Raw genomic sequence first — 46,283 nt, forward strand, 5'->3', positions numbered from 1 at the left:
TTGCGATCGCCCGCACCAGCCACCGCCTGGCCCGCCCTACGGGCGGACGACGCTACTTTCGAAACACGCCCTAGCGCTGCGCCCCCGGCCACGGCCCCGGCGTGGCCACCTCCGGCTCCAGCTCCACCTTCGTGTCGAAGAGCCGGAACCCGCGCCGCAGGTAGTTGTCCATCGCGTGCGGGCCGTCCTTGGAGCAGGTGTGCAGCCACACCCGCTTCGTCGGCGTCCGCTCCGGCCAGCGCTCCGCCAGGTCCCAGGCGCGCGCTGCCCCGTAGGCGAGCAGATGGCCCCCGATCCGGCGGCCGCGGAACGCCGGGATCAGTCCGAAGTACATGATCTCGACGACGCCCTCGTCCTGCGGGTCCAGTTCGATGTACCCGGCCGGGGTCCCGTTCTCGTACGCCACCCAGGTCTCCGCACCGGGCCGGTCCAGCGCCTCCTGCCACTGCGCGTACGTCATCGAGAGCCGGTCGGTCCACTGGATGTCGCCCCCGACCGCCGTGTACAGGAACCGGCTGAACTCGGGCAGCGGCACCGCCGACCGTACGATCCGGATGTCGCCCTCGGGGGCTGCGGCGGGCCGCAGGTCGTCGGGAGAGGTCTGTTCCAGGGACCAGATGGTCACCTCGGCGGCTGTGCGTTCCGTGTTGCTCATGGCTGTCAGGGAATCATGCCGTGCAGCTCTGGCCAAAGCCTGTCCCGCGGTACGGACTGGAGGACTCCGGTTCTCCGGTCACCCCGTCGTCCGGGCCCTGACCACCATCGGAGCCGTCGAGTGCGGCAGCAGATCGCCCGGATGCTCCGGGTGGATCACCTCGACCTCGACGCCCTCGCCGAAACGGTACGGGCGGTGTGCCAGCACCTCGGCCAGGTGGCGCCGCATCCGCGAGATCTCGGCCCGGACCGTCACGGTCCGGGTCGCGTCGCCGAAGATGTCCTCCGCCAGCTCGGACGCCGTCCGCCCCTCGCGGTGCAGCGCCAGCACGTACAGCAGCTCGGCATGGCGCGGCGAGAGCCGCTGGGTCCAGGTGCCGACCGGGCCCACCACATTGACCACGAGTCCGCGCGGCCGGCTCAGGTCGAGGACCACCCGGCGCGGCGGACCGTCCGACGGGCCGTCCGCCACCTGCACGAGCCAGCCGCCGGGCAGTGGCTCCACCCGGCACATACCGAGCGACGGCAGCCACACCCGGCCCGGCTGCAGCGACTTCGGCAGCGGCAGCCGGGCCACCGGCGGCATCCCGGTGACCGCCGCCAGCCAGCCGTGCGTGTCCACCGCCATCGCCCGGCCGCCCAGCCGGGCGAGCAGCGGCACGGCCACCGACCGCAGCCGGTCGATCGCGATCAGGTGCCGGGTCCGGATCTCGCTCTCGGCGAGCCGGGCCACCGAACGGACCAGGGCGAGCGTCGTCGGATGGAAGGTGGACGTGGACCCGCTGATGTCGACGATGCCCATCATCCGGCCGTCCCGCGGGTCACGGACCGGGGCCGCCGCACACGTCCAGGGGTGCAGGCTGCGGACGAAGTGTTCGGACGAGTGGACCTGCACGGGGGCGCGCTCGGCGAGCGCCGTACCGATCGCGTTCGTGCCCGTGACGGCCTCGGACCAGGCGGCGCCCTCCTTCAGACAGATGCCGTCGGCCCGGCGCAGCACCCCCGGATTGCCCTGCCGCCACAGCACCCGGCCCTCGGCATCGGTGACGACCACGATCTGTTGTGCGGCGTCGGCGATGGAGACCAGCCCTTCGCTGAGCAGCGGCATCACCTCACCCAGCGCCGAACTCCGGCGCCGGTGCTCGATCTCGTCCAGCTCCAGCAGCACGCTCTCCGTGGACTGCTCCGGATCGATGCCACTGCGCAGCACCCGCTCCCACGAGGCACCGATCTCGGCCCGCGGCGCGACCGGCATCCGGTCGCCGGCCTGCTTCGCCTCCCGGGCCTTGTGGAGCAGGCGCGTGGCCCGCTCCGAGTCCATGGCCGCCAGCCGTGTCACCTCGGCAGCATGTGTCTCCACTGTCGAAATCCCCCCAGATTCGAGGGCCGTGTCGGCGGCCCACGGGCCCCATCCTGCCGTTGTGGGGTTCCCGATCGTGGGCACTCCAGGCAATGGTTGCAACCCTTTGCAACTCTGGCGGGGACCCACAGGTGCGTACGAGAGTGGCGTAACACCGCACGGCGGAGCCTGTGCCCTGTTGCTCGGTGTGCACAGCATGGAGGGTGGTGCCGTGTCGGCGCAGCACCACCCTCTGTCGCTTTTCCGGGCGGATCAGTGCGCGACGGGCCGTGCGCGCTCCACGATCGACGCCAGGTCCAGGCTGTGCGGCAGCGTCCCGAACGCCGCGCCCCAGTCCCCGCCCAGCCGCGACGCGCAGAACGCGTCGGCGACCTCCGGCGGCGCCCAGCGGACCAGCAGCGAACCCTGCAGTACCAGCGCCATCCGTTCGACGAGCCGGCGGGCCCGCGCCTCGATCCCGTTCAGATCGGCGAGTTCGGTCAGCATGTCCTTGATCGCCCCGTCCAGCCGGTGATCGGCACCGCGCGCCCTGCCGACCTCCTGGAGGAACGCGTTCAGCGCCTGCGGTTCGCGCTGCAGCGCCCGCAGGACGTCCAGGGCCTGTACGTTCCCGGAGCCCTCCCAGATCGAGTTGAGCGGCGCCTCGCGCAGCAGCCGCGGCATCCCGGACTCCTCGACGTAACCGTTCCCGCCCAGGCACTCCAGCGCCTCGCCCACCATGGGGGTGCACCGCTTCGTCACCCAGTACTTCGCCGTGGGCACCGCGATCCGCAGGAACGCGGCCTCCGCCTCCGAACCGGCGTCGTACGCGGCGGCCAGCCGCAGTGCCAGCACCGTCGCCGCCTCGGACTCCAGCGCCAGATCGGCCAATACGTTCCGCATCAGCGGCTTCTCGATCAGCACCCCGCCGAACGCGCTGCGGTACGTGCAGTGGTGGACCGCCTGGGCGACCGCCTGCCGCATCAGCGCCGCCGAACCGGTCACACAGTCCAGCCGGGTCGCCGCCACCATCTCGATGATGGTGCGGACCCCGCGTCCCTCCTCGCCGACCCGGCGTGCCCACGTCCCGTCGAACTCGACCTCGCCCGACGCGTTGGACCGGTTGCCCAACTTGTCCTTGAGGCGCTGGATCGCGAACACGTTGCGGGTGCCGTCGGGCAGCACCCGGGGCAGCAGGAAGCACGTCAGCCCGCCGGGTGCCTGCGCCAGTACCAGGAAGCCGTCGGACATCGGCGCCGAGCAGAACCACTTGTGCCCGGTGAGCAGATACTCGCCGTCGGCGGACAGCGGCTCGGCCCGTGTCGTGTTGGACCGCACATCGGTGCCGCCCTGCTTCTCCGTCATGCCCATCCCGAAGAGCACACCGGCCTTCTGCGCGGCGGGCCGGAGCCCCCGCTCGTACACCGGCGACGTCAGGCGCGGCTCCCACTCGGCGGCCAGCTCCGGATCGGTCCGCAGCGCGGGCACCGCCGCGTGCGTCATCGACAGCGGGCAGCCGTGCCCGCCCTCGGCCTGTGTCCACACCAGGAACCCGGCCGCACGCCGCACATGCCCGCCGGGCCGCCCCCAGGCATCGGTCAGCCCGGCGCCGACCGCGTGCCCGAGCAGCCGGTGCCAGGACGGATGGAACTCCACTTCGTCGATGCGATGCCCGTACCGGTCATGGGTGCGGAGCTTCGGCGGGTTCTCGTTCGCCTGCGTGCCCCACTCCTGGACCTGCGCGGACCCCGCGGCCCGGCCCAGGTCGTGCAGTTCCTCGCGCACCCCCGCCAGCCGTTCGGGCGCGAGATGCCGCTCCACGGCCTCGGTGAGCGCGCGGTCGGCCGCGAAGACGTCGTAGCCGACCAGCGGCGGGACCTGATTGGACACGGTGTGGGTGGTGGCTGCCATGCGGATACGGTAAGGATGTGCAGGCAGCAAATGAAACACCCGAGCGGCCACCGGGTCGGCTCCACCGGGCCCGAGTCCTCTACCGCAACGTATCCAAGCGGCAGATGGTCTGGCAGTTGCTCAAGGACACCGTCAACTCGTGCATGGAGTACCGCATTCTGGGACTCGCGGCCGAGGCGGCGTTCTTCACCCTGCTGTCCCTGCCGCCCCTGCTGCTCGGCCTGATCGGACTGCTGGGGTACGTCGACGAGTGGACCAGTACCACCACGGTCGCCTCCATCGAGCGCAATATCCTCAGCGCGGCGCAGACGGTGCTGTCCGAGCGGGGTGTCAACGACTTCGCGAAACCGCTCCTGGCGGACGTCACGACCGGTGCCCGGCCCGATGTCATCTCGATCGGATTCGCGATCGCGCTCTGGTCCGGGTCCCGCGCCGTGAACGTCTTCATCGACACGATCACCGTGATGTACGGCCTCGACGGCCAGCGCGGCATCGTCAAGACGCGGCTGCTCTCCTTCCTGCTGTACATCGTCGCGCTGTTGCTCGGCGCTGTCGTACTGCCGCTGCTGGTGGTCGGCCCCGACCGGGTCGTGGAGTTCGTCCCGTGGGGCACTGAGGTCATCAGCGTCCTGTACTGGCCGCTGGTGATCCTGCTGACGATCGCGTTCCTGACGACGCTCTACCACGTGTCCGTGCCGGTCCGGTCGCCGTGGATGGAGGACGTGCCGGGCGCGCTGGTGGCGCTCGCCATGTGGGTGGTCGGCAGCTTCCTGCTGCGGATCTATCTGACCAGTACGGTCGAGGGGCCGACGATCTACGGGTCGCTGGCCGCCCCCATCGCCGTGCTGCTGTGGATCGGCATCTCCGCGTTCGCGGTACTGGTGGGGGCGGCGGTCAACGCCGCCATCGACCGGGTGTGGCCGTCGGTGGCGACGGCCGCGGCACGTGCGGCCAACGACCGGGCGCGGGCTGCCCAGGCCGCGGAGCTGGTGGCGCGGACGAAGGCGGAGTGCGACGAGGACGGTGACGGTCCCTATATGCCGTCCGAGTTCCCGGAGCGGTGGTCGCGGTTCCTGCCGCCGGACGATGTGAAGTCCCGGCTGCTGCAGCCGAGGGGCGAGAAGGACATCGCCAAGGACCCGGCCAAGGATGCGGAGCAGGAGACGAAGAGGTCCCGGGAGTCCCGTTCGTAGCGGGGAGGCCGTAAGGGCGTGTTTCGAGAGTCCCGCCTGTCAGGCGACGCCTGGCACGCCCTAGCGTGGAGCCATGGGCGACACGTACGAGGAACGGCAGTCCCGGTTCGGCGGGGCGGTCGTCTGGACCCGGCAGGTCCCCGAGGGGCCTGTCCGGCCGGTACTGCCCGACGGCTGCATGGACCTGCTCTGGATCGACGGCCGACTGCTCGTCGCCGGGCCCGACACCCATGCGTACGAGCCCGCCGGGGCGACCGGCGGGCGGTTCACCGGCATCCGGTTCGCCCCTGGCACCGCCCCGGCGCTCCTCGGCGTACCGGCGGACGAACTGCGTGACCAGCGGGTCGAGCTCGCCGACCTGTGGCCGGCCGCCCAGGTGCGGGTACTCGCCGAGCGCATCGCCGATGCCGCCGACCCCGCCGCAGCCCTGGAGTCCGTGGCACTGCGGCGGGCGGCCGAGACCGGGCCGGCGGACCCGCTGATGCGGTACGTCGCCGTGCAGCTGGCGCGGGGCCGGTCCGTCGCCGACACCGCGCACGCGGCCGGTCTCGGCGCCCGCCAACTGCACCGCCGTTCCCTGGCGGCCTTCGGCTACGGGCCCAAGACCCTGGCCCGGATCCTGCGACTGCAGCGCGCGCTCGCTCTCGTACGGTCCGGAACGCCGTACGCCGAGGCGGCGCTCGCGGCGGGCTGTACCGACCAGGCGCATCTCGCGCGGGAGATGCGCGAACTGGCAGGTACGACCCTGACCACCTACTGCGAGGCGTTGGCGAACAGCGACACCGCGCAGCCGTCCGGGTCGAGGACCACCGCGTAACGCTGCCCCCACACGGCGTCCCACGGCTTCAGATGGCCCCGGTACCCGGCGCCGGTCAGATCGTCGTACACCGCGTCCACCTCCGCCGGACCGTCGCAGCGGAACGCGAGCCCGACCCGGTCGCCGCCCCGCGTACCGGACCACTCGGGGTCGTAGGAGCGGACGACGTCCTCGGGGTCCCACATGAGGCGCTGCCCGCCCGGCAGGGTCACTTCGACATGGGGTGCGGAATCCGCCCCGGCCGGGATGTCGAGCCCGAGCCGGCGGTAGAAGGCGAGCGATGCGGCCAGATCCGTGGTCGTGATGCCGATCGCGTCGAGTCGTGGAGTCATGGTCCGAACGTAGAACGGACACGCGCCACGGGTCTTGTACGAATCGGTCATCCCCATGCCCGGCCGCGGGGGCGTCGGGGCGGGTGGCCCAGATTTTCGGTGACGACCAGGGGGCTCGACCAGGTCACCGACGCTCCGCGTCGACTCCGTCCTCCGCCTTGCCATCGAAGCCCCACGACGCCGCTCGCTGATCCACTCCCTACCGCGGGGGAGGCCGTTACCGGGCCCCCCGGCCGGCGCCGGAAGACCCGCGGTGAAAGGTTGTCACATGCCCCTGAGAGCGGGTTCGAGGCTGGGCTCGTCCACCGGCGACTGGGGGGCGTCGTGATGCCTGAACAGTTTGCTGGGCCACCACATCCATCGACCCACGTCCAGGGTCAGCGCGGTGACCAGCACCGAGCGGACGATCATGGTGTCCAGCAGCACGCCGAATGCCACCGCGAACCCGAGCTCGGCCGCGAACACCAGCGGCAGCGAGGCCATCGCCGCGAAGGTACCGGCCAGCACCAGACCCGCTGAGGTGATCACACCCCCGGTGGTGGACAGACCCATCAGCGCGCCGCGCCGGGTGCCGTGCAGCAGTGTCACTTCGCGCACCCGGGTGACCAGGAAGATGTTGTAGTCGATGCCCAGGGCGACCAGGAACACGAACGTCAGAAGCGGGAAAGAGGCTTCCGCCCCGGCGAAGTGGAACACGTGGTTGAACATCAGACTGCTCACGCCGAGGGCCGCTCCGAACGACAGCACCACCGTCGCCATGAGGAGCAGCGGGGCGACGATCGCCCGCAGCAGCAGCGTGAGGATCAGGAACACCACGACCAGCACGATGGGGATGATCACCTTGGAGTCACGGGCGGCCGCTTCTTGCGCGTCGAGAGCGATCGCCGTGTTGCCGCCGACTTGAGCATCCGCACCCTCGATCCTGTGGACCGCGGTTCTGACCCGCTCGACGGTGCGCATCGCGGCCGTGCTGCTGGGATCGTCCTTGAGCTCCCCGAGCAGGATGGCCTCACCATCCTTGACCATCGGCGCCGAGACGTCAGCGACTCCTGGAACGCCGGACAGCGCGGTCTTCACCTGCTCCGCCGAGGCGGCCTTGGCCACGACGTAGATGGGGTCGCCCGACCCGGCCGGGAAGTGCCTGGACTGGATCTCCTCGCCGACGGCCATCTGCGGCGTGTTGGTGAACTGGTCCTGGGCGGAGAGCCCGTCGGCCTTGAGCCCGAACACCCCGATCGCCATGACGCCGAGGACGAGCGCGGTGCCGATCCACACGATCCGCGGTCGGCCGGAGACGGCGGTGCCGACCCGGGTCCAGAGGCCCTCGTCGGTCGCCACGACCGATCCGTACGACGGCTTGACCGGCCAGAAGATCCAGCGGCCGCAGATGACCAGCAGGGCCGGCATCAGGGTGACCATGGCGAGCAGCCCGACGAGGATGCCCACGGCACAGGCCGGCCCGAGCCCCTTGGTGGAGTTGAGGGTGGCCAGCATCAGCAGCATCAGGCTGACCGCGACGGTCGCGGCGCTGGCGATGATCGCGGGACTGGAGCGGTGCAGGGCCTCCGCCATCGCCTCGTGCCGGTCCTCGTGCCGCCCCAACTCCTCCCGGTATCGCGAGATGAGCAGGAGTGCGTAGTCGGTGGCGGCGCCGAACACCAGCACGGTCAGGATGAAGCTGGTCTGCTTGTTGACGGTGAGTCCGGCGTTTTTCGCCAGCAGGTAGATCACCGCTTCCGACGTGACCAGGGCGACGCCCACGGTCAGCAGCGGCAGCAATGGCAGCAACGGGCTGCGGTAGGTGAGCAGCAGGATCACGACCACCACCAACGCGGTGATCGTTGTCAGGCCGCCTCCTCCACTGAAGGCCTTGATCGAGTCGGATGCGTAACCGGCCGGTCCGGTGACGTGGAACCCGAGACCGCCCGTGTTCTCTTCGCCGACCTTGGCCATCGCGTCGACGACCTTGCCGATCCCTTCCCAGCCCGACTTGTCCTTGTGAACCTGGACCACGGTCTGGATGGCCTTGCCGTCCTGGGCCTTCACCGGGCCCTGTGGCCGCCCCACGACGTTTTCGATGCTCTTGAAGGCTTCGGCGTCGGCTCGGGCCTTGGCCATGTCGGCATCGGTGATGCCCTCGGGCCGGTCGTAGACCACAATCGCGGGCAGGGTATCGGCAGGCTGGAACTTCTCGGCTCGGTCGACGACCTTGGTCGACTCCGCGTTACTGGGCAGCCAGGCCGAATTGTCGTTCTCCTCGACGTCGCCGAGCTTGCCGGCCAGCATCAGGGCCGGGACCAGCAGGGCCACCCAGAGGGCGAGGATGACCCATTTCGCCACCCTGCCACTGGGCAGGGCCGCCATTTTGCGCATCATGTGGATTCCTCGGTGTTCAGTCGACGTGAGAGAGCTTGTCGGGATTGGCGACGACGTAGATCCCGCACACCTGGTTGCCGTCCGGAGTGAGGTCGAGGACGAGGACGGCGTAGAGGGTGTCGCCGGCGAACAGCAGCGCTGACGGGTCCCCGTTGACGCTGCGGTAGGCGATGTCGAGGCCCTTGCCGGAGCGGGGGGCGGCTGCGGCGAGCAGGTGCGCGACCTTGTCCCGGCCGTGGAGCGGCCGCTGGCCCGCCGGTGCCCTGCCCTTGCCTCCGGCGTCACCCCACAGGGTCACGTCCGGCGCCAGGGTCTGCAGGAGGGCGTCCAGGTCGCCGCCGAGCGCGGCGGCCAGGAACCGTTCGGTCACCTGCTGCCGGACGTGCGGGTCGGGCTCGTAGCGGGGGCGTCGGGCATGGACGTGCTCGCGGGCGCGATGGGCGAGCTGGCGAATCGCCGACGGGCTGCGTCCGAGGATTTCTGCGATCTCGGTGTGGGCGTAGCCGAACACCTCGTGCAGGACGAACACCCCGCGTTCCAGGGGAGTGAGGGTTTCCAGGATCACCAGCAGCGCCATCGACACCGACTCGGCGCGCACCGCCGCGTCAGCGGCATTGTCGGGGACGTACGTGTCGGTGAGGGGGCTGACAAGCGGTTCGGGCAGCCATGGCCCGACGTAGGTTTCACGGCGACGACTGATGGTGGCCTGATGGGCGAGGGCCCGGTTCACCACGATCCGCACCAGGTAGGCGCGCGGGTTGCCGATCGGCTCCGCGCTCGACGCCTGGTTTCTGGCCGTCCACGACAGCCATGTCTCCTGCAACACGTCCTCGGTGTCAGCGACGCTGCCGAGCATGTTGTAGACGATCGAGAACAGCAGTTCACGGTGGTCGTGGAACACCTGTGTCGCGGTGTTCGCTACCGGATCCGACGCCGCCTCCTGCGGGCTGCCTTCGCGCGAGGCGGCCTGGGAGTCCGGCGAGGGGTCGTACATCGTAGGGCCTTCCGTCGCGGGTGCATTCCGAAATGAGAGCGATCACGGCACCCGGAGTGTGACATCCATCCCCGAAATGTGATCTACATCACATCAATTACCTGCGATGTCAACGGTGATGTCGTACCGAGACGTCGTCTCGATCGGTGGCCGGACGTCTGACTTCGGATGGCGAAGAGGAGTCTGGTTGCGATCTTGCAGGGGTGCGGCCCCTGCTCCAGGACTGCACCCCCGGGATCCGCCGGACCCGGCTCGACAAGGCCCTGCACACCTGGTCGCTCGCGTTGCTTCGAGGCGGTACTCAAGCACCCAGGGCGAGGAACTGGCGGGCGCCGCGCAACGTCGTGTGCAGCTTTTGCTGGGTGGCGCGACTGTCGAGGCGGACATCGAGCGCCCCGGGAAGCATCAACCGCCTCAAGAGGCACCGGGCGGTGGGCACCAGGTACGAAGCCCTGCGCTGTCTCAAGCGCTACGTCGCCCGAGAGATCCTTCGACTGCTCACCAGCCCCAGTGCGAGCCCCGCGATGCACTCACTCGCAGCTTGACATCCATAGAGGCATCAAGCTCGCGAGAGGCATCAAGCTCGCGGTGCGTTACGAAGCGACCGTCCTCGGTGCGGCCATCAGCGAACGGCTGTGACCACCTACCGCGGGGCATCCGGCCGTTGCGCGTGTGAGCCTCAAGAAAACATCGCTGCCAGATGGTCCCACTCCGCGTCCGGGTCCGTGAGCCGGTTCAGCCGTGCCGGTACGTCGAACCCGACCAGCAGCACCACGATCACCGTGCCCGCGAACGTCAGCACGGCCAGCGCCCGGCCCAGGTCCATGCCGGAGGCGAGATGCGCCCCGAGCACCGGTGCGACGGCGCCGCCCAGCGCTCCCACGTTGTACGTGAAGCCGAGCGCCGCGCCCCGGCTCCGCGTCGGGAAGTGGCCGCCGATGTAGCGCGGCAGCAGCCCCGAGATGCCGAAACTCGTCGCCTGCAGCAGGAAGAGCAGGACGCCGAGCAGCAGCAGATTGTTGTGCACGGCGAAGACCGGATAGACGAACGCGAGCGATGCCAGCAGCGTCAGGGCGTACGCCTTCTTCGCGCCGATCCGGTCGCCCAGGAAGCCCGCCGTCCAGCAGCCGACCATCGTGCCGAAGCCCGCGAAGTAGAGGACATCGGTGACCTGGTCGGGGGTGTAGCCCAGCTCCGTCTTCAGATACGTGGGCAGCAGTGCCTGGATCGGCCACGTGTACAGGAACGCGAAGAACAGCGTCACGATCATCGACAGGTACAGCAACCAGCTGCGCTTCCCGCCCAACTGCACGGCGAACGCGGCGAGCGTCAGGCCGGCGACCACCGACAGCACCGGCACCATCCCCGTACCGGCCGGGGTGAAGATCATGAAGAGAGAGACGGTGGCGAGGACGACGAGCATCGTGTTGACGGTGGCCTGGGCGCGGGTGACGAACAGCGGCCGGAAAGGATTGGGCTTGGCGCCCTTCTCCGCGACGGACTCCGTCCACTCCTCGGCCTCCGGGAGCGCTCGCCGCATCCACAGGGCGATCGCGATCGGGATCAGGCCCAGGTAGAACATCCAGCGCCAGCCGAGCGACGGCACGACCCAGGTGTAGACCTGTGCGGCGAGCACCGAGCCGACCGAGAAGCCGGAGATCAGGAATCCGCTGGCCCGGCTGCGCAGCTTCGCCGGCCAGCTCTCCATCACGTAGGTGGAACTGGCGCTGTACTCACCGGCCATGCCCATGCCGATGGCGAGCCGGGCGGCGAACAGGCTGTGGTAGTTCCAGGCGAACCCGCAGGCGAAGGTGCCGAGCGAGTACAGCAGGATCGACAGGATCATGGAGAGCTTGCGCCCGAAGCGGTCTCCGACGGCGCCGAGCACCGCACCGCCCAGCCAGCGGGTGATGAACGCACCGGAGATCAGACTGGCCGCCTGCACCGTGCTCAGACCGAAGTCGTCACTGATCTCGGTGAGGACGAGAGTGATCAGCACGAAGTCGAAGCCGTCGAGGACATAACCGATCCAGGCGGCGAAGAACGACTTCCACTGGGCGGGGCTCACCTCGCGGTACCAGGGGAGCGTGGGGGGTGTGGTGGTCTGCACGGTGTCTCCAGGATGCGGCACGGCACTCGCCCTCGAGTGACCGCCCGCGTGGTGGGGGCTGGTTCAGGGACGGGCTATGCCCGCCACGAAGCGCGTGGTCAGGGCGGTGGGAGCGGTGATGGCGGTGCCGACGACGATGCTGTGGGCGCCGCGGTCCAGGGCCTCGGCGGCCTCTTGGGGGGTGTTGATACGGCCTTCGGCGACCACCGGGACGTCGATCGCGGCGGACAGCGCCGCCACCAGGTCGAGATCGGGACCGGTCTGCTTCGGCGTCCCGGGCACATAGCCCGACAACGTCGTCGAGACGAAGTCCGCGCCCTGCGCGGCCGCCGCGACGCCCTCGGCGAGTGTCGACACATCGGCCATGACCAGCGCACCGGCCTCGTGGACCGCGGTGACCAGCTCGGCGAAGGCCGAGCCGTCGGGGCGCGGCCGGTCGGTGGCGTCGGCGGCGACGACGGCGGCGCCCGCCTCGGCGACCGCCAGGGCGTGCCGGACGGTCGGGGTGATGTAGACGCCGATGTCGCCGTCCTTCCAGAGCCCGATGACCGGCAGTTCTACGGCTGTGGCGATCGCGGCGACGACCTCCGGCGCATTGGCCCGGATCGCTGCGGCGCCACCGGCGGCGGCGGACTGCGCGAGCCGGACCAGGGTGCCGGTCTCCCGCATCGGGTCACCGGGAGGCGCTTGACAGGACACGATCAGCTTGCCCTGGAGAGAGGCGGCCAGTTCCTGCGCGGTCATCGGAGAGCTCCTGGCTGGTGGAGAGGGAGAGTGGTGGTCAGGGCTGCGGCGCCGAGCACCGCGGCGTCGTGGCCGAACAGTGGTGCGACGGGTACGAGTCCCCGTAGCGGTGGCATCAGCTCGGCGGCGAACGCCGCGGCGAGCGCATCGCCGTACAGCGAGCCGATCCGGGGGACGCCGCCGCCGATGACGACCCGGTCGGGGTCGAGGGCATTGGCGAGCCCGCCGAGCACCTGGCCGGTGGCGGCCGCTCCGGTGGTGATGGCGTGGACGGCGTCCGCATCGCCCCGCGCGGCCCGCTCGGCCACGGTCTCGAGCCGGTCCACCGGGGTGCCGGTGAGCCGTTCGTAGTGGGCGGCGATGCCGGGGCCGGAGGCGATGACCTCCAGGTGGCCGGTGGCGCCGCAGGTGCAGGGCAGCCCCGCGGCCTCAGGGCTCGGCAGATGGCCGAGATGTCCGGCGATACCGGAGGCGCCGTGCAGCATCCGCCCGTCGACGGCGACCGCGCCGCCCACACCGGTACCGATCGCGGCGAACAGCAGCGACGCATGGGCCGAACCCTCCGCGACCAGCGCGGCGAGCTCCGGCCCAGCGGTGGCGCGTACGTCGTTGTCGCAGGCCACCGGCAGTCCCGTACGGTCCGCGAGCCTGGCACCGAGCGCGGTTCCCGCCCAGCCGCGGAGCGAGTCGGTGGCGCTGGTGACCCTGCCGGTACGGGGATCGACGACTCCGGCGGCGGCGATGCCGAGCGCGGTGGCGAGCCGCGCCGGGTCGACCTCGGCGGCCGCCGCCGCGAGCGCGTCGAGCACGGCCGCGGCGCCGTCCCGGGCCGGGGTGGGCCGGGTGTGCCGCGCCAGGACGGTGCCGTCCGTGCCGAAGAGCGCGGCGGCGATCTTCGTACCTCCGAGATCGAGTCCGATCACCGGGGCGCCGGTGGCCGAGGACGGCGGACTCTGGCTCATCGGACCGTGGGCAGGCCGGCGGCGTGCAGCCGCTGCGCCACCAGGGCGACCGACTCGTCGCTCAGCGGGATCTGCGGGAACGCGGTGTTGCCGCACGCGATGACCCCGAGCAGCTGCAGCGCGGCCTTGAACGCCCCGAGCGCCGACGAGCTGCGGCCCATGTCCGCCTCCGGGCCGGCATCGACCATGGCGAACAGTGCGACGAGCCGCTCCTGCTCCCTCGCGGCGAGCGCCCAGTCTCCGGCCCGCGCGGCGTCGTACAGCCGGACGTACCCGGCCGGGTCGACATTGCCGATGCCCGGCACCACACCGTCGACGCCGGCCAGCAGCGCCGCGTCCACGGTGAGTTCGGAACCGGTGAGGATGCTGAACTCCGGAGCCGGTCCCTCCCTGCGGCCCTCGCGCCCGCCGAGCTCCACGATCAGCCGGCGCAGCCCGCCCTCGTCGCCGCTGCTGTCCTTGAGGCCGGCCAGCGTCCCGTCCTCGGCGAGCTCGCGTACCAGCGCGGAGGAAAGCTTGCTGTGGACGGCGACCGGGATGTCGTAGGCGAACAGCGGCAGATCGACGGCCGTCCGCAGCCGGCGGAAGTGCTGGGCGATCTCCTTGCCGTGGGTGCGGGTGTAGAACGGCGCGGTCGCGACCAGTGCGTCCGCGCCGAGGCCGGCGGCGGTCCTGGCGTGCTCGGCGACGCGCGCGGTGGTGGTGTCGATGACACCCGCCAGTACCGGGACGCGGCCGTCGGTGACACGGACGACGGTCTCCAGCGTCGTGGCGCGCTGCTCGTCGGTGAGGTAGGCGACCTCGCTGGTCGAACCAAGCGCGAAGAGTCCGTGCACGCCCCCGCCGATGAGGTGCTCGACCAGCTCGGCCAGAGAGGCGGTGTCGACCTCCCCATGGGATTCGAGCGGGGTGCAGACGGGCGGGACGACGCCGTGCAGCGGTGCGGTCAGAGACATGGTGAAGGCTCCAGCTTGTCGGTACACCGATCGCGGCCGGTGGCGGCCGCGCAGGTCGAGACATGAGACGTAAGATGTCTTACGTCTGACCTCACCTTAGACGGCTCCTGCGACCGGTCAAGGGGCAACGGCACCTCAGGAGGAGGTTGTGGCGCGGCCCACCCTGGCTCAGGACATGGAACGCCAGGCCAAGGAGCTGACCCTGGAACGCAGGCTCGGCCCCGGCGACGCGCTGCCCACCGAGGCCGAACTGATGGAGATGTTCGGGGTCGGACGTGTCTCCGTGCGCGAGGCCCTGAAGGCGCTCCAGGCCATCGACGTCGTGGAGATCCGCCGCGGCTTCGGCACGTTCGTCGGCTCGCCAGGTGCGGGCGATGCGCACACGCTGCGACGGCATCCGTACGCGCCTCGAACGCTGACCGGAGCCGAGCTCGCCGGGCCCCTCGCGTCCGGCGGGCAGAATCGAGCACTCCGGGCGTATGCACCCGGCGGGCGAAATGAAGCCTGCCAGGCACATCGCGCCCGGCAGGGCGCAGTCGAGCCCGACCGGCGATGGAGGGTGGAGCCGAGCCGAAGGCCGCATGGAAGGCGGACCGAGCCGAAGGCCGCGCATTCCCGTCGCCGGGCACCCCTCACGCCGAGACGGCGCCCCCCATCACGGCGGCAACCGCCATCCGCGCGGCCCGCCCCGTCACCGCCGCCGCGTCGTCCCCCGACTCGATCGCCGTCGTGGCGGCATTGACGATCCCCTGGAGCAGCAACGCCGTACGCCGCGGATCGTCATCCCCCAGCTCCGCCAGCGCACCTGTCAGCGGAGTGAGCAGCTCCCGGTGCGCCTGCGCCGCGCTCTCCCTCACCACGGCCGCGTCCCGGACCCCGGCCAGCGCCTGGGCGATCCGGTGCTCGCCGCTGCGTACCAGCTCCAGTTGCGACGTCACATACGAGGCGATCTTCTGCTCCGGCGTGGCGGCCGCCGACATGCCCGCCCTAATGGCGGACGTCCAGCGCGGCATCGCGTCCTCGACGACCGCGGCGAGCAGCTCGGGGCGGCCGGGGAAGTACTTGTAGACGCTGTTGCGGGCGAGGCCCGTGGCCTTGGCGACCGCCGTGAAGGTCACTGCTTCCGCGTCGCCGCCCTCCAGCAGTGCACGTGCCGCCCGCACCAGGGCCAGCCGCTGCTGGGCGTGGTGCTCGGCGACCGTGGCGGCGCTGATCTTGGGCACCGACCCAGTCTAGAAGGCCGGCCGGTCTTCGCGGGACCCGCTTAGGGACGGTGCGTCGCCATCATCTATCTTGGCGACGCACCGTCCCTAACATCGATCCTCGAAGGGAACCGCTGTGTTCCTCGCACTGCTGGAGCTGCGCGCAGCCCGTGGCCGCTTTCTGCTCATGGGGTCCGTCGTGGTGCTTGTCGCCGCGCTCGTCGGCATCGTCTCCGGCTTCACCACCGGCCTCGGCGACGACACCGTCTCGGCCCTGCGCCGCCTCCCGGCCTCGCACCTGGTGTTCTCCTCCGACGCCCGGTCCGACCAATTCGCCCGTAGCCTCCTCGACGACCGGGCGGCCGCCGCCTGGCACCAAGAGGCCGACGCCGACACGACCCCGCTGGGCGTCTCCATCACCCGCGGTACGACGGACCGCGGCGCCGAGGTCGACCTCGCCGCCTTCGGTGTCGAACCCGGCTCCTTCCTCGCCCCGTCCGTGACCGCGGGCAAGGGCCTCGACCGCACCGCCGCCGACAGCATCGTGATCTCCGCCGAGCTCGCCGACGAGGGGGTACGGGTCGGGGACACCCTCGTCATCGACCGGCTCGGCATCCGGCTGCACGTCACCGGCCTCACCGACCGTTCCAGTTACGGGCATGTTCCCGCCGCCTACGTCCCGTTGGCCACCTGGCAGCGCATCCGCTTCAGCACCCCGGGCGCCCCGGCCTCCGCCACCGCCACGATCCCCGACCAGTTCAGCGCCCTGGCCGTACGTGATGCCGGCGGCGCCTCGTTCGCCGCCCTCGACGAGCGGCTCTCCACCACGACACTCACCAAGGAGAAGGCGTACGAGGCGGCCCCCGGCTACACCGGCGAACGCGTCACGATGAACTCGATCCAGGTCTTCCTCTACCTGATCGCCCCGCTGGTCGTCGGCGCGTTCTTCGCGGTGTGGACCGTGCAGCGCCGGCCCGAACTGGCCCTGCTCCGCGCCCTCGGCGCCTCCCGCAGGCGGCTGCTCGCCCACACCGTGCTCCAGGCCGCGCTGGTCGTCGTCCTCGGCACCGCGGCGGGCGCCGTCCTCGCCGCAGCCGTCGGGCTGCTGGTCGGTGAGCAGGTGCCGTTCAGCCTGCCCGCCACCACGCTCGCCGTCACCATGTGCACCGTCGCCGCCGTCGGCCTCGCGGGCACCGCCCTGACCCTGCGCCGGGTCACCTCCGCCGACCCACTGATCATGCTGGGAGCCAACCGATGAGCCTCGAACTGACCGGTGTCACCGTTGAATTCGGTCGCGCCGACGCCCGTACCTCCGTGCTCGACGGCCTCGACGTCACCTTCGAGCCCGGCCGTACGACCGCGCTCGTCGGCCCGTCCGGATCAGGCAAGTCCACCCTGCTTGCCGTCGCAGGCGCCCTGCTGCGGCCCACCGCCGGCCAAGTCCTGCTGGACGGCGAGGATCTGGCGACCCGTACCGACGCAGAGCGTGCGGCGATCCGCCGCGAACGGATCGGCTACATGTTCCAGAGCGGCAATCTGCTCTCCGGGCTGCCCGCCGTCGAACAGCTCTTGGCCGCCGTGTACATCAGCGGCAGGCGCCCTCGCGCGTACCGTGCCCGCGCCGAGGAAGCGCTGACCGAGGTCGGTCTCGGCCACCGCCTGCGCCACCACCCGGAGGAGCTCTCCGGCGGCGAACGCCAGCGCGTGGCCCTGGCCCGCGCACTGTTCCTCGCGCCGAAGCTGCTGCTGGTCGACGAACCGACCGCGGCCGTCGACCGCTCGCAGGCGGGCGAACTGGCCGCTCTCCTCGTCGACCGCACCCGCCGGGACCGGTGCGTCACCGTCGTCGCGACCCACGATCCGGCAGTGGCGGAGGCAGCGGACCGGATCGTCGACATGGCGGAGCTGACCGGTGCGGCGCGGGCGCCGGTGTCCGGCGGCCGCTGACGGAGCACCCGCGTACGTGCCGCCCGCGGACGGGGCAGTGCGTGCGCGGGCGCCGCCACCTGTCCGACCGGCGTGACCGTCACCGTCCGGCTTCCCGAAGCACGCTTCCCGGCCGTAAGTGGCTGTCAGCGTGGCGCTCCCGGAGGCACCTGCCGCGACCGTGACCCGCACCTTGACGTCGGCTCCCTGGTCCGGCCCGAGGGCGGGCACCGTCACCTGGTGCGTTGTCCAGCCGCCGGGCACGTTCAGGTCGAGCGTGCCCCTGCCTGTCGGCACACGGACGTGGGGCACCACCGCGGCACTCCTCAAGGGCCCGCCGGGCCAGGCCCCGCGAGCGGCAGGGCCTGGCTCCGTTCCCCGGTGGACGTCGGCGCCCGGTCAGTCCACGGCTGCCGCGTCGCGGGCGCGGGCCTCCGAGATCCGCCGCCTGACCGGGGCATAGTGCTCGCCCAGCGCCTTCATGAAGCCGGCGATGTCACCGGCCCGCGCGGCGTCCACGATGTTCTGGTGGGCGGCGATCGTCGTCGTCTCGTCGGCATGCGTGAATCCGTCGAGATGCGGCGCGACGATCGCGTACACGTCCCAGAAGGCCATCGACAGCTGGCCGATCAGCTGGTTGCCGAGCGGTGCCACCAGCAGCGCGTGGAACGCCCGGTCGGCTTCCACGAAGTCGTTCCCCTCCTGTGCCCCGGTCGCGCGCATGGTGGCCACCAGGCCTTCCAGCGAGTCGAGCTGCTCCGGGGTCAGCAGCGAGACGATCCGGTCGGCCATCCCGCGTTCGAAGAGCTCGCGTACGTCGACGAGATCGGCCAACACCTGGAAGTCGTCGTCGGGGGAGAGCAGCCCGCGGAAGGTCAGGCTCTCCACCAGGGCGGACAGGCTCAGCCGGCCGACGTATGTGCCGTGCCCGTGGCGGACCTCGACGATGTCCAGCGCATTGAGGATCTTGACGGCCTCGCGGACGCTGGAACGGCTGGCGCCGAGCGCCTCGCACAGGGCCGGCTCGGTGGGCAGCGGGTCCCCGGGGCGGAGTCGCTCTTCGAGGATGTAGCGCTTGATGCCCTCGACGACTTCCTGCCGGAGCAGTTGCCGGCCGGGCCTCGTACCGGACATATGTGAACTCCCCACCTCTTGACCCCTCTCCATTGTCAAGCTACGTTCCCACGCTATCAAGGCATCAGACATCTGACGTCTGATGCTTCGGGCTTTGCGGTCTTCGTGATCCTGCTTCCGCCCTCGTTCCTTCCCGCCCTTCCGTCCCACCCCCGACGTTCCTGGAGGACCCGTGCCCGAGCTGAGATCAGCCGGTGTCGAGCGCCGCACCTTCCTGCGTTACACCACTGCTGTCGGTGCGGCAGCAGCCATCACGGCGAGCCTTTCCGCATGCGGCGGACCGACCTCGACCGCCGACGGTTCGCCGGGCAAGGGCGGCGGCAGCGGCCTCATCGAGGCCGGTCTCTCGTACCCCCTGTCGACCGGCTTCGACCCGATGATCACCTCGGGCGCGACTCCGTATGCCGCCAACATGCACATCTTCGAAGGCCTTGTGGATCTCGACCCGGCAACGCTCGTGGCCCGCCCCGCGCTCGCCACCGAGATGCCGAAGAAGATCAACGCCACGACCTACCGGGCCACGCTCCGCAAGGGCGCCACCTTCCACGACGGATCACCGGTCACCGCCGACGACGTGGTGTTCAGCTTCGAACGCATCCTGGACCCGAAGAACGCCTCACTGATGGCGCAGTTCGTGCCGTTCATCGACACCGTCGAGGCCATCGACGCGAGCACGGTCGAGTTCAAGCTCAGGTACGCCTTCGCGCTCTTCCCGTCCCGTATCGCCGTGGCCCGGATTGTCCCGAGGAAGATCGTCGAGCCCGACCCCAAGGCGTTCGACGCCAAGCCGGTCGGCTCCGGACCGTACGCGTTCGTCTCGGCCACCCGTGAGGACAAGATCGTCTTCGAGGCCTACGACAAGTACAACGGCCCGCACCCGGCCAAGGCCAAGAAGATGATCTGGCGCCTGATGTCGGACCCGTCGGCCCGCGTCAGCGCCATGGAGTCCGGCCGGATCCAGGCCATCGAGGACGTCCCGTACATCGACGTGAAGCGGCTCTCCGGCGCCACGAAGACCGAGTCGGTGCAGTCCTTCGGCCTCCTCTTCCTGATGTTCAACACCGCCGACAAGCGGTTCGCCGACAAGCGGGTGCGCCAGGCGCTGCATTACGCCCTGGACACCGAGAAGATCATCTCCACCGCGATGGTCGGCAACGCCGCGGCGGCCACGGGCTATGTCCCGGCCACCCACCCCGACTACCACGAGGCCGCCACCGTCTACACGCACGATGTGGCCAGGGCGAAGAAGCTGCTCGCCGACGCAGGTGTCAAGGACCTGTCCTTCACGGTGCTCACCACCGACACCGGCTGGGTCAAGGACATCGCCCCGTTGCTGAAGGAGAGCTGGAAGGCGGCCGGCGTCGAGGTCACGCTCGACATCGCGCAGTCGCCCGCCCAGTACGCCAAGGTCGACAAGGGCGCCTTCGACGTCCTCGTCGCCCCCGGCGACCCGTCCGTCTTCGGCAACGACGCCGACCTGCTGCTGCGCTGGTTCTACTACGGCTTCTGGCCGGAGAGCCGTTACGGCTGGGGCAAGTCCGCCGCGTACAAGCAGGTCAAGCAGCTCCTCGACAAGGCAGCCCAAGCAGCCGACGAGACGAAGCGCAAGGAGCTGTGGGGCCAGGTCACCGACCTCGTCGCCGACGAGGCCGCGCTCTACCCGATCCTGCACCGGAAGCTGCCCACCGCCTGGAACGAGAAGGCGCTGCCCGGCTTCAAGCCGCTGCCCACCACGGGCTTGTCGTTCCTGGACGTCAGCCGCGCCTGACCGCGCACGACTCCCGACCGGGCCGGCGGGGGACACGCCGCGCCCGTCATCCGTCGCCGCGCATCCGTCCGACGGACATCCGGCGACGGAACCCCCACGCCAGATCACCCGGTGCCGAACCACCGCACCTGATCACCCGGTCCGGTCCACCCCAGCCAGGTGGACCGGACCCGGCCGACCAACCGCAAGGAACCCGACGATGGTTGTTTTTCTCCGGCTTGCGCTGCGCCGCGTCGCGATGATGCCGGTGATGATCCTTGGCATCGCGCTGCTCGTCTTCGTGGTGCTGCAGTTCTCGCCGGTCGACCCGGCCTTCAACGCGCTCGGGGAGAGCGCCACCCCCGAGGCCCGTGCGGCCTTCGCCGAGGCCAACGGGTTGGACGACCCGCTGCCCGTGCGGTACTTCCACTTCCTCGGACAGCTGCTCCACTTCGACCTCGGGATGACCGTCCCGCCGAGCCGGCCCGTCGTCGACCGGATCACCGCCGCCTTCCCGCTCACCGTGCAACTGACGTTCCTCGGGCTGATCCTCGCGGTCGTCCTCGCCGTCCTGTTCGGTGTGACCGGCGCGATGTACCGGGACCGCTGGCCCGACCAGCTGTTCCGGGTGCTGTCCATGGCCGGGGTCGCCATCCCGTCGTTCTGGCTCGGGGTGCTGCTCATTCAGCAGTTCGCACTGAACACGCCGGTCTTCCCGACCGGCGGATACACCAATCCCGCCGACTCGGTCAGCGGCTGGCTCACCACCATGGCGCTGCCCGCGATCTCGCTCGCACTCCCGGTGTCCGCCTCGCTCGCCCGTCTCGTACGGACGTCGATGGTCGCTGAACTCGACCGTGACTACGTCCGCACCGCTCGCGGCAACGGACTGCCACCGCTCCTGGTCATCCGCTCGGTGCTGCGCAACGCGCTCGTCACTCCGCTGACCGTGCTCGGCATCAAGGTCGGCTACCTGCTCAGCGGCGCTGTCGTCATCGAAGCGATCTTCGACCTGCCGGGCATGGGCAAGCTCATCCTCGAAGGTGTCACCGGCGGCGATGTCGCCCTGGTCCAGGGCACCGTACTGACCATCGCCATCGCGTTCCTGGTGGTCAACGTCATCGTCGACCTGCTCTATCTGCTGGTCAATCCGCGCATCAGGACGGTATGACATGTTCGCCACGGGCCGACTGGCCAACAGACTCTCCCGACCGGGCCTCGCGTTTCGCGCCCTTCCGGTCACCTCCCGCATCGCGCTCGGCGTGCTGCTCGTCGTCATCCTCGGGGCCGTCCTCGCCCCGCTGATCACCCAGGACCCGCTGACCACCGGCACCCCGGTACAAGCGCCCAGCGGCGCCCACTGGTTCGGCACCGACCGGGCCGGCCGCGACGTCTTCGCCCGAGTCGTGCACGGCTCCCGCTACTCACTGATCATCGGACTCGGTGCGACTGCCGTCGCCCTGGCCGCCGGCGCCGTCCTCGGTTCGCTCGCCGCGACCTCCCGCAGGCTCGGCGACGAGTCCGTCATGCGCACCCTCGACATCGTGATGTCGTTCCCGCCGATCGCACTGGCCGCCGTCCTCGTCGCGGTCTTCGGCACCAGCATCCCGGTGATCATCTTCACCGTCGCGTTCGTCTACACCCCGTCGCTGGCCCGTGTGGTCCGCGCCAATGTGCTGTCCCAGTACGGCGAGGACTACGTCGCCGCCGAGAAGGTCATCGGCGCCCGCCGCGGCTACATCGTGCTCCGTCATGTCGCCGTCAACTGCATGGCTCCCGTCATGGTGTTCGCCACCGTCATGGTCGCCGAGGCGATCATCTTCGAGGCGAGCCTCTCCTTCATCGGCGCCGGAGTGCAGGACCCCGACCCCAGCTGGGGCAGCGTCCTCGCCTACGGCCGGCAGATTCTCCTGGCCGGCGGCTGGTGGGCCACCCTCTTCCCCGGCCTTGCGCTGCTGATCACCGTCCTCGCGCTCAACATCCTCTCCGAGGGGCTCACCGACGCCTCCGCCGCGCCGAAGAGCGCCCGCGCCGCCACCGACCCCACCACGGGCACGGACCCCGACCCCGTCGAGGCCGCGTCCACCGTGGACATCGACGCCGCCCTGACCAAGCTCGCGAACCGCGTCGACGCCACCGAACCGACCATCACCGCGGTACGTGAGGACGCCGCCGAACTGCTCGTCGTACGCGACCTCGCGATCCGCTTCCCCGACCGCTACGGCGCCATCCCCGTCGTCGACCGACTGAACTTCACCGTCCACGAGGGCGAGACCCTCGGCCTGGTCGGCGAGTCCGGCTGCGGCAAGTCCATCACCAGCCTCGCCGTGATGGGTCTCCTCGCCCGCAACGCCGAGGTCAGCGGCGAGATCCTGTACCGCGGCCGGAACCTGCTGAAACTCCCGCCGAAGGAACGCCGCGCCCTGATGGGTCCCGAGATCGCGATGGTCTACCAGGACGCGCTCTCCTCCCTCAACCCGTCCGTACTCGTCGGCACCCAGCTGAAGCAGCTCACCTCGCGCGGCGGCACGAAGACCCCGGCCGAACTCCTCGAACTGGTCGGCCTCGCCCCCGAGCGCACCCTGCGCAGCTATCCGCACGAGCTCTCCGGCGGCCAGCGCCAGCGCGTCCTGGTCGCCATGGCCCTGTCCCGCAGCCCGCGCCTGCTCATAGCGGACGAGCCGACCACCGCCCTCGACGTCACCGTCCAGGCCCAGGTCGTCGAACTCCTCGTCCGGCTCCGCGACGAACTCGGCTTCGCCATGGTCCTCGTCTCGCACGACCTCGCGCTCGTCGGCGACCTCTCGCACCGCGTCGCCGTGATGTACGCGGGCCGCCTCGCCGAGATCGGCGCTACCCGCTCCGTGCTCACCGACCCCACTCACCACTACAGCCGCGGCCTCCTCGGCTCGGTCGTCTCCCTGGAAGCGGGCGCCGGCCGGCTGCATCAGATCCGCGGCATCGTCCCCGCCCCGCAGGGCTTCGGCGACGGCTGCCGCTTCGCCTCGCGCTGCGCCGCGGCCACCGAGCTGTGCCGCACCACCACCCCCGGTCTCACGCGGCGTGGCACCACGAACGACCACGGCTTCGCCTGCCACCACCCGGCGCAGGCCGTACTGCTGGAAAGGAGCGCCCTGTGATCAGACTCGACGGCGTCCACGTACGCCACAAGGCCCGCAGCGGCGGGGTGTTCCGCCGCGACGCGGTGCATGCCCTCACCGACGCCACCCTGGAGGTGGGGCGCGGGGAGATCGTCGGCCTGGTCGGCGAGTCCGGCTGCGGCAAGTCCACCCTCGCCCGGGTGCTGACCGGACTGCAGAAGCCCACCGAGGGCCAGGTCCACTTCCACGGCAGCGACCTGTGGGAGATGCCCGCCGCCCGGCGCCGCGACGAATTCGGCTCCGCCGTCGGCGTCGTCTTCCAGGACCCGTCCACCGCCCTCAACCCGCGGCTCACGGTCCGCCAGATCCTGCGCGACCCCCTCGACGTGCACCGGCGCGGTACGCGCGAGGAGCGCGAGGCACGCGTCGAGCAGCTGCTCGACCTGGTGGGGCTGCCCGGCCACACTCTTGCCGCCCTGCCCGGACAGCTCTCCGGCGGCCAGCGCCAACGCGTCGCCATCGCCCGCGCGCTCGCCCTCGAACCGGAGCTGATCGTCGCCGACGAACCGACCTCCGCCCTCGATGTCTCCGTCCGCGCCCAGGTCCTCAACCTCCTCGTCGACCTGCGTGAACGCCTGGGCCTCGGCATGGTGTTCATCTCGCACGACATCCAGACCGTGCGCTATCTCGCCGATCGCATCGCCGTCCTCTACCTCGGCCGCATCGTCGAGGAGGGGCCCGCGGCGGATGTGGCGGGCGCCCCCGCGCACCCGTACACCGAGGCACTGCTCTCCGCGACCCCCAGTCTGCTGGAGACCACCGAACGGATCGTGCTGACCGGCCCCGTGCCCTCGGCCACCAACCCGCCGTCCGGGTGCCCGTTCCGCACCCGCTGCTGGAAGGCGGACGACGCGTGCGCCACGGTCTTTCCCGCCCTGACCCTCGGCAGCGGCGAGCACCGCTGGCACTGCGTCCATCCTCAGACCTTCGCGTCCCCCACCGGGGCACCGACCCCCGTGCCGTCCGCAAGGAGCACCGCATGACCGCCCGAACCCTCCGCCGCACCGGAGTGATCACGGCCAAGGCCGAACAGGACCGCCTTGTCGACCTGTTCGGCATCATCACCACCCATGTGATGAGCCCGCCGATGCGCAGTCTGGACGCGGCGGAGACTGCGAGGATCGCCGCGTGCCTGGACCAAGCCGGGCTGTCCCACCTCTGACGGGCCCTCCTTACGAAAACAGGTCCGGTAGGACAGCCGAGGCTGTCCTACCGGACCTGTCCGCGATCCAGCGGTTACGTCACTTCTGTCCGGCGCGGGCGCGACGCATCAGCACCGTGCCGCCGAGCAGCAGGGCGGCGCTCGCTCCGGCCGCCAGGCCGAGGTCGGCGGCGCCGGTGTGGGCCAGCTGCGCGCCGGGGACATGCGGGGTCCGCGGCACTGTCGTATCGGTGACGGGCACGGTGGTGGTCGGGGGAACGGTGGTGGTCGGGGGAACGGTGGTGGTCGGCGGGGTGACAGGGGGCACCGTGACGGGGGGCACCGTGATGGGCGGGACGGTGATGGGCGGGACGGTGATGGGCGGCACCGTGACGGGGGGCACGGTGACGGGGGGCACGGTGACGGGGGGCACGGTGACGGGGGGCACGGTCACGGGGGGCACGGTCACGGGGGGCACGGTCACGGGCGGCACGGTGACGGGGGGCACCGTGACGGGGGGCACGGTGGTGGGCGGCACTGACGTTGACGGCCGGTGCGTATTGGCACACCCGTTGCCGGACGCGGGGTTCAGCGCGCCGACGACATTGACGGAGTTGCCGCAGGCATTGACCGGGATATGGACAGGAGCCTGGATCAGGTTCCCTGACAGCACCCCGGGGGAGTCGCTGGTTGAACCCTTGGCGCTCGCGCCCCCGGTCCCGTTGTCGTCCGGACCGCTGTCGGTGTTCTCGCACTCATTACCGAAGGCCGGGTTCAGCAGCCCGACCACATTGACTGTGTTGCCGCAGAGGTTGACGGGAACGTGCACCGGCACCTGCACGGCATTGCCGGAGCCGACGCCCGGCGAATCGGTGGCCGTCCCGTCGGCCGAGGCATCCGCGAACGCGTAGCCGCCGGCCGCGGTCAGGATTCCTGACGCCGCCGCCATGACGATCATGCTTTTACTCAAGGCTTTTCGCATTAGTTGCCCTTTCTTAGGACATCGTGCGCGGGCGGAATGCCCGCATTTCTTTCACTAGGCGGTGGCAGTTACCGCCCGGGGCTGCCGCCCCGACGGTTCTCCATGTCCGTGTTCGGCAAGCGGTGGTCGCGCCGCGGCGGAATCGGAGAATCCCTGCCGGACGCGTTCCGGAGTGCGCTTGTCGACAGTCGTAACGATGGGGAATTGGTGAAGGAAACTCGAAAGTCCACGGGAATTATGTGACCACCCGGACGGGTGACGCACGCATGTTCTCCGGCCGGTTGTTCAGGCGGAACAGCGGGTTTCTGGGCGTACTCTCGTACGGGTGTCCGTGACGTCCTGACATTCGGGTGAATGAAGAGAACCAAATGCCCCGGGCCGAGTTGGGCAGGGCGCGCTCCGGCATGGGGCGTCGAGGGCGAGAGGGGTTCATCGTGATCAAGATGGTTCTGGCTACGGGCGCCGTCGCCGCCTCCACTGTCGGCATCTCGGCCACGCGCGCTCCGCAGGCGATGGCCATCGGCAACGACACCGGCACCACCTCGGTCAACGGCAACGGCGCCTCGCAGTCCTTCGGCAACTCCGAGACCCGTGGTGACTGGAGCCCGCAGTTCGGCCTGGTCCAGGGCTGCCTGAGCGAGCCCTGCGTCGGCCTCCCGGCCAAGGTCAACGCCGGTTCGCTCCGCGGTGTCGCCCCGGTCGCGGTCCGGGACGTCAACGTCCTGTCCTCGCCGCAGAACCAGCAGTGCACCGAGAACTCCACCCAGGCCAAGGGTGACGAGCCCCTGTCGCACATCCTGGACACCATTCCGGTGCTTTCCGGCAACGGCGTTTCCACCAGCTGATCCAGCCGCACCGAACTGGCCCGGGCCGCCGGCGTTCCTCCTCTGTGCGGCCCGGGCCTGCTGCTGCCCGCGGCTCGCTCGGCGCATCGGAGATTCCGGGTGATTCCGGCGGTGACGCCGGGCGATCGGGGGATTACGTCATTCGGGCGGATTTCCGTGAATTCTCTCCTTGAAGAGTTTCGTGCACGGACTTGCATCGTTACGAATTACAGTGGCGGAGTTACGAGCGATCAGGACAGCGCTCGTGCGGCACGAAAGTCGTGACCGCTCCGGACTCCGTCAAAGAAAGGGATGAAAGTGAAGTACACCAAGGCTGCTGCCATCGCCGCCGGAACGCTGATGGCGATCGGTGCCGCTACGCCCGCCTTCGCCGACACCGGTGCCGATGGCTCCGCTCTCAACTCTCCGGGCGTCATTTCCGGCAACGTCATCCAGGTTCCGATTCACATTCCGGTCAACGCCTGCGGCAACACCGTGAGCGTGATCGGTCTGCTCAACCCGGCCTCCGGCAACGCCTGCGCCAACAGCTGACCGCTGTCGGCCGAGCCCCGTGCTCATTTCCGGTTCGCCCCGGATCGCGTCTCCTGCGATCCGGGGCGTTCCTCTTTTTCTGCGTTCTCCGTCCCGGAGGTGCGCGGCACTCCAGGTCGCCGGTCAGGCCGACGGCGTGGCCCAGGGCGCTGCGCCGCTGCTCGGTGGCGTGCCTCTCGGCGGCTGATCCGTCGTAAGGCGGAAGTTTCCCCACCCATGGGCAGCTGCTCGAACCCCTCGTTGGAGGGGAGTACTGGGCCGGTTGCCGCAGTTGCGGCGGCCGTTACCCGTCGAACCGGGTACAGGCGTCCCATGGACCAGTACGACAGCCAACGCTCGTGGGGCCTGCACCGGCACACGGAGGACGACACCCCGATCTACGACCGCCTGCTCGCCGAATGGCAGGCGGCCCGGCGGGATCGGGACCGGGACCGGGCACCGCGTCCCGAGCCGGGTCCGCCCCTCGCGGACGGACTCGTGCCCGCCGCGCGCACCTCCTGCGAGGACCTCGGTGAATGATCTCCGGATAGAACCCATGTGAGTGGTGCTGCGGAACCAGCACTTCCGTATCCGTGACGAGGCGCTGTCGCACATCGCGGACGACATCCCGGTGCTGTCGGGCAACGGCTCCCTCACCAACTGACGCCTCGTGATGTGCGGGCGGCCGGGGCCGAGCCCCGGACCGCCCGAACTCCCGTGTCCGTACGGGACCGCACGCGCCGATGCCCACCGCTCCACGGGGGGTGGTGGGCATCGGGCGTACGGATCAAAAATGTGTTGACGCCGTCGGGCGGTCCCGGGCTATCGTGTGCAGCGTTCCGGACGGCGGGCATGAACCGCCGGTGTCGGTCCCGTGCTTGGACCAGGAGGTGAGGACATTGATGACTGTCGCCGCGGTGGGCGCTGCCCACAACCCGAAGAGCATCGTTCTCACTCCCGTGGTCGCCGGCTGACCTTCTCCGTAACTTCCACGCGCCCGTGTGCGCGTCGCCGGGGCCACCCTTTGAAGGGTTTCCCTTGTCTTTCTCCTCGCTTTCCCCGCTCACCTCCCTCGTCGGCCCGTCCGTGTCGCATCCGCTGGCACCGTACGGCTGGGACGACGACTGGGCCGCCGAGTTCGCTCCCCACGCCGAACAGGGGCTGCTGCCCGGACGGGTGGTGCGGGTGGACCGCGGTCAGTGCGATGTCGTCACCCCCGACGGCACCGTGCGCGCCGACACCGCGTTCGTGGTGCCGCGCGACCCGATGCGGATCGTCTGCACGGGCGACTGGGTCGCCGTCGACCCCGAAGGGGATCCGCAGTTCGTACGGACGCTGCTGCCACGGCGTACCGCCTTCGTGCGCTCGACGTCGTCGAAGCGGTCCGAGGGACAGGTCCTCGCCACCAACGTCGACCACATCGCCATCTGCGTCTCGCTCGCCGTGGAGCTCGACCTGGGGCGGGTGGAACGGTTTCTGGCGCTCGCCATGTCCAGCTCCAGCGGTGACGCACTGCTGCGGGACGGGGCGTCCGCGCAGGACGGCGCTGCTCAGCCGCTGGTGGTGCTGACGAAGGCGGACCTGGTGCCGGACGCCGCCGGGCTGGCGTACCTCGTCCAGGACATCGAGACCGTCGCCCCCGGTGTGCAGGTGCTGCCCGTCAGCTCCGCCACCGGGGAGGGGCTCGACGTGCTCGGCGCCATCGTCTCCGGCGGTACAAGTGTGCTGCTCGGAGTGTCCGGCGCGGGCAAGTCCACGCTTGCCAACGCCCTGCTCGGCGACGACGTGATGGCTGTCCAGGCAGCCCGTGACGTCGATGGCAAGGGCCGGCACACCACCACGACCCGCAACCTGCTGGTCCTGCCCTCCGGGGGCGTCCTCATCGACACCCCCGGGCTGCGCGGGGTCGGTCTCTGGGACGCGGAGGCCGGTGTCGGGCAGGTCTTCTCGGACGTGGAGGACCTGGCCGGGGAGTGCCGCTTCCACGACTGCAACCACGAGTCCGAGCCCGGCTGCGCAGTGCTCGCCGCCATCGAGGACGGCGCGCTCCCCGAGCGGCGCCTCGACAGCTACCGCAAGCTGCTCCGCGAGAACCAGCGCATCGTCGCCAAGACCGATGCCCGGGTACGGTCCGAGATCCGCCGCGAGTGGAAGCGCAAGGGGGCCGAGGGCCGGGCGGCCATGGACGCCAAGCGGGGCCGGCTGCGGTAGCGCACGGGGCCGGCTCCACGTCCGAAAACCGCGAGCGTGCCACTGGGGGGTGGCGCACACTGGCGGCGTGATGGACGAACAGACCAGGTACGAGGCGGTGAGCAGCCGCGACGCGCGTTTCGACGGGGAGTTCTTCTTCGCCGTCGAAACCACCGGCATCTACTGCCGGCCGAGCTGCCCCGCCGTCACCCCCAAGCGGAAGAACGTCCGCTTCTACCCGACCGCGGCCGCCGCCCAGGGCCACGGCTTCCGGGCCTGCAGACGATGCCGCCCGGACGCCGTCCCGGGGTCCGCGGAATGGGACGTACGCGCCGATGTCGTCGGCCGCGCCATGCGGATGATCGGCGACGGCGTGGTCGACCGGGAAGGCGTTCCCGGTCTTGCCCAGCGGCTCGGCTACAGCTCGCGCCAGGTGCAGCGGCAGCTCAATGCCGAGCTGGGCGCCGGACCCGTCGCCCTCGCCCGTGCCCAGCGCGCGCACACCGCACGGGTGCTGCTCCAGACGACCGGGCTGCCCGTCACCGAGATCGCGTTCGCGTCGGGCTTCGCCAGCGTGCGCCAGTTCAACGACACGATCCGGCAGATCTACGCCCGTACGCCGAGCGCACTGCGGGCCGAGGCCGGCACCGGGGTGGGCGCGGCGGTACGGGAGGCACGCACGACCGGGGTCCCGCTCCGGCTCGCCCACCGCGGGCCGTACGCCACCCGGGAGGTCTTCGATCTGCTGGCCGGTGAGACGGTTGCCCGGATCGAGGAGATCAGCGGCGAGCCCGGCGCCCGTACCTACCGGCGCACCCTGCGGCTGCCGTACGGGACGGGCATCGTCGCCGTCGACGAGCGGTCCGCGGGGGCGTGGCTGGACGCCCGGATCCACCTCACCGATCTGCGTGACCTGACGACGGCGGTGCAGCGGCTGCGGCGCCTCTTCGACCTGGACGCCGATCCGTATGCCGTCGACGAGCGGCTCGGCGTCGACCCGCTGCTGGCACCGCGCGTCGCCGCCCGCCCGGGGCTGCGGTCGCCGGGGGCGGCGGACCCGGAGGAGTTCGCGGTACGGACGCTGGTGGGCCGGGACACGGCGGAGCGGCTCGTGGAGACGTACGGGAAGGTTCTGGACGTGCCCTGCGGAGGGCTGACGCATGTGTTCCCTGAGCCGGGAGTGCTGGCAGGAGAGGCGGAGGGGCCGGCGCTGCGGGCGCTGGCGGCCGCGCTGGCGGACGGGGACGTACGGCTCGACGCCGGGGCGGACCGCGAAGAGGCCGAGCGTGCGCTGCTGCGGCTGCCGGGGATCGGTCCGGCGGCCGCGGCGCTGATCAGGATGCGGGCGCTCGGTGACCCCGATGTGGATCCGGACGGGCGTCCCGAGGCGGAGCGGTGGCGGCCCTGGCGTTCGTACGCCGTGCGCCACCTGGAGCTCCAGGGACTGCCTTCGGATCATGCCGGATCGGCCTGACCCGAACGTCAGGCCTCTTCTTCGAGGCCCCAGCGGGAAGGGGTCGGGCGGTCAGCCCCAGAGCACCGTTCCCAGCCACGCCCCCGTCACCAGCAGACACGCGAACAGCTCGACGAGTACGGAGTAGCCGGTGGCCCGCATCACCGAACGGAGCGAGGCCCGCGCCGCTCCGCCGCTGCCGAGCCGCAGGCGTTCCGTGCCGTAGATCGCCCCGATGTATCCCAGGATCCCGCCCAGCACGGGCACCACGAAAAAGCCCACGATCCCGGCGATCCCGCCCAGCATCAGCGTCTTGCGCGGCGCCCCGGCCTCGTGCGGGCGGCGCGGCCGCAGCAGCGGTTTCAGCGCCTGGTTCAGCAACAGGAGTGCGGTGGCGCCGATCAGTACGCCCCAGGCGGCCGGGCTCCTGTCGGTGAGCGCCCACCACAGCACGGCGGCCCAGATGATCGCCTGGCCGGGCACCCCGGGCACCAGCACGCCGACCAGGCCGAGCAGCATGACCAGGCCAACGGCGATGAGCTGCCACACACCCATCTCACCAGCCTGCCGGAGTCCGGCAGGTTCCGCCCGTCAGCAAGGTTCGGCTCGGACGCCGTCGACGCAGCTCAGAGGGGTAATGAGGGGGTCCCGAGGCCTTACGGCCTCCCCCTAGGGCGTGTTTCGAAAGTCCCGCCTGCCAGGCGGCGTCTGGCACGGGCGGACCCGACTTGCTCAGGCCCGCGGCGTGCGGGCCACCCAGCCCCGTTCGTACGCGTGCCAGCCCAGCTGCAGCCGTGTCGACACCCCGGTCAGCTCCATCAGGCCCTTCACCCGCCGCTGTACGGTCCGCAGTCCCAGCTCCAGCTGTTTCGCCACGCTCGCGTCCGTGAGCCCGGCCAGCAGCAGCGACAGAATTTCCAGATCGGTCGGATCGGGACCCACGGAGTCCTCGTGAGCCCAGCCGCTCTCGCCCAGCCGCAACGGCATGGCCTCGCGCCACACCGCCTCGAAGAGCCCCATCAGCGACTCCAGCAGCCCGGAGGCATGGACGACCAGCGCCGCGGGCTCGGCACCCCGGCCGGTCAGCGGAACCATCGCCAGCGAGGCGTCGGCGACGACCAGCTTGGTCGGCACCTGGTCGACGACCCGGCACTGTTCGTTCCGGCTCAGGGCCGCCGACAGCTCCAGGATTCCGAACGGCAGGGCGAGCACCTCCCGCTCGAGCACCACCCGGAAGGACACCCCACGGGCCGCCGCCTGCTCCTCGGACTCGTTCTCCATGCCGCTGACGGCGATCGGCTTCCCGGTGACGAGGGCGCACACCTCGCTGGTCGCACCCAGCTGCAACTGGTGGAAGCGGTGCGCCACCGCGCTCGCGCCCGTGACCACCTCGACCAGATCATGCACGGCGGGCTCGGCCGCATCCGCCCGGTACTCCTCGGCGAGCAGTGCCGCCGCCAGTTCCGCCTGCTCCAGTTCGTGGCGCTGCTGGGTCAGCAGCGCGCCCAGAGCGACCCCCGGCGGCGCCGCCACCCACCGCCCGGTGCGGGCGGACGACTGGGCGGCGAGGCCCTGTTGCTCCAGTCGGCGAAGCGCCCGCTCGGTCTCCGACTCGGGAAGTCCCAGCCGGTGTGCGAGGTCGGAAACCTCCGCTGCGCCCAACGCGACGAGCGCGCGATAGGCGGACTCCTGTCTCCCGTCGAGACCTATGGCTCCCAGCACCCTTGGACCCCTCCCCGGACGCGTCAGTTCCGCATCGTTCCGCCCTGTTCGGCCGGCCGGTCGTGGCGGAAAACGGCCACGGCGTAAACCCGCCGTGTACATCATCCCTGCATCGCCCGTCGCCATGCCAATGTGGCGCCCACCGCAGCACCAATAGCCTCCGGAATCAGCCAGCTTGTGCTGTCCTGATCCGTATTCATCTGGGGAGAGCGATGCGCCCGATATCGCGTACGGCACTGGGAGCGGCGACCGCCGCGGTCCTGGCCGTCACCGTGGTCGCACCGTCCGTGGCAGCGCCACCGACGGAGTCCACTTCGAAGAGCCCGCTGACCGGCAGCGCGGCAGCCGACGCCGCCGCTGTCGCGAAGGGCGGCAAGCCAGTCACCGTCACCCTTGTCACCGGCGACAAGGTCCTGGTGAGGACGGACCGTTCGGGGGCCTCGTCGGCCACCGCACTGCCCCGCGAGGACGGCACCGTACCCCTCATGCAGACCCGGCAGTCCGGCAAGGACCTGTATGTCTACCCGGACACCGCGACCGAGGCGCTCGCTGCGGGCACGGTCGACGAGGAGCTCTTCAACGTCACCGGACTGATCCGCCAGGGCTACGACGATGCGAGCACCACGTCCCTGCCGCTGATCGCGGTCTACGGCCAGGACCTGGCCCGTTCCGCGCCCGCCACCCCGCGCGGCGCGAAGCGCGGGCTCTCGCTCGACGCCATCGACGGCGTCGCGCTCAAGGCGGACAAGGCGAAGGCCGCCGACTTCTGGTCGGACGTCACCCAGAACCGCTCCCGCTCGGCCTCCGGTCTCAAGAAGCTCTGGCTCGACCGCAAGGTCCAGGCCACCCTCGACAAGTCGACCAAGCAGATCGGCGCCGACCTCGCCTGGGCCGCCGGATACGACGGCAAGGGCACCAAGGTCGCCGTCCTCGACACCGGTGTCGACGCCGAACACCCCGACCTCAAGGGCCGGATCGCCGCCTCGGAGAACTTCACCGACTCCAACACCACGGACGACCGGCAGGGCCACGGCACCCATACCATCTCCACCGTGGGCGGCACCGGCGCGGCCAGTGACGGCAAGAAGAAGGGCGTCGCACCCGGCGCCGATCTGCTCGCCGGCAAGGTCCTCAACGACAGCGGCTTCGGTGCCGAGTCCTGGATCATCGCCGGCATGCAGTGGGCCGTCGACCAGAAGGCCGACGTCGTCTCCATGAGCCTCGGGAGCCCGACGCCGACCGACTGCACCGACCCGATGAGCATCGCCGCCGAACAACTCGCCCAGAGCAAGAACACGTTGTTCGTCATCGCGGCGGGCAACTCCGGCCCGACGCTGAACACCGTCTCCTCCCCGGGCTGCGCCCCCAGCGTGCTGACCGTCGGCGCCGTCGACCGCGACGACTCCACGGCCCAGTTCTCCAGCCGCGGACCCGTGATCGGCTCGCACACCCTCAAGCCCGAGATCGCCGCCCCCGGCGTCGCCATCTCGGCGGCGGCGGCCGGTGGCCGCGGTGTCTACGCGTACCGGACGATGTCCGGTACATCGATGGCCACCCCGCATGTCGCGGGCGCCGCAGCGATCGTGAAGCAGCGTCACCCGGACTGGACCGCACAGCAGATCAAGGCGGCTCTCGTCTCGTCCGCGAAGAGCGACATCCCCGGCGACGTACGGGAGACCGGCGGCGGCCGCCTCGATGTGAAGGCCGCCATCGACACCACCGTCGTCGGTGCCCCCGCCGTCCAGGGCGGCACGTTCAACTGGCCGCAGGACAAGAGCGACCGCACCACGGTCGACATCCCGTACACCAACTCCGGCACCGAGCCGGTGAAGCTGTCGCTGAAGGTCCAGGGCGTCACCGGTAACGACGGCTCGGCCGTCCGCTCCTCCGTCGCGAAGCTCGACGCGAGCAGTGTCACCGTCCCGGCCGGAGCCACCGTCAAGGTCCCGCTGCAGATCGACCCGACCGCGCAGCTGAAGGCCGCCCAGTACGGTGATGTCACCGGGCGTGTGCTGGCCACCGGCGCCGACGGCGTCAAGGTCTCCACACCGTTCTCGCTGTACGTCGGCGCGGAGACCGTCACCCTGCGGGTCAAGCTGGTCGACCGCACCGGCAAGCCCGCCGCGGGCGCCTCCTCGCTGGACGTCATCGGCACCGACACCGCCCGTGGTGAGCGCCGCTTCAACGACGGCTCGGCCGACCAGGTGTACCAGGTCCGCCCTGGCGCCTACTTCGTCTCCAGCTTCATCATGTCGCCGGACCTGAAGGACGCCACCGGCAGGCTCGTCGAGTCCGTCGGATACCTGGCGCGCCCGCAGCTGAACGTCACCAAGGACACCACCCTGGTCCTGGACGCCCGCAAGGCTCACCAGATCCAGGTGAAGACGGAGGACCGCGCGTCCGAGGCCCGTTCCACGACCCTCGCCTTCGGCCGCAGCTGGGACGACGTCTGGCTGCACTCGGGCTCCATCACCGGCACCCGCATCGTCAAGAACTACCTGGTCGACATCCAGGGCAGGGCGAGCGACGGTGACTTCGAGTTCGACAGCGCCTGGCGTGCGTACGCCCCGCAGATCGAGAAGCTCTCGGTCGTCGGCGGCGCCGAACTGCACCCGCAGCTCGCGAGCACCGGCTCCGTCAACCTCGACGGTACCGGCGAGGCCGCGCTCGTCGACGCGGGCACCGGCACCCCCGCCGAGCTGAAGGCCGCCGATGTCACGGGCAAGATCGCCCTGGTGAAGGTCGCCGACGACGGATCCATGAGCGTCCAGGCGCGGAACGCCAAGGCCGCCGGGGCCAAGGCGATCATCGTGCACCGGCCGTCCGCGGGCGTCTGGCAGCCGTCCGTCGGCTTTGGCTCGGCGCCGCTGCCCTCCCTCGCCGTCGAAGCGAGTGAGGCCGCCGGCCTGAACGCCGCCCTGGCCGCCGGTCCCGTGAAGCTGCGTTGGAAGGGCACTGCCGCCAGCCCGTTCGTCTACAACCTGAGCTTCCCCGAGACCGGCCCGGTCACCTCGGACCGGACGTACAAGGTCCGTGACAGCAAGCTCGGCATGTCCACCGCCACGTACGAGGCGATGGGCGTCGCAGCCGACTACGTCGACACGATGATCATCGGCCGGCCGTACGGCGGTCGCTACTCCGCCGCCTCCGACACCGTCGCCGTCCCCGGAAAGCGCACCGAGTACTACTCGGCGGGCGACACCGGCTGGGAGCGGTACGTCTCCTCCAGCTTCCCCTGGGGCGAGTTCATGGTCGACCCGGCTCGTACCTACACGTCCGGCTCGGAGCGTACGGAGAACTGGTACCGGGGGATCGTCGGCCCGTCCACTCCGCGTGACGCCCAGGGCAAGGAAGTGCTCGCCGCCGAGCGTCAGGACAACCTGATCGGCGTCGCCCCGGGCTTCTGGGCGGACAGCGAACACGCCGGCATCCAGGGCTCCTTCGGGGATATTGGCAATATGAGGCTCACCAGCGGTGGCAAGGTGCTCGGCGAGTCCGGGTGGCCGTCCGGGGTGTTCACCGTCCCGGCCGAGGACGCGGCGTACGAACTCACCATGCAGACCTTCAAGTTCGGTCAGCCCGCCACCGTGTGGAAGCGGTCCACCCAGACCGAGACCACCTGGAAGTTCCGTTCGAAGCAGGACGAGAACGTGTACTCGCAGGGGATCCCGCTGCTCTTCCCGGGCTACGACCTGGCGACCGACGGGCTCAAGACCCTTCCGGCGAAGGACGGTCAGACGATCGGCCTGAGCGCCACCGGCCACGCCGGCTACACCCCCGGCAAGCTGGTCGCCGCCAAGGTCTCCTACTCGTACGACGGTGGCACGACCTGGACCCAGGCCACCACCGCACAGCAGGACGGGCGTTGGACCGCGACCGTGAACCACGCGGGTGCGGCTGGCAAGCCGGTCACGCTGAAGACGGAACTGACGGACGCCAACGGCAACTCCGTCATCCAGACCGTGAACGACGCGTACGCCGTGCGCTGATCACGCCCTGACCGGTCCGCCGGGCGACCTTCCCGTGGGGGGTGGAGTCGCCCGGCGGACCTCTATTTTCCTGATGACCCGGTTTCGTACGGCCCGTGCGGTGGACAATAAGGGCATGAGCCAGCAGGGGGAGAGGCCCGCCGCCCACGAGGACGACTGGTGGCGCAGGCTGTACGACGAAACCGCCGCGGACGCCGGGGCGAGCAGCGCGGCCGACAGTCTCGACGACCGCTTCGACTCGGCTTCGGGGGCGGTGGGTCCGGCGGGGCCCGGCGCGGGCGCCGCCGTTCCGGAACCACCACCCGTGGCGCCCGCCGACGGTCCGCCCGTGCCACCTCCGCCGCCGGCTGCACCTCCGCCTTCGTCTGCACCTCCGCCTCCGCCTTTCTCGGCACCGGAACCTTCGCCGCCGCCTCCTCCCGTGCAATCCGTGCAGGCGCGTGCGCCGTGGGAACCGCCGGTCGGCCCCACGCGGCCGAGCACGTTCGCCACACCGCCGCCGGCCAAGCCGCCATCCGTTGTCGAAGCGCCGCCGGTCCCTCCGCCGCTCCCGGTCGAAGCGCCGACCACAGCCTCCGTACCGCTGCTCCCGCGACGGCAGGTCTCCGTGAAGCCGGAGGCGCCCGGGGCGGGACCGACCATCCCGCTCCCGGCCGCACCCATCCCCGGGACGGCTCCCGAACCCCCTTCGGCTCCCACGGTCCGCCCCGGCCTCTCGTACGTAGGCGACCGTCCGCCCACCTACGACGCCGAGCCGACCGCTCTCCCGGCCACCGTCCCCCAGGAACTGGACGGGCTCGTCGCCGACACCGTGCTCGACGGCGCCCGGTACGGGACATACACGCTGCGCGCCGCCTCCGTGCGTGGCGACTCCGCCCGGTTCCGGGGAGAGCCCCGGCGCGACGCCTTGCTCACCGTGCGGTTCGGTGCCGCCGAGAACGCCCTCGTGCTCGTCGCCGTCGCCAGCGGCGCCCGTGCCACCGAGGGTGCCCATCTCGCGGCCGCAGACGCCTGCCGCTGGATCGGCGGAGCCGTCGGCCGCAGTCACCCCCGGCTCTCCGAGGACATAAGAGCTGGTCGCCGCGGCGACCTCAAGTCCGGTCTGCACCGACTCACCGACCGCAGCTACGGCAAACTGCGCGCCCGCGCTGTCGAGCTGGGGCTCGAACCGGAGGAGTACACCGCGGGGCTGCGGTGTCTGCTGCTGTCGGCCGATCCCGCCTGCCGGACCCGGGTCTTCTTCGGGGTGGGCGGCGGGGGGCTCTTCCGGCTGCGGGACGGCGTCTGGCAGGACCTCGAACCGGATGTTCCGGACCCTGGGGCCATGACCGGGCAGGCCGTCGTCGGCTTCGGGTCCGCGTCCCCCGAGAGCGGGCCCGACGGCGACCTGCTGACCATGGACCTGGGGATCGCGACGCCCCCGTCCCCGTACGTCGAGAGCCCGCCACCGCCACCCGCGCCGCCGTTCCGGTTCCGCGCCTCGGTAGCCCGCCCGGGGGACACGTTGCTCCTGTGCAGTACCGGTCTCGCCGAACCGCTGCGCAGCGAACCCGCCCTCGCCGAGGAGCTCGCCGAACGCTGGACGCCCCAGGAGCCGCCCGGCCTGGCGGCGTTCCTCGCGGACACCCAGCTCAGGGTGAAGGGGTACGCCGACGACCGTACGAGTGTCGGCGTCTGGGAGGCGTAACCGCACGCGCCATGGGTTGATGGATTCCTGTCGCGGAGAGGATACGCACCCATGGCCAAGCAGAACGTGTCGGAGCAGTTCGTCGACATTCTCGTCCGGGCAGGCGTCAAGCGCCTGTACGGTGTCGTCGGCGACAGCCTCAACCCGGTCGTCGACGCCGTTCGCCGCAATGCGGCCATCGAGTGGATCCAGGTCAGACACGAGGAGACCGCCGCCTTCGCTGCCGGCGCCGAGGCCCAGATCACCGGGACCCTGGCCGCCTGCGCGGGTTCCTGCGGCCCCGGCAATCTGCACCTCATCAACGGCCTCTACGACGCCCATCGCTCGATGGCCCCGGTCCTCGCCCTTGCCTCGCACATCCCTTCGAGCGAGATCGGTCTCGGCTACTTCCAGGAGACCCATCCGGGGCTGCTCTTCCAGGAGTGCAGCCACTACAACGAGATGATCTCCAACCCGCAGCAGATGCCCAGGCTGCTCCAGACCGCGATCCAGCACGCGATCGGACGCGGTGGGGTCAGCGTCGTCTCGATGCCGGGCGACATCGCCTCCCAGCCGGCGCCGGAGAAGTCGATCGAGCACGCCCTGGTCACCGCGCGGCCGACGGTCCGGCCCGGTGACGAGGAGATCGAGAAGCTCTGCCGGATGGTTGACGCGGCGAAGCGGGTGACGCTGTTCTGCGGGAGCGGCACGGCGGGCGCACACGCCGAGGTCATGGAGTTCGCCGAGCGGGTGAAGGCCCCCGTCGGTCATGCGCTGCGCGGCAAGGAATGGATCCAGTACGACAACCCGTACGACGTCGGCATGAGCGGACTGCTCGGCTACGGTGCCGCGTATGAGGCGACCAACGAGTGCGACCTGCTGATCCTGCTCGGCACCGACTTCCCGTACAACGCCTTTCTGCCTACCGATGTGAAGATTGTCCAGGTCGATGTGCGCCCCGAGAACCTCGGCCGCCGCTCCAAGCTGGATCTGGCGATCTGGGGCGATGTCCGTGAGACGCTGCGCTGTCTGACGCCGCAGGTGAAGGTCAAGACCGACCGCAAGTTCCTCGACCGGATGCTGAAGAAGCACGCCGACGCGCTGGAGGGCGTGGTCAAGGCGTACACCCGCAAGGTCGAGAAGCACATCCCTATCCATCCCGAGTACGTCGCCTCGGTGCTCGACGAAATCGCCGACGACGACGCGGTGTTCACCGTCGACACCGGCATGTGCAATGTGTGGGCGGCCCGCTATCTCACCCCCAACGGCAAGCGCCGGGTGATCGGTTCGTTCAGCCACGGCTCGATGGCCAACGCACTGCCGCAGGCGATCGGCGCCCAGTTCGTCGACCGGAGCAGGCAGGTCGTGTCGATGTCCGGCGACGGCGGATTCACCATGCTGATGGGCGACTTCCTCACCCTCGTCCAGTACAACCTTCCGGTGAAAGTGGTCCTGTTCAACAACTCGTCGCTCTCCATGGTCGAGCTGGAGATGCTGGTCGCGGGGCTTCCGTCGTTCGGTACGACCAACAAGAACCCGGACTTCGCGGCGATCGCCCGGGCCTCCGGGGCGTACGGGGTACGGGTGGAGAGGCCCAAGCAGCTCGAAGGCGCCCTCAAGGACGCCTTCAAGCACAAGGGACCGGCCCTGGTCGATGTCGTCACCGACCCCAACGCGCTCTCCATCCCCCCGAAGATCAGCGCGGAGATGGTGACCGGCTTCGCGCTCTCCGCAAGCAAGATCGTGCTGGACGGCGGCGTGGGCCGGATGCTTCAGATGGCCCGCTCCAACCTGCGGAACGTGCCACGCCCCTGACGGCCTCCCGTCGCTCAGGCCGGGGTCAGCCGCACCGTCAGGATCTGGAACGGCCGCAGCGCCAGTACGAGACCGTGCTCATCGGTGGTTGCCTCGTTCAGGGGTCGTTCCAGCAGGTCGGTGATCTGCGTCCGCACGACGGGGAAGCCGACCCGGAGCGTGGCCTCCGCCCGCCCGCCCGCCGACTCGTACAGCCGGACGACCACATCGCCGCTTCGGTCCTCGGCGAGCTTCACCGACTCCACGGTCACCGCCGGATGCCCGGTGGTGACGAGCGACGGCACGGCCGGGGCCACTGCCGCGCGGAGCGGCAGATTGAGCGCGAGTCCCTCGCGTACCGCGTCCGAGACCTCCGCCCCGGGCGCCAGCGCGTACCGGAACCGGTGCGTGCCGAGGTCGGTCTCCGGATCCGGGCTGTGCGGAGCGCGCAGCAGCGTCAACCGTACGGTCGTGGCGAGCCCCGACCTGTGCGGGGTCCGGGTCACGTCGTGCCCGTACGTGGAGTCGTTGAGCACCGCGATCCCGTATCCCGGCTCGGCGACCCGCAGCCAGCGGTGCGCACAGATCTCGAAACGCGCCGCGTCCCAGCCGGTGTTGTCGTGCGTTGCGCGGTGGACGTGCCCGAACTGGATCTCGGACGTGGACCGTTCGGCATGCACATCGAGCGGGAAAGCGACCTTGAGGACCTTCTCCGACTCCTGCCAGTCCACCTCGGTGTCGATGTCGATCTGCCTGCTGCCCGCCGCCAGCCGGATCTCCTGCACGATCCGCGACCTGCCGAACGAGCGCACCACGCGTACGGCCGCCCGCAGCGGTCCCTCCTCGACCAGCTCGACCGAGTCGGCATCGGTCAGATCGGTGCGGGACCGGCGGTAGTGCCGGTCGATGTCCCAGGCGTCCCAGTGGTTGGGGTGGTCCGGGTGCAGCTGAAGGAGGTTGGCCCGGTGACCGGGGGCGAGGACCTCACGCCGTGCGCCGAGGTCACGGACGGCGGCGATCAGCCCGTCGCGGTCGACGGTGAAGCGCAGCAGGCCGTTGTCGAGGACCAATCCGCCGTCCGACGTGCGGCCCGCCGTGACCTCGTGTTCGGGTACCGCAGACCCGTCGAGCAGTCCTGAGCCCAGTCCCGGCGCCTCGGCGAACACTGCCGTGCGCCGGTCGGCCAGCTGCTGGACATGGGCACCGGACGGCAGCACCGCGCTCGCCTCCGCGTCCAATTCCAGCACCTGACGTCGGTCGTACGGCGAGGAGTTGAGCGCCACCAGCCCCTCTGCGGCGCCGAGCGCGGTCACCGCCTCGGCCACCAGGTCGGCCAGCTCCGACCGCACCTGTTCGTAGGTGTCGCGGGCCTCGCGGTGCACCCAGGCGATCGACGAGCCGGGCAGGATGTCATGGAACTGATGCAGCAGGACCGTCTTCCACACCCGGTCCAGCCTCTCGTACGGATAGGCGTACCCGGGCCCCTGAAGTGCTACCGCCGTCGCCCACAACTCGGCCTCCCGCAGCAGGTGTTCACTGCGACGATTGCCCTGCTTGGTCTTGGCCTGGGTGGTGTACGTCGCCCGGTGCAGCTCCAGATACAGCTCGCCGGACCAGACCGGGGCCTGCTCGGCGTATTCGTCCTCCGCCGCCGCGAAGAACGCCGACGGCTTCTCGATCGTGACCCGCGGAGAACCCTCCAGATCGCGGAGCCGGCGCGCCTTCTCGAGCATCTCGCGGGTCGGACCGCCGCCGCCGTCGCCCCAGCCGAACGGCACCAGCGAGCGGGTCGCCCGCCCTTTCTCGGCGAAGTTCTTCTCCGCATGGGCGAGTTCGCGGGCGTGGAACTGTGCGTTGTACGTGTCGACGGGCGGGAAATGGGTGAAGACCCTGGTCCCGTCGATGCCCTCCCACCAGAAGGTGTGGTGCGGCATCTTGTTGGTCTGGTTCCAGGAGAGCTTCTGCGTCAGGAACCACCTCACCCCCGCCAGTGCGGCGAGTTGCGGGAATGCCGCCGTGTAGCCGAAGGAATCCGGCAACCAGATCTCCTCCGTCTCCACGCCCAGCTCCTCCTGGAAGAAACGCTTTCCCTGCATGATCTGCCGCGCCAGCGCCTCACCGCCCGGCATATTGGCGTCGGACTCCACCCACATCGAACCGACGGGCGCCCACTGTCCGTCCGCCACCGCCTGCTTGATCCGCTCCCAGATGTGCGGCTGTTGGTCACGCACCCAGGCGTACTGCTGGGCCTGCGAACAGGCGAAGACCAGCTCCGGATAGTCCTGGGCGAGCGTGGTGACATTGGCGAACGTGCGCGAGGCCTTGCGTACCGTCTCGCGCACCGGCCACAGCCACGCCGAATCGATGTGTGCATGACCGGCGGCCGAGATCCGGTGCGCGCTCGCCGACGCGGGGCGGGCGAGTGCCTCGGCGAGCTCGGCCCGGGCTCCGGACGCCGTGCCCGCCACATCGTGCAGATCCAGTGCGTCGAGCATCCGCTCCAGCGCCCGCAGGATCTCGTGCCGTCGTGACCGGTCGGCGGGCAGTTCGTGCATCAGCTCCGACAACACCTCGATGTCCAGGACGAGATGCCAGACCTCCTCGTCCAGTACGGCGAGGTCCGCGGAGACGAACCGGTACAGGGGCTGGTCGCCCGCCGTGAGGACGTCCCCGAGCGGGTTCGGCACGAAGCCGTGCTCCAGCACGGCCGGGTTGGCCGCCGCCTCCAGCAGCAAGGAGACCGGCTCACCGCCCGACGCCGCGGTCGCGACCCTCAGATGGCGATTGCGGGGGTGGATGCCCTTGAGCGGTACGCCCTCCATGTCGTAGAGCATCCCCTCCGCCTGGAAGCCCGGAACCTGACCGGAGAATCCGGGGTCGACGACCACCTCGACGTGGCGCCCCACCCACGCCTCGGGCACTGTGCCCTCCAGTCTGAACCAGCTGGTCGACCAGGGCCTGCCCCACTCCGTGCCGGCCCGGCACGGCTCGTACCTCCCCTTCATCGCCTCCGTCACCGGCACCGGTTCGCCCGGTGCGTGCCACACGGAGAGGGTGAGCGGGGACCGGTCCGCGTACTGGGCGGGGCGGATGAATTGCTGGAGGGCGCGCTCCAGGCGGCCCTCCACCAGCGTGCGGTCGTCGTGCATCACGGCTCCTCGGGATCGGCGCTGCGGGGTGTCCATGGCTCCACTTCCCCGGCGGCGGAACCGGCACCCCTGAGAGCGGCGCGACGGGGTGACAGCTGTTCAACTGGCCCTGTGCGCACCCTTGGCGGCCCTAAAGCAATGTGACATATTACTGGCGTGCCCATGAGACAGACCCTGGATGTCGTCATCGTCGGGGCCGGAGTGGTCGGTGCCGCCTGCGCCTACTACGCCTCCCGGTCCGGACTGTCCGTAGCAGTGGTCGACCGCGGACCGATCGCCGGAGGCACCACCGGAGCCGGGGAGGGAAACCTCTTGGTCTCCGACAAAGTTCCAGGACCTGAACTCGAACTGGCCCTGCTCTCCGCCTCCTTGTGGCGCCGACTGGCGGAGGAGCTGCCTGCGGACATCGAGTACGAGCACAAGGGCGGCCTGGTCGTGGCGGCGTCCGAGGAATCCCTGACCACCCTGTCCACGACGGCCGCCGGCCAGCGGGCGGCCGGAGTCGAGGCGTACCACGTCACATCCGACCGGCTCCGCGACATCGAGCCTCATCTCGCGCCGCACCTCGCCGGAGGCTGCCACTATCCGCAGGATGCGCAGGTCCAACCAGCAGTCGCGGCAGCCGAGTTGTTAAGGTCAGCCGGCCGCTCCGGGGCACGCCTGTGCCCGGGGGAGGAGGTCGTCGCGATTCTCAGAGACCGAGCGGGCGCGGTACGCGGGGTGCGCACCGCACGCGGCGAACTGCTCGCCCCGGCGGTCGTCAACGCGGCGGGCACCTGGGGCGGCGACCTGGCCGCACTGGCCGGAGTGGACCTGCCGGTCCTGCCGCGCAGGGGGTTCGTACTCGTCACCGAGCCGTTGCCCCGGCTGATCCGGCACAAGGTCTACGCGGCGGAGTACGTGGCCGATGTGTCGAGCGGGTCCGCGGCGCTGCAGACCTCGCCCGTGGTGGAGGGAACCCCCTCGGGGCCGGTGCTGATCGGGGCCAGCCGCGAGCGGGTCGGCTTCGACCGGACATTGTCGGTTCCGGTGATCGCCCGACTGGCCGCCCAGGCCGCCGCCCTCTTCCCCGTACTGGCGGATGTGCGGGTGATGCGCGCCTACCACGGGTTCCGCCCCTATCTGCCCGATCATCTGCCGGCGATCGGCCCGGACCCCCGGGTGCCGGGTCTCTTCCACGCCTGCGGCCATGAAGGGGCCGGGATCGGGCTGGCCCCCGCGACCGGGCGGCTGGTCGCCGATGCGATCGCCGGGCGGCAGCCGGAAATCGATCTCGGACCGTTCGCCCCGGACCGGTTTCACACCATGGGGCAGACCACATGACGGTGGAGGGGGCTTTTGCCCCGGGAGAGGATGTTGTGAGACGTACCCGTGCACGCACCCCGGCCGAGCTCGTCGCGGCGGAGCCGGGACCGGCATTCCAGCTGACCTTCGACGGGCGCCCGATCCGTGGACTGCCGGGCCAGAGCATCGCCGCGGCACTCTGGTCGGCGGGCATCCTGACCTGGCGTACCACTCGCGTCCACGGCCGACCGCGGGGAGCCTTCTGCGGCATCGGTTCCTGTTACGACTGCCTGGCCACCGTCAACGGCCGGCCCAACCAGCGCGCGTGCTTGCTTCCCGCCCGTCCCGGCGACACCATCACCAGGCAGGAGGGCGACGGGCATGCCGCACTCGACAGTTGAACGCCTGCCACGGGCGGCGGACCGTGCCGGACTCGCCGTGGTCGGCGCGGGGCCGGCCGGCCTGGCCGCGGCCGTCACCGCGGCCGATCACGGGCTCGACGTGGTTCTGCTGGACTCGGCCGTCACGCCCGGCGGACAGTACTACCGAAGCCCGGCCGACGGGCTCGGCGCCGCCCGGCCGGGCGCCCTTCACCACGGCTGGTCCGTCTTCGCCGAACTCTCGGCACGGCTTGCGGCGCACCGCGACTCCGGCGCGATCCGCCATCTCGCCGACCACCACGTCTGGACGGTCGAACGAGCCGGTGACGGCGACTGGATCCTGCACGCCGTCACCGGATCCGAAGGCGACTACCGCATCGCTGTCCCGGCCCGCCGACTGCTTTTGGCGACGGGGGCCCATGAACGCCAACTTCCCTTTCCCGGGTGGACACTTCCAGGTGTGGTGAGTGCGGCCGGGGCCCAGGCCATGCTCAAGTCCGGCCTGGTGCTGCCGGGCCGCCGGATCGTGGTCGCGGGGAGCGGTCCGCTTCTTCAGGCCGTCGCTCTCTCGCTGACGCGCGCCGGTGCCGGCGTTCCGGCGCTGGTCGAAGCGTCCGGATACGGCGCGTACGCGCGAAATCCCCTGGTGCTGGCCGTCAACCCCGGCAAGGCTGCGGAAGCGGTCCGGTACGGGGTGGCGCTGGCCCGCGCCGGAGTTCGGGTTCTGTCCCACCGGGCAGTCACCGACGTGCACGGCGAGGACCGGGTGGAGGCGGTGACCGTCAGCCGGGTGGACCACCGATGGCGTCCGCTGCCGGGGACCGGTCGCAGGATCGCCTGCGATGCACTCGCCGTCGGGCACGGGCTCGTTCCTCAGCTGGAACTCGCCGTGGCGGTGGGCTGCGGTACGCGCGTGTGCGCGGACGGTACGCACGCGGTCGTCCTCGACGAGCAGCTCAGGACCACCGTGCCGGGGGTCTGGGCGGCGGGGGAGACGGGCGGTATCGCGGGTGTCGAACTGGCACTGTATGAGGGTGAGTTGGCTGCGCTGTCAGTTCTTCGCGAGGTTCGGGGCGGGGTGCGGCGGGAAGCGGCACGCAGAGCCGTCGCCCTGCGTCGTTCCCGGCGCGGCCTGCGGGCCTTTGCCGCGTTGATGGGCGCTGTGCACCGGCCGAGGGCGGGGTGGAGCGAATGGCTGACCGACGACACGGAGGTCTGCCGTTGCGAAGAGGTCACCGCGGGCCGGATCCGTGCCGCGTGCGAGGAACTCGGAGCGGGTGACACCCGGACCGTCAAACTGCTCACCCGGGCCGGGATGGGGTGGTGCCAGGGCCGGACCTGCGGATTCGCCGCCCGCGAACTGGCCGCTGCGCACGGCACCGCACACAACACGGGACGCGGCACCGGAGAAGAGCCGGACGGACCTGACCGGCGGCCGCTGGCCTGCCCCGTGAAGTTGTCCACGCTCGCCGAGCCGACCGACCCGGGGTAGACCCGCACCCATGTCCCGCAGCGCCTCGGCGCTCCTAGGGCCTGTTCTGAGTTCCCCGCCTGCGCCCCGACGCCCGGCACGCACGCTCGCCGCACGGTGTCGCAGGACAGGTGGCTCCGCCACATGAC

The 46,283-nt window shown here is 70.6% G+C and carries 36 protein-coding genes and 3 pseudogenes; 21 read left to right on the forward strand and 18 right to left on the reverse strand.

Features of this window, described 5'->3' with window-relative positions; translation table 11 throughout:
- Window positions 1-70 precede the first annotated feature (70 nt).
- The 3 genes from AB0915_RS21070 to AB0915_RS21080 form a co-directional block, all read right to left on the reverse strand.
- Window positions 71-655, reverse strand: coding sequence for a GNAT family N-acetyltransferase (locus AB0915_RS21070; protein WP_366692533.1), 585 nt, complete (start codon window positions 653-655; stop codon window positions 71-73).
- A 78-nt stretch (window positions 656-733) separates the two neighbouring features.
- Complete coding sequence (locus tag AB0915_RS21075; RefSeq protein WP_366692567.1) at window positions 734-1,975, reverse strand: GAF domain-containing protein; 1,242 nt, start codon at window positions 1,973-1,975, stop codon at window positions 734-736.
- A gap of 291 nt (window positions 1,976-2,266) precedes the next feature.
- On the reverse strand, window positions 2,267-3,904 hold the full coding sequence (locus AB0915_RS21080; protein WP_366692534.1) for an acyl-CoA dehydrogenase family protein: 1,638 nt from the start codon (window positions 3,902-3,904) through the stop codon (window positions 2,267-2,269).
- A 17-nt stretch (window positions 3,905-3,921) separates the two neighbouring features.
- Between AB0915_RS21080 and AB0915_RS21085 the strand changes: the two genes are divergently transcribed.
- Together AB0915_RS21085 and AB0915_RS21090 are read left to right on the forward strand one after the other, a co-directional pair.
- Window positions 3,922-5,097, forward strand: a complete 1,176-nt coding sequence (locus tag AB0915_RS21085; RefSeq protein WP_366692535.1) for a YihY/virulence factor BrkB family protein — start codon at window positions 3,922-3,924, stop codon at window positions 5,095-5,097.
- Between the two features lie 73 nt (window positions 5,098-5,170).
- A complete protein-coding gene (locus AB0915_RS21090) occupies window positions 5,171-5,914 on the forward strand; it encodes an AraC family transcriptional regulator (RefSeq protein WP_366692536.1) in 744 nt (247 codons plus the stop codon).
- On the opposite strand, the gene AB0915_RS21095 is transcribed toward AB0915_RS21090, so the two are convergent.
- The 8 genes and pseudogenes from AB0915_RS21095 to AB0915_RS21130 all read right to left on the reverse strand — a co-directional run bounded on the left by AB0915_RS21095 (window position 5,851) and on the right by AB0915_RS21130 (window position 14,388).
- Window positions 5,851-6,297 carry a VOC family protein gene (locus tag AB0915_RS21095; RefSeq protein ID WP_366692537.1) on the reverse strand — a complete coding sequence of 149 codons (447 nt, stop codon included), beginning with the start codon at window positions 6,295-6,297 and terminating at the stop codon, window positions 5,851-5,853. The genes AB0915_RS21090 and AB0915_RS21095 overlap by 64 nt on opposite strands.
- Before the next feature lie 213 nt (window positions 6,298-6,510).
- Window positions 6,511-8,622 carry an MMPL family transporter gene (locus AB0915_RS21100; protein WP_366692538.1) on the reverse strand — a complete coding sequence of 704 codons (2,112 nt, stop codon included), beginning with the start codon at window positions 8,620-8,622 and terminating at the stop codon, window positions 6,511-6,513.
- 16 nt (window positions 8,623-8,638) lie between these two features.
- Window positions 8,639-9,616 (reverse strand): RNA polymerase sigma factor SigJ, encoded by a 978-nt coding sequence (gene sigJ, locus AB0915_RS21105; RefSeq protein ID WP_366692539.1) that lies wholly within the window; start codon window positions 9,614-9,616, stop codon window positions 8,639-8,641.
- A 301-nt stretch (window positions 9,617-9,917) separates the two neighbouring features.
- Window positions 9,918-10,019, reverse strand: a pseudogene (locus AB0915_RS21110) (dTDP-4-dehydrorhamnose reductase); the annotation flags it as partial.
- Between the two features lie 276 nt (window positions 10,020-10,295).
- Window positions 10,296-11,726, reverse strand: a complete 1,431-nt coding sequence (locus tag AB0915_RS21115; protein ID WP_366692540.1) for a sialate:H+ symport family MFS transporter — start codon at window positions 11,724-11,726, stop codon at window positions 10,296-10,298.
- A 63-nt stretch (window positions 11,727-11,789) separates the two neighbouring features.
- Entirely contained in the window at window positions 11,790-12,470 is a 681-nt protein-coding gene (locus AB0915_RS21120) for a putative N-acetylmannosamine-6-phosphate 2-epimerase (protein WP_366692541.1), read from the reverse strand.
- Window positions 12,467-13,432: an ROK family protein gene (locus AB0915_RS21125; RefSeq protein ID WP_366692542.1), complete on the reverse strand. Its 966-nt coding sequence runs from the start codon at window positions 13,430-13,432 to the stop codon at window positions 12,467-12,469. Before AB0915_RS21125 ends, AB0915_RS21120 begins: the two co-directional genes overlap by 4 nt.
- Window positions 13,429-14,388, reverse strand: coding sequence for a dihydrodipicolinate synthase family protein (locus tag AB0915_RS21130; RefSeq protein ID WP_366692543.1), 960 nt, complete (start codon window positions 14,386-14,388; stop codon window positions 13,429-13,431). The genes AB0915_RS21125 and AB0915_RS21130 overlap by 4 nt, the downstream gene beginning before the upstream one ends.
- A gap of 148 nt (window positions 14,389-14,536) precedes the next feature.
- On the opposite strand from AB0915_RS21130, the pseudogene AB0915_RS21135 reads away from it, so the two are divergent.
- A pseudogene (locus AB0915_RS21135) lies at window positions 14,537-14,749 on the forward strand (GntR family transcriptional regulator); the annotation flags it as partial.
- 271 nt (window positions 14,750-15,020) lie between these two features.
- Here AB0915_RS21135 and AB0915_RS21140 read toward each other — a convergent pair.
- Window positions 15,021-15,611 carry a helix-turn-helix domain-containing protein gene (locus AB0915_RS21140; RefSeq protein ID WP_366692544.1) on the reverse strand — a complete coding sequence of 197 codons (591 nt, stop codon included), beginning with the start codon at window positions 15,609-15,611 and terminating at the stop codon, window positions 15,021-15,023.
- Window positions 15,612-15,726: 115 nt separating this feature from the next.
- Between AB0915_RS21140 and AB0915_RS21145 the strand changes: the two genes are divergently transcribed.
- Both AB0915_RS21145 and AB0915_RS21150 read left to right on the forward strand, forming a co-directional pair.
- The gene (locus AB0915_RS21145) at window positions 15,727-16,848 is read left to right on the forward strand and encodes an ABC transporter permease (protein ID WP_366692545.1); all 1,122 of its coding nucleotides are present in this window, start codon (window positions 15,727-15,729) and stop codon (window positions 16,846-16,848) included.
- Window positions 16,845-17,537 carry an ABC transporter ATP-binding protein gene (locus AB0915_RS21150; RefSeq protein WP_366692546.1) on the forward strand — a complete coding sequence of 231 codons (693 nt, stop codon included), beginning with the start codon at window positions 16,845-16,847 and terminating at the stop codon, window positions 17,535-17,537. Before AB0915_RS21145 ends, AB0915_RS21150 begins: the two co-directional genes overlap by 4 nt.
- Window positions 17,538-17,714: 177 nt before the next feature.
- On the opposite strand, the pseudogene AB0915_RS21155 reads toward AB0915_RS21150, so the two are convergent.
- Together AB0915_RS21155 and AB0915_RS21160 are read right to left on the reverse strand one after the other, a co-directional pair.
- Window positions 17,715-17,831 (reverse strand): annotated as a pseudogene (locus tag AB0915_RS21155) (hypothetical protein); the annotation flags it as partial.
- 84 nt (window positions 17,832-17,915) lie between these two features.
- A complete protein-coding gene (locus tag AB0915_RS21160) occupies window positions 17,916-18,650 on the reverse strand; it encodes a FadR/GntR family transcriptional regulator (protein WP_366692547.1) in 735 nt (244 codons plus the stop codon).
- A gap of 172 nt (window positions 18,651-18,822) precedes the next feature.
- Here AB0915_RS21160 and AB0915_RS21165 point away from each other — a divergent pair, with 172 nt between their 5' ends.
- The 5 genes from AB0915_RS21165 (at window position 18,823) to AB0915_RS21185 (ending at window position 24,720) form a co-directional block, all read left to right on the forward strand.
- Window positions 18,823-20,418: an ABC transporter substrate-binding protein gene (locus AB0915_RS21165; protein ID WP_366692548.1), complete on the forward strand. Its 1,596-nt coding sequence runs from the start codon at window positions 18,823-18,825 to the stop codon at window positions 20,416-20,418.
- Between the two features lie 199 nt (window positions 20,419-20,617).
- Window positions 20,618-21,568, forward strand: coding sequence for an ABC transporter permease (locus AB0915_RS21170; protein WP_366692549.1), 951 nt, complete (start codon window positions 20,618-20,620; stop codon window positions 21,566-21,568).
- Between the two features lies 1 nt (window position 21,569).
- Window positions 21,570-23,537, forward strand: coding sequence for a dipeptide/oligopeptide/nickel ABC transporter permease/ATP-binding protein (locus AB0915_RS21175; RefSeq protein ID WP_366692550.1), 1,968 nt, complete (start codon window positions 21,570-21,572; stop codon window positions 23,535-23,537).
- Window positions 23,534-24,541 carry an ABC transporter ATP-binding protein gene (locus AB0915_RS21180; RefSeq protein ID WP_366692551.1) on the forward strand — a complete coding sequence of 336 codons (1,008 nt, stop codon included), beginning with the start codon at window positions 23,534-23,536 and terminating at the stop codon, window positions 24,539-24,541. The genes AB0915_RS21175 and AB0915_RS21180 overlap by 4 nt, the downstream gene beginning before the upstream one ends.
- Window positions 24,538-24,720 (forward strand): hypothetical protein, encoded by a 183-nt coding sequence (locus AB0915_RS21185; protein WP_366692552.1) that lies wholly within the window; start codon window positions 24,538-24,540, stop codon window positions 24,718-24,720. Before AB0915_RS21180 ends, AB0915_RS21185 begins: the two co-directional genes overlap by 4 nt.
- A gap of 79 nt (window positions 24,721-24,799) precedes the next feature.
- Here the strand turns inward: AB0915_RS21185 and AB0915_RS21190 are convergent, their stop codons facing one another.
- Window positions 24,800-25,681, reverse strand: coding sequence for a chaplin (locus AB0915_RS21190; protein ID WP_366692553.1), 882 nt, complete (start codon window positions 25,679-25,681; stop codon window positions 24,800-24,802).
- A gap of 434 nt (window positions 25,682-26,115) precedes the next feature.
- Here AB0915_RS21190 and AB0915_RS21195 point away from each other — a divergent pair, with 434 nt between their 5' ends.
- The 5 genes from AB0915_RS21195 to AB0915_RS21215 all read left to right on the forward strand — a co-directional run bounded on the left by AB0915_RS21195 (window position 26,116) and on the right by AB0915_RS21215 (window position 30,700).
- A complete protein-coding gene (locus AB0915_RS21195; protein WP_366692554.1) occupies window positions 26,116-26,526 on the forward strand; it encodes a rodlin in 411 nt (136 codons plus the stop codon).
- A gap of 297 nt (window positions 26,527-26,823) precedes the next feature.
- Window positions 26,824-27,057, forward strand: a complete 234-nt coding sequence (locus tag AB0915_RS21200; RefSeq protein ID WP_366692555.1) for a chaplin — start codon at window positions 26,824-26,826, stop codon at window positions 27,055-27,057.
- Window positions 27,058-27,369: 312 nt separating this feature from the next.
- The gene (locus tag AB0915_RS21205; protein WP_366692556.1) at window positions 27,370-27,576 is read left to right on the forward strand and encodes a hypothetical protein; all 207 of its coding nucleotides are present in this window, start codon (window positions 27,370-27,372) and stop codon (window positions 27,574-27,576) included.
- 498 nt (window positions 27,577-28,074) lie between these two features.
- The gene (gene rsgA / locus AB0915_RS21210; RefSeq protein ID WP_366692557.1) at window positions 28,075-29,247 is read left to right on the forward strand and encodes a ribosome small subunit-dependent GTPase A; all 1,173 of its coding nucleotides are present in this window, start codon (window positions 28,075-28,077) and stop codon (window positions 29,245-29,247) included.
- Between the two features lie 70 nt (window positions 29,248-29,317).
- A complete protein-coding gene (locus AB0915_RS21215; RefSeq protein WP_366692568.1) occupies window positions 29,318-30,700 on the forward strand; it encodes an AlkA N-terminal domain-containing protein in 1,383 nt (460 codons plus the stop codon).
- A 51-nt stretch (window positions 30,701-30,751) separates the two neighbouring features.
- Here AB0915_RS21215 and AB0915_RS21220 read toward each other — a convergent pair whose 3' ends face one another.
- Both AB0915_RS21220 and AB0915_RS21225 read right to left on the reverse strand, forming a co-directional pair.
- Window positions 30,752-31,234 (reverse strand): DUF456 domain-containing protein, encoded by a 483-nt coding sequence (locus AB0915_RS21220; protein WP_366692558.1) that lies wholly within the window; start codon window positions 31,232-31,234, stop codon window positions 30,752-30,754.
- Window positions 31,235-31,411: 177 nt separating this feature from the next.
- Entirely contained in the window at window positions 31,412-32,401 is a 990-nt protein-coding gene (locus tag AB0915_RS21225; RefSeq protein ID WP_366692559.1) for a helix-turn-helix domain-containing protein, read from the reverse strand.
- A 212-nt stretch (window positions 32,402-32,613) separates the two neighbouring features.
- Here AB0915_RS21225 and AB0915_RS21230 point away from each other — a divergent pair, with 212 nt between their 5' ends.
- From AB0915_RS21230 to AB0915_RS21240, 3 genes are all read left to right on the forward strand, one after another.
- Window positions 32,614-36,390 (forward strand): S8 family serine peptidase, encoded by a 3,777-nt coding sequence (locus AB0915_RS21230; protein ID WP_366692560.1) that lies wholly within the window; start codon window positions 32,614-32,616, stop codon window positions 36,388-36,390.
- Between the two features lie 115 nt (window positions 36,391-36,505).
- Complete coding sequence (locus tag AB0915_RS21235; protein WP_366692561.1) at window positions 36,506-38,077, forward strand: protein phosphatase 2C domain-containing protein; 1,572 nt, start codon at window positions 36,506-36,508, stop codon at window positions 38,075-38,077.
- 51 nt (window positions 38,078-38,128) lie between these two features.
- Window positions 38,129-39,871: a pyruvate dehydrogenase gene (locus AB0915_RS21240; RefSeq protein ID WP_366692562.1), complete on the forward strand. Its 1,743-nt coding sequence runs from the start codon at window positions 38,129-38,131 to the stop codon at window positions 39,869-39,871.
- A gap of 14 nt (window positions 39,872-39,885) precedes the next feature.
- Here AB0915_RS21240 and AB0915_RS21245 read toward each other — a convergent pair whose 3' ends face one another.
- Entirely contained in the window at window positions 39,886-42,999 is a 3,114-nt protein-coding gene (locus AB0915_RS21245) for a glycoside hydrolase family 38 C-terminal domain-containing protein (protein WP_366692563.1), read from the reverse strand.
- A gap of 162 nt (window positions 43,000-43,161) precedes the next feature.
- Between AB0915_RS21245 and AB0915_RS21250 the strand changes: the two genes are divergently transcribed.
- The 3 genes from AB0915_RS21250 to AB0915_RS21260 are packed head-to-tail and all read left to right on the forward strand — an operon-like array spanning window position 43,162 to window position 46,155.
- Window positions 43,162-44,322 carry an FAD-binding oxidoreductase gene (locus tag AB0915_RS21250; protein WP_366692564.1) on the forward strand — a complete coding sequence of 387 codons (1,161 nt, stop codon included), beginning with the start codon at window positions 43,162-43,164 and terminating at the stop codon, window positions 44,320-44,322.
- Window positions 44,319-44,684, forward strand: a complete 366-nt coding sequence (locus AB0915_RS21255) for a (2Fe-2S)-binding protein (RefSeq protein WP_366692565.1) — start codon at window positions 44,319-44,321, stop codon at window positions 44,682-44,684. The genes AB0915_RS21250 and AB0915_RS21255 overlap by 4 nt, the downstream gene beginning before the upstream one ends.
- Complete coding sequence (locus tag AB0915_RS21260; RefSeq protein WP_366692566.1) at window positions 44,665-46,155, forward strand: NAD(P)/FAD-dependent oxidoreductase; 1,491 nt, start codon at window positions 44,665-44,667, stop codon at window positions 46,153-46,155. The genes AB0915_RS21255 and AB0915_RS21260 overlap by 20 nt, the downstream gene beginning before the upstream one ends.
- Window positions 46,156-46,283 lie beyond the last annotated feature (128 nt).

This window comes from Streptomyces sp. NPDC048411 (genome assembly GCF_040704695.1).
Classification (GTDB): domain Bacteria; phylum Actinomycetota; class Actinomycetes; order Streptomycetales; family Streptomycetaceae; genus Streptomyces.

Excerpts from the sequence above, each read along its gene's own strand:
- AB0915_RS21100 (WP_366692538.1), bottom strand. The coding sequence starts at position 8,622 with ATGATGCGCAAAATGGCGGCCCTGCCCAGTGGCAGGGTGGCGAAATGG.
- AB0915_RS21255 (WP_366692565.1), top strand. The coding sequence starts at position 44,319 with ATGACGGTGGAGGGGGCTTTTGCCCCGGGAGAGGATGTTGTGAGACGT.
- AB0915_RS21130 (WP_366692543.1), bottom strand. The coding sequence starts at position 14,388 with ATGTCTCTGACCGCACCGCTGCACGGCGTCGTCCCGCCCGTCTGCACC.
- AB0915_RS21190 (WP_366692553.1), bottom strand. The coding sequence starts at position 25,681 with ATGCGAAAAGCCTTGAGTAAAAGCATGATCGTCATGGCGGCGGCGTCA.
- AB0915_RS21250 (WP_366692564.1), top strand. The coding sequence starts at position 43,162 with ATGAGACAGACCCTGGATGTCGTCATCGTCGGGGCCGGAGTGGTCGGT.
- AB0915_RS21205 (WP_366692556.1), top strand. The coding sequence starts at position 27,370 with ATGGACCAGTACGACAGCCAACGCTCGTGGGGCCTGCACCGGCACACG.
- AB0915_RS21215 (WP_366692568.1), top strand. The coding sequence starts at position 29,318 with ATGGACGAACAGACCAGGTACGAGGCGGTGAGCAGCCGCGACGCGCGT.
- AB0915_RS21240 (WP_366692562.1), top strand. The coding sequence starts at position 38,129 with ATGGCCAAGCAGAACGTGTCGGAGCAGTTCGTCGACATTCTCGTCCGG.
- AB0915_RS21070 (WP_366692533.1), bottom strand. The coding sequence starts at position 655 with ATGAGCAACACGGAACGCACAGCCGCCGAGGTGACCATCTGGTCCCTG.
- AB0915_RS21170 (WP_366692549.1), top strand. The coding sequence starts at position 20,618 with ATGGTTGTTTTTCTCCGGCTTGCGCTGCGCCGCGTCGCGATGATGCCG.
- AB0915_RS21160 (WP_366692547.1), bottom strand. The coding sequence starts at position 18,650 with ATGTCCGGTACGAGGCCCGGCCGGCAACTGCTCCGGCAGGAAGTCGTC.
- AB0915_RS21260 (WP_366692566.1), top strand. The coding sequence starts at position 44,665 with ATGCCGCACTCGACAGTTGAACGCCTGCCACGGGCGGCGGACCGTGCC.
- AB0915_RS21245 (WP_366692563.1), bottom strand. The coding sequence starts at position 42,999 with ATGCACGACGACCGCACGCTGGTGGAGGGCCGCCTGGAGCGCGCCCTC.
- AB0915_RS21095 (WP_366692537.1), bottom strand. The coding sequence starts at position 6,297 with ATGACCGATTCGTACAAGACCCGTGGCGCGTGTCCGTTCTACGTTCGG.
- sigJ (WP_366692539.1), bottom strand. The coding sequence starts at position 9,616 with ATGTACGACCCCTCGCCGGACTCCCAGGCCGCCTCGCGCGAAGGCAGC.
- AB0915_RS21235 (WP_366692561.1), top strand. The coding sequence starts at position 36,506 with ATGAGCCAGCAGGGGGAGAGGCCCGCCGCCCACGAGGACGACTGGTGG.
- AB0915_RS21075 (WP_366692567.1), bottom strand. The coding sequence starts at position 1,975 with ATGGACTCGGAGCGGGCCACGCGCCTGCTCCACAAGGCCCGGGAGGCG.
- AB0915_RS21120 (WP_366692541.1), bottom strand. The coding sequence starts at position 12,470 with ATGACCGCGCAGGAACTGGCCGCCTCTCTCCAGGGCAAGCTGATCGTG.
- AB0915_RS21150 (WP_366692546.1), top strand. The coding sequence starts at position 16,845 with ATGAGCCTCGAACTGACCGGTGTCACCGTTGAATTCGGTCGCGCCGAC.
- AB0915_RS21090 (WP_366692536.1), top strand. The coding sequence starts at position 5,171 with ATGGGCGACACGTACGAGGAACGGCAGTCCCGGTTCGGCGGGGCGGTC.
- AB0915_RS21125 (WP_366692542.1), bottom strand. The coding sequence starts at position 13,432 with ATGAGCCAGAGTCCGCCGTCCTCGGCCACCGGCGCCCCGGTGATCGGA.
- AB0915_RS21080 (WP_366692534.1), bottom strand. The coding sequence starts at position 3,904 with ATGGCAGCCACCACCCACACCGTGTCCAATCAGGTCCCGCCGCTGGTC.
- AB0915_RS21220 (WP_366692558.1), bottom strand. The coding sequence starts at position 31,234 with ATGGGTGTGTGGCAGCTCATCGCCGTTGGCCTGGTCATGCTGCTCGGC.
- AB0915_RS21185 (WP_366692552.1), top strand. The coding sequence starts at position 24,538 with ATGACCGCCCGAACCCTCCGCCGCACCGGAGTGATCACGGCCAAGGCC.
- AB0915_RS21175 (WP_366692550.1), top strand. The coding sequence starts at position 21,570 with ATGTTCGCCACGGGCCGACTGGCCAACAGACTCTCCCGACCGGGCCTC.
- AB0915_RS21230 (WP_366692560.1), top strand. The coding sequence starts at position 32,614 with ATGCGCCCGATATCGCGTACGGCACTGGGAGCGGCGACCGCCGCGGTC.